The sequence below is a fragment of the Phycisphaerales bacterium AB-hyl4 genome, from assembly GCA_041821185.1.
GTDB classification, from domain to species: Bacteria; Planctomycetota; Phycisphaerae; order Phycisphaerales; family Phycisphaeraceae; genus Natronomicrosphaera; species Natronomicrosphaera hydrolytica.
The window spans coordinates 1-56,737 of sequence record JBGUBD010000018.1 but is presented as its reverse complement, the minus strand read 5'-3'; the positions used below and the strand labels follow the sequence as shown (position 1 = coordinate 56,737).

General features: G+C 61.1%; 55 protein-coding genes and 2 pseudogenes (1 of these 57 cut by a window edge). 26 read left to right on the top strand and 31 right to left on the bottom strand.

Features of this window, described 5'->3' with window-relative positions; translation table 11 throughout:
- The 4 genes from ACERK3_18705 to ACERK3_18690 form a co-directional block, all read right to left on the bottom strand.
- Positions 1 to 1,014, bottom strand: the 5' portion of a protein-coding gene (locus ACERK3_18705) for an ABC transporter ATP-binding protein (GenBank protein ID MFA9480307.1). Its footprint begins 777 nt before the window's first position; the window shows 1,014 of its 1,791 coding nt (coding positions 1-1,014); the start codon lies at positions 1,012 to 1,014; its stop codon lies off the left edge, out of view.
- A gap of 6 nt (positions 1,015 to 1,020) precedes the next feature.
- Complete coding sequence (locus ACERK3_18700) at positions 1,021 to 1,737, bottom strand: NAD-dependent epimerase/dehydratase family protein (GenBank protein ID MFA9480306.1); 717 nt, start codon at positions 1,735 to 1,737, stop codon at positions 1,021 to 1,023.
- A gap of 171 nt (positions 1,738 to 1,908) precedes the next feature.
- Positions 1,909 to 2,862 carry a PEP-CTERM sorting domain-containing protein gene (locus ACERK3_18695; GenBank protein ID MFA9480305.1) on the bottom strand — a complete coding sequence of 318 codons (954 nt, stop codon included), beginning with the start codon at positions 2,860 to 2,862 and terminating at the stop codon, positions 1,909 to 1,911.
- 156 nt (positions 2,863 to 3,018) lie between these two features.
- Positions 3,019 to 3,555 carry an enolase C-terminal domain-like protein gene (locus ACERK3_18690; protein ID MFA9480304.1) on the bottom strand — a complete coding sequence of 179 codons (537 nt, stop codon included), beginning with the start codon at positions 3,553 to 3,555 and terminating at the stop codon, positions 3,019 to 3,021.
- A gap of 18 nt (positions 3,556 to 3,573) precedes the next feature.
- Between ACERK3_18690 and ACERK3_18685 the strand changes: the two are divergent.
- From ACERK3_18685 to ACERK3_18670, 4 genes and pseudogenes are all read left to right on the top strand, one after another.
- Positions 3,574 to 3,660, top strand: a pseudogene (locus tag ACERK3_18685) (RraA family protein).
- 35 nt (positions 3,661 to 3,695) lie between these two features.
- Complete coding sequence (locus ACERK3_18680; protein ID MFA9480303.1) at positions 3,696 to 4,478, top strand: SDR family NAD(P)-dependent oxidoreductase; 783 nt, start codon at positions 3,696 to 3,698, stop codon at positions 4,476 to 4,478.
- On the top strand, positions 4,478 to 5,620 hold the full coding sequence (locus ACERK3_18675) for a mandelate racemase/muconate lactonizing enzyme family protein (protein MFA9480302.1): 1,143 nt from the start codon (positions 4,478 to 4,480) through the stop codon (positions 5,618 to 5,620). Before ACERK3_18680 ends, ACERK3_18675 begins: the two co-directional genes overlap by 1 nt.
- Positions 5,617 to 6,528 (top strand): RidA family protein, encoded by a 912-nt coding sequence (locus ACERK3_18670; protein ID MFA9480301.1) that lies wholly within the window; start codon positions 5,617 to 5,619, stop codon positions 6,526 to 6,528. Before ACERK3_18675 ends, ACERK3_18670 begins: the two co-directional genes overlap by 4 nt.
- 139 nt (positions 6,529 to 6,667) lie before the next feature.
- Here ACERK3_18670 and ACERK3_18665 read toward each other — a convergent pair.
- The 7 genes and pseudogenes from ACERK3_18665 to ACERK3_18635 form a co-directional block, all read right to left on the bottom strand.
- Positions 6,668 to 7,261, bottom strand: a pseudogene (locus ACERK3_18665) (creatininase family protein).
- 380 nt (positions 7,262 to 7,641) lie between these two features.
- Complete coding sequence (locus ACERK3_18660; protein ID MFA9480300.1) at positions 7,642 to 7,941, bottom strand: hypothetical protein; 300 nt, start codon at positions 7,939 to 7,941, stop codon at positions 7,642 to 7,644.
- 35 nt (positions 7,942 to 7,976) lie between these two features.
- Positions 7,977 to 9,194, bottom strand: a complete 1,218-nt coding sequence (locus ACERK3_18655) for a recombinase family protein (protein MFA9480299.1) — start codon at positions 9,192 to 9,194, stop codon at positions 7,977 to 7,979.
- Between the two features lie 350 nt (positions 9,195 to 9,544).
- Positions 9,545 to 9,823, bottom strand: coding sequence for a tyrosine-type recombinase/integrase (locus tag ACERK3_18650; GenBank protein ID MFA9480298.1), 279 nt, complete (start codon positions 9,821 to 9,823; stop codon positions 9,545 to 9,547).
- A 147-nt stretch (positions 9,824 to 9,970) separates the two neighbouring features.
- Positions 9,971 to 11,026, bottom strand: coding sequence for a hypothetical protein (locus ACERK3_18645; GenBank protein MFA9480297.1), 1,056 nt, complete (start codon positions 11,024 to 11,026; stop codon positions 9,971 to 9,973).
- A complete protein-coding gene (locus ACERK3_18640) occupies positions 11,023 to 12,612 on the bottom strand; it encodes an acyl-CoA synthetase (protein MFA9480296.1) in 1,590 nt (529 codons plus the stop codon). Before ACERK3_18640 ends, ACERK3_18645 begins: the two co-directional genes overlap by 4 nt.
- Positions 12,540 to 12,839 (bottom strand): transposase DNA-binding-containing protein, encoded by a 300-nt coding sequence (locus ACERK3_18635; GenBank protein ID MFA9480295.1) that lies wholly within the window; start codon positions 12,837 to 12,839, stop codon positions 12,540 to 12,542. Before ACERK3_18635 ends, ACERK3_18640 begins: the two co-directional genes overlap by 73 nt.
- 119 nt (positions 12,840 to 12,958) lie before the next feature.
- Between ACERK3_18635 and ACERK3_18630 the strand changes: the two genes are divergently transcribed.
- The gene (locus tag ACERK3_18630) at positions 12,959 to 13,156 is read left to right on the top strand and encodes a hypothetical protein (protein MFA9480294.1); all 198 of its coding nucleotides are present in this window, start codon (positions 12,959 to 12,961) and stop codon (positions 13,154 to 13,156) included.
- On the opposite strand, the gene ACERK3_18625 is transcribed toward ACERK3_18630, so the two are convergent.
- The 7 genes from ACERK3_18625 to ACERK3_18595 form a co-directional block, all read right to left on the bottom strand.
- Positions 13,096 to 15,246: a hypothetical protein gene (locus tag ACERK3_18625; GenBank protein MFA9480293.1), complete on the bottom strand. Its 2,151-nt coding sequence runs from the start codon at positions 15,244 to 15,246 to the stop codon at positions 13,096 to 13,098. The two genes, ACERK3_18630 and ACERK3_18625, sit on opposite strands and share 61 nt — an antisense overlap.
- Positions 15,247 to 15,369: 123 nt before the next feature.
- Positions 15,370 to 16,584 carry a Gfo/Idh/MocA family protein gene (locus tag ACERK3_18620; protein ID MFA9480292.1) on the bottom strand — a complete coding sequence of 405 codons (1,215 nt, stop codon included), beginning with the start codon at positions 16,582 to 16,584 and terminating at the stop codon, positions 15,370 to 15,372.
- Between the two features lie 745 nt (positions 16,585 to 17,329).
- A complete protein-coding gene (locus tag ACERK3_18615) occupies positions 17,330 to 18,562 on the bottom strand; it encodes a glycoside hydrolase family 99-like domain-containing protein (protein MFA9480291.1) in 1,233 nt (410 codons plus the stop codon).
- 333 nt (positions 18,563 to 18,895) lie between these two features.
- Positions 18,896 to 19,663: a PEP-CTERM sorting domain-containing protein gene (locus ACERK3_18610; protein ID MFA9480290.1), complete on the bottom strand. Its 768-nt coding sequence runs from the start codon at positions 19,661 to 19,663 to the stop codon at positions 18,896 to 18,898.
- A 125-nt stretch (positions 19,664 to 19,788) separates the two neighbouring features.
- On the bottom strand, positions 19,789 to 21,081 hold the full coding sequence (locus tag ACERK3_18605) for an ROK family transcriptional regulator (GenBank protein MFA9480289.1): 1,293 nt from the start codon (positions 21,079 to 21,081) through the stop codon (positions 19,789 to 19,791).
- A gap of 48 nt (positions 21,082 to 21,129) precedes the next feature.
- On the bottom strand, positions 21,130 to 23,358 hold the full coding sequence (locus ACERK3_18600) for a hypothetical protein (protein ID MFA9480288.1): 2,229 nt from the start codon (positions 23,356 to 23,358) through the stop codon (positions 21,130 to 21,132).
- Positions 23,359 to 23,479: 121 nt separating this feature from the next.
- A complete protein-coding gene (locus tag ACERK3_18595; protein ID MFA9480287.1) occupies positions 23,480 to 24,139 on the bottom strand; it encodes a type II secretion system protein in 660 nt (219 codons plus the stop codon).
- 420 nt (positions 24,140 to 24,559) lie between these two features.
- On the opposite strand from ACERK3_18595, the gene ACERK3_18590 reads away from it, so the two are divergent.
- The 5 genes from ACERK3_18590 (at position 24,560) to ACERK3_18570 (ending at position 32,042) form a co-directional block, all read left to right on the top strand.
- Positions 24,560 to 26,932 carry an aminotransferase class III-fold pyridoxal phosphate-dependent enzyme gene (locus ACERK3_18590; GenBank protein ID MFA9480286.1) on the top strand — a complete coding sequence of 791 codons (2,373 nt, stop codon included), beginning with the start codon at positions 24,560 to 24,562 and terminating at the stop codon, positions 26,930 to 26,932.
- 129 nt (positions 26,933 to 27,061) lie between these two features.
- Positions 27,062 to 28,114, top strand: a complete 1,053-nt coding sequence (locus tag ACERK3_18585) for a sialidase family protein (protein MFA9480285.1) — start codon at positions 27,062 to 27,064, stop codon at positions 28,112 to 28,114.
- Positions 28,115 to 28,557: 443 nt separating this feature from the next.
- Positions 28,558 to 31,440 carry a hypothetical protein gene (locus tag ACERK3_18580; protein MFA9480284.1) on the top strand — a complete coding sequence of 961 codons (2,883 nt, stop codon included), beginning with the start codon at positions 28,558 to 28,560 and terminating at the stop codon, positions 31,438 to 31,440.
- Positions 31,441 to 31,710: 270 nt separating this feature from the next.
- On the top strand, positions 31,711 to 31,902 hold the full coding sequence (locus ACERK3_18575) for a hypothetical protein (protein ID MFA9480283.1): 192 nt from the start codon (positions 31,711 to 31,713) through the stop codon (positions 31,900 to 31,902).
- Positions 31,872 to 32,042 carry a transposase gene (locus ACERK3_18570; protein MFA9480282.1) on the top strand — a complete coding sequence of 57 codons (171 nt, stop codon included), beginning with the start codon at positions 31,872 to 31,874 and terminating at the stop codon, positions 32,040 to 32,042. Before ACERK3_18575 ends, ACERK3_18570 begins: the two co-directional genes overlap by 31 nt.
- A 454-nt stretch (positions 32,043 to 32,496) precedes the next feature.
- On the opposite strand, the gene ACERK3_18565 is transcribed toward ACERK3_18570, so the two are convergent.
- Positions 32,497 to 32,649, bottom strand: a complete 153-nt coding sequence (locus tag ACERK3_18565) for a hypothetical protein (protein ID MFA9480281.1) — start codon at positions 32,647 to 32,649, stop codon at positions 32,497 to 32,499.
- Positions 32,650 to 32,985: 336 nt separating this feature from the next.
- Here ACERK3_18565 and ACERK3_18560 point away from each other — a divergent pair, with 336 nt between their 5' ends.
- From ACERK3_18560 to ACERK3_18540, 5 genes are all read left to right on the top strand, one after another.
- The gene (locus ACERK3_18560) at positions 32,986 to 33,591 is read left to right on the top strand and encodes a helix-turn-helix domain-containing protein (GenBank protein MFA9480280.1); all 606 of its coding nucleotides are present in this window, start codon (positions 32,986 to 32,988) and stop codon (positions 33,589 to 33,591) included.
- On the top strand, positions 33,588 to 34,343 hold the full coding sequence (locus ACERK3_18555; protein MFA9480279.1) for a 3-oxoacyl-ACP reductase family protein: 756 nt from the start codon (positions 33,588 to 33,590) through the stop codon (positions 34,341 to 34,343). Before ACERK3_18560 ends, ACERK3_18555 begins: the two co-directional genes overlap by 4 nt.
- A gap of 27 nt (positions 34,344 to 34,370) precedes the next feature.
- Complete coding sequence (locus tag ACERK3_18550; protein MFA9480278.1) at positions 34,371 to 35,942, top strand: acyl CoA:acetate/3-ketoacid CoA transferase; 1,572 nt, start codon at positions 34,371 to 34,373, stop codon at positions 35,940 to 35,942.
- A gap of 3 nt (positions 35,943 to 35,945) precedes the next feature.
- Entirely contained in the window at positions 35,946 to 37,100 is a 1,155-nt protein-coding gene (locus ACERK3_18545; protein ID MFA9480277.1) for an acetyl-CoA C-acyltransferase, read from the top strand.
- A 143-nt stretch (positions 37,101 to 37,243) separates the two neighbouring features.
- Entirely contained in the window at positions 37,244 to 38,530 is a 1,287-nt protein-coding gene (locus ACERK3_18540; protein ID MFA9480276.1) for a sulfatase-like hydrolase/transferase, read from the top strand.
- Positions 38,531 to 38,554: 24 nt separating this feature from the next.
- On the opposite strand, the gene ACERK3_18535 is transcribed toward ACERK3_18540, so the two are convergent.
- The gene (locus ACERK3_18535; protein MFA9480275.1) at positions 38,555 to 39,352 is read right to left on the bottom strand and encodes a helix-turn-helix domain-containing protein; all 798 of its coding nucleotides are present in this window, start codon (positions 39,350 to 39,352) and stop codon (positions 38,555 to 38,557) included.
- Between the two features lie 110 nt (positions 39,353 to 39,462).
- Between ACERK3_18535 and ACERK3_18530 the strand changes: the two genes are divergently transcribed.
- Genes ACERK3_18530 through ACERK3_18520 form a run of 3 tightly spaced genes read left to right on the top strand, consistent with a single transcriptional unit; the run spans position 39,463 to position 42,070 of the window.
- Positions 39,463 to 40,185 (top strand): phytanoyl-CoA dioxygenase family protein, encoded by a 723-nt coding sequence (locus ACERK3_18530; GenBank protein MFA9480274.1) that lies wholly within the window; start codon positions 39,463 to 39,465, stop codon positions 40,183 to 40,185.
- A gap of 20 nt (positions 40,186 to 40,205) precedes the next feature.
- Entirely contained in the window at positions 40,206 to 41,081 is an 876-nt protein-coding gene (locus tag ACERK3_18525) for an HpcH/HpaI aldolase/citrate lyase family protein (protein MFA9480273.1), read from the top strand.
- A 44-nt stretch (positions 41,082 to 41,125) separates the two neighbouring features.
- On the top strand, positions 41,126 to 42,070 hold the full coding sequence (locus tag ACERK3_18520; protein MFA9480272.1) for a hypothetical protein: 945 nt from the start codon (positions 41,126 to 41,128) through the stop codon (positions 42,068 to 42,070).
- A 37-nt stretch (positions 42,071 to 42,107) separates the two neighbouring features.
- Here ACERK3_18520 and ACERK3_18515 read toward each other — a convergent pair whose 3' ends face one another.
- Complete coding sequence (locus ACERK3_18515; protein MFA9480271.1) at positions 42,108 to 42,335, bottom strand: hypothetical protein; 228 nt, start codon at positions 42,333 to 42,335, stop codon at positions 42,108 to 42,110.
- Between the two features lie 140 nt (positions 42,336 to 42,475).
- Between ACERK3_18515 and ACERK3_18510 the strand changes: the two genes are divergently transcribed.
- On the top strand, positions 42,476 to 42,664 hold the full coding sequence (locus ACERK3_18510) for a helix-turn-helix domain-containing protein (protein ID MFA9480270.1): 189 nt from the start codon (positions 42,476 to 42,478) through the stop codon (positions 42,662 to 42,664).
- A gap of 106 nt (positions 42,665 to 42,770) precedes the next feature.
- On the opposite strand, the gene ACERK3_18505 is transcribed toward ACERK3_18510, so the two are convergent.
- Both ACERK3_18505 and ACERK3_18500 read right to left on the bottom strand, forming a co-directional pair.
- A complete protein-coding gene (locus ACERK3_18505) occupies positions 42,771 to 43,028 on the bottom strand; it encodes a nitrilase-related carbon-nitrogen hydrolase (GenBank protein MFA9480269.1) in 258 nt (85 codons plus the stop codon).
- Between the two features lie 166 nt (positions 43,029 to 43,194).
- Positions 43,195 to 44,520, bottom strand: a complete 1,326-nt coding sequence (locus ACERK3_18500; protein ID MFA9480268.1) for a ferric reductase-like transmembrane domain-containing protein — start codon at positions 44,518 to 44,520, stop codon at positions 43,195 to 43,197.
- 339 nt (positions 44,521 to 44,859) lie between these two features.
- Here ACERK3_18500 and ACERK3_18495 point away from each other — a divergent pair, with 339 nt between their 5' ends.
- From ACERK3_18495 to ACERK3_18485, 3 genes are all read left to right on the top strand, one after another.
- Positions 44,860 to 45,243 carry a hypothetical protein gene (locus ACERK3_18495; protein ID MFA9480267.1) on the top strand — a complete coding sequence of 128 codons (384 nt, stop codon included), beginning with the start codon at positions 44,860 to 44,862 and terminating at the stop codon, positions 45,241 to 45,243.
- Positions 45,244 to 45,339: 96 nt separating this feature from the next.
- Entirely contained in the window at positions 45,340 to 45,639 is a 300-nt protein-coding gene (locus tag ACERK3_18490; protein ID MFA9480266.1) for a hypothetical protein, read from the top strand.
- A gap of 611 nt (positions 45,640 to 46,250) precedes the next feature.
- Positions 46,251 to 47,987: a formate--tetrahydrofolate ligase gene (locus tag ACERK3_18485; protein ID MFA9480265.1), complete on the top strand. Its 1,737-nt coding sequence runs from the start codon at positions 46,251 to 46,253 to the stop codon at positions 47,985 to 47,987.
- 446 nt (positions 47,988 to 48,433) lie between these two features.
- Here ACERK3_18485 and ACERK3_18480 read toward each other — a convergent pair whose 3' ends face one another.
- The 8 genes from ACERK3_18480 to ACERK3_18445 all read right to left on the bottom strand — a co-directional run bounded on the left by ACERK3_18480 (position 48,434) and on the right by ACERK3_18445 (position 54,801).
- Complete coding sequence (locus tag ACERK3_18480; protein ID MFA9480264.1) at positions 48,434 to 49,114, bottom strand: hypothetical protein; 681 nt, start codon at positions 49,112 to 49,114, stop codon at positions 48,434 to 48,436.
- A complete protein-coding gene (locus ACERK3_18475; GenBank protein MFA9480263.1) occupies positions 49,104 to 49,709 on the bottom strand; it encodes a sigma-70 family RNA polymerase sigma factor in 606 nt (201 codons plus the stop codon). Before ACERK3_18475 ends, ACERK3_18480 begins: the two co-directional genes overlap by 11 nt.
- 169 nt (positions 49,710 to 49,878) lie before the next feature.
- Entirely contained in the window at positions 49,879 to 50,472 is a 594-nt protein-coding gene (locus ACERK3_18470) for a DUF6448 family protein (GenBank protein MFA9480262.1), read from the bottom strand.
- Positions 50,473 to 50,658: 186 nt separating this feature from the next.
- A complete protein-coding gene (locus ACERK3_18465; protein ID MFA9480261.1) occupies positions 50,659 to 51,018 on the bottom strand; it encodes a SulP family inorganic anion transporter in 360 nt (119 codons plus the stop codon).
- A 50-nt stretch (positions 51,019 to 51,068) separates the two neighbouring features.
- Positions 51,069 to 52,526 carry a rhodanese-like domain-containing protein gene (locus tag ACERK3_18460; protein ID MFA9480260.1) on the bottom strand — a complete coding sequence of 486 codons (1,458 nt, stop codon included), beginning with the start codon at positions 52,524 to 52,526 and terminating at the stop codon, positions 51,069 to 51,071.
- An 83-nt stretch (positions 52,527 to 52,609) separates the two neighbouring features.
- Positions 52,610 to 53,191: a rhodanese-like domain-containing protein gene (locus ACERK3_18455; GenBank protein ID MFA9480259.1), complete on the bottom strand. Its 582-nt coding sequence runs from the start codon at positions 53,189 to 53,191 to the stop codon at positions 52,610 to 52,612.
- Positions 53,192 to 53,290: 99 nt separating this feature from the next.
- Entirely contained in the window at positions 53,291 to 54,175 is an 885-nt protein-coding gene (locus ACERK3_18450) for a DUF4405 domain-containing protein (protein MFA9480258.1), read from the bottom strand.
- Positions 54,176 to 54,249: 74 nt separating this feature from the next.
- Complete coding sequence (locus tag ACERK3_18445; GenBank protein MFA9480257.1) at positions 54,250 to 54,801, bottom strand: RNA polymerase sigma factor; 552 nt, start codon at positions 54,799 to 54,801, stop codon at positions 54,250 to 54,252.
- 213 nt (positions 54,802 to 55,014) lie between these two features.
- Between ACERK3_18445 and ACERK3_18440 the strand changes: the two genes are divergently transcribed.
- The 4 genes from ACERK3_18440 to ACERK3_18425 all read left to right on the top strand — a co-directional run.
- The gene (locus ACERK3_18440) at positions 55,015 to 55,296 is read left to right on the top strand and encodes a hypothetical protein (protein ID MFA9480256.1); all 282 of its coding nucleotides are present in this window, start codon (positions 55,015 to 55,017) and stop codon (positions 55,294 to 55,296) included.
- Entirely contained in the window at positions 55,293 to 55,553 is a 261-nt protein-coding gene (locus ACERK3_18435) for a hypothetical protein (GenBank protein ID MFA9480255.1), read from the top strand. Before ACERK3_18440 ends, ACERK3_18435 begins: the two co-directional genes overlap by 4 nt.
- A gap of 164 nt (positions 55,554 to 55,717) precedes the next feature.
- Positions 55,718 to 56,116, top strand: a complete 399-nt coding sequence (locus tag ACERK3_18430; protein MFA9480254.1) for a hypothetical protein — start codon at positions 55,718 to 55,720, stop codon at positions 56,114 to 56,116.
- Positions 56,117 to 56,131: 15 nt separating this feature from the next.
- Positions 56,132 to 56,737 (top strand): hypothetical protein (locus tag ACERK3_18425; protein MFA9480253.1); only part of this gene is annotated, 606 nt, incomplete at its 3' end.

Here is a 56,737-nt window from a genome sequence, read left to right as displayed (position 1 = left end):
GGGGGTGTTGAGGATGGTCAGCAACTGGTCGAGGCCGGCGCGGGCGGCGGTGATGTCGCCCCAGACGTTGGTGAGCGTGGCGACGATGGTGATGAAGGTGGCCTGGTAGGCCATGAAGGCGACGAGATCGCCGAGGCTCAGATCCATTTCAAAGATGGCATAGGCACCCGCGAGCATGATGCAGGCGGTGACGAAGTAGCCCGCCATGTTGGTGATAACGCTCAGGCGAAACGTCTGCTTCACCGCGTCCAGCGCCCTTAGCTGAGCTGGCCAGAGGCGGGTGGCGAACTCGTCTTCGACTTGCTGTTCGATGGCCATGGCCTGAATGGTGCGCGTACCGCGCAGGCGGTCGACGATGAAGTCGGAGATCTGGTTCTGTGATTCATTTTTGAGCCGAGTCGCCCGGTAGATCTGCGGCGAGGTCCATCGGCTGATCACGACGTAGCCCACGCAGCCCGCGAGGATGATCGCGGTCATAGGCACACTGAGCATGAGGCAGGCAATGAGGCTGGTGGCCATCGCGACGATGTATAGCGATAGCTGCTTGAAGATGGTCTGCATCGCCCCGCCCACAGCGTTGATCGCCGTGCCGAACACGCTCTGGTAGAGGAAGCCGGAGGGAAAGCGATGGTGGAAGCGCAGGGAGAGGCGCTGGAGGTGGCTGAAGCCGGCGTTGCGCAGGGCGAAGGTGATTTTTTCCTGGGTGAGCAGGATCTGCTGCATGGCGATGAACCAGATGCCCGTGCGGATGGCGTGGGTGAGCACGAAGCCGCCTGAAATCAGCAAGGTCAGTTGCATGCTGCGCTGGGGGATGGCTTCGTCGATGAGGTATTTGAGAAACAGGGGCATGACGCCGAAGATGCCGCCGGCAATGGCGATGAGCGTGCAGCCGACCACCAGCCGCCCGCGGTGCGGCCGCAGGATGGGCCCGAGGCGCGCCGCGATTTCGCGGAGCGAGTGTTTTCGCAGGTCCAGCACCGGGCCGTCGGACGGGGGTGGGGCGGAAACAGGCATGTGGGTTCAGTGGTTCTGCGGCGACCAGCCCAGCAGTTCACGCACACGGTGGTTGGGCAGGCGCTCGTTGGTGATGTCGCCGCTGGCCTGCACGATGTGGCAGCCGGGGCGATCGAGTTCCAGTGCTTTGCGAAACAGCTCGCGTGTGTCGCGTGGCCCCAAGGCGAAGACGTTACGTTCCTTGGCCGGGTCAAAGCGATACTGCGGCCAGTCCGCTTCGTTGCGCGGCAGGATCAGACGCAAGGCCACGAGCGTGGCGTCGGGGCATTGTTGCGCCGCCGCCTGGCAGAGAAATTCACCGACTCGCTTGCTCAGGCCGTAGGGCTCCCATGCGTCGGCGGCACAGCTTTCGTCTATCGCCGAGCGGTGACAGTGGCGATATACACTCAACGAACTGGCCACGCATATCCGCCGAACGCCAGCTTCCAAAGCCGCAGCCAGCGTGCGGTACAGGCCACGCACGTTCACGTTAAAAGCCGCGTCGATATCTTGTACCGTGCGTCGATCGCCGTTGTTGGTACCCATCGCCAGGTAAACCAGGGCGTCCTGCCCCTGCACCGCTTCACGAACGACTGCCGGGTCGTTGACGTCGCCCACAAAAGTGCGATCCTCAGCACCCGGCACCGGCCGCAGGTCCAGATACCGGCAGCCATGCACCGTTTCCAGCGCCGGCCGAACAATCGCGCCCACATAACCCGCCCCACCAATTACCAGCACGTTCATGATTGACAACTCGACACCCCGGCATCGGAATCCACACGATGCCGGCATCGTAGTCGCTGGAGCCAAAGATTAAAGCCAACTTCGGCACGAAATGAAAACATTTTGCTCAAACGCATCGAGCCATGACGCGCTTCGCCCTAAGCCCGGCAATCGCCAGTCATGGAGCATGGCTCACCGCCGTCGTCGCCGCATCAGCATCCCCGCCAGCGTGCCGAGCACCAGCAAGGCCGAGCCCGGCTCGGGGATCACGAACACCGACACGTCGTCGATCAGAAAGGCCATCGACCAGTCATGGGTCGCCGGATAGCCCATGCTGAAAAAGTGATAGTTCACGCTGTCCATCCCCGGGTTCACGCCGCTGGTGTGATTCGTGGCGAACTGCGTCGAGTTGAACACCCGGTCCGCTTCGGTCAGCGGATCCACGCCGCCGCTGGCGTAGTAGTGGGCGATGCCCGCTTCGTCGAAGGCGAGGCCGAACGTGTACCAGCCGCCGCCGGCGAGGTACGGCCCCGCCACGTCGATGGCATAACCGTCACCCAGGCGGAAGCTCAGGTACGGCTGGCTGCGTGTCGGATGATTCGACTCGCCCTGCGGCCAGTAGTTGATCCAGATGCTCGGGTAGTACCGCCCCAGGGCATCGACGCCACCGACGCGATCATTCGACACCGCTTCCAGGCGCATCCCGAACACGCCCCAGTCGGTGTTCAGCTCATCCACCTCAGGCAGGTATACGCGGGCAATCACGCTGGGCAGGTCGGCCCGGGTGGGCGACGTCACGCCCCGGTTCGTGTAGCTCTGGCTGACGAAGTCATCCTGGCCGGGCGTGGCGTCCTTGCCGAAGTCCTGCGAACGCAGCAGCAGCGACTGGCTCTGACCGGACAAGCCGCCAGCCGGCGAAGCGATGGGTTCCACCACATCCGGTGCCCCACGGAACGAGCCGCGCCACAGGCCGTTCGCCGAGGTGGCGGTGTCGTGATTGAACGACCAGGCAAGGTCTTCGAAGTCGTCGGAGATCGCGTCGATGCGCATGCCATCGCCGGGAATCGGCTGGGCGATGGCGGGAGCAGCGACGACGAGCCACAGTGGGAACACAAAGCTGAAGGTGCAAGACCAGAACGTTTTCATGCGATTACCTTCTTCGATGTATGCGGATCGTGACATTAGCCTCGTGACGGCGAGCCTGCGATTTGCAACGGATATACAGCAGCGTCTTCCCCATCGATTTGGCGCGACACAGCCGGTGCGGACTGGAAAAGAATAATCGTTGCTCATGGTTTGGTCTCATGGATTGACAGAACGGCTTTTCTCGCTGTTTCGTTCAAACGGCGCGGCCGTTCTGGCTCCGGCCGAACCTTCTCCGCCCAAGCCGGGCGTCGTGGGTGCTGGAAGCTGGTGGATGCCATGACGAATCGTAAACAGACCGGGGTAACGATCCAGCCAACCAGCGTTCGCGGCGGGGGTGAACTGTGGCGAGTTGAGTTCTACGCCATTCATGGTCGGCACGCGACTGGCAAAGATCGCTGCATGCATCGCGCTCAGCCCAGGATTGGTCAGATCCTGCAACGACACCTGCATGCCGTGCCGCTTGGCCCAGGCTGCCGCGACGAGCGCAAAGCTGTGACCCTTGCATGTCTTCAGTGCAAAGCCGGACCACCCTTGCGCTCGAGCCACTTGCATCGACTGCAAGGTCATCAGCCCCTCATCGACCATCACCGGCTTGCGAGCGGCAACCACCGACCAGTCAAATGCATGAGTTTCAATGTCCCGCCCGGTGGGTTGCTCGATCATCTCCAAAGCGTCGTAGGCGTCGCGATCCATCGACGCGAGTTCGTCCAGGAAGCCCGCGGCGAGAAGACGGTGCGGAAGGCGATTGAGAACGGCATGAGCAGCACGGACGCATTCAAGACCTACGGCATCCTGTAAACTCGTTGCCGACCGACACCGCGGAAAGGGACACGATGCAACTGCAGGGCAAGCACATTCTGATCACGGCCGGCGCGGGCGTGGGCGTGGGGGCGGGCGTGGTAGACGCGGTGGTGGAAGCGGGCGGTCGGCCGCTGGTCAACGACGTGGATACCAACAAGCTCCAGAAGGTCCGCAAGCGGCACCCCGACGCGATGCTGCTGGCGGGTGACGTGAGCGAGCCGGCGGACGTGGATCGCCTGTTCGCCGAGGCTACGAAAGCGGTGGGGCAGGTGCACGGGCTGGCGAACAACGCGGGCGTGGGCTTGACCAAGCCGGTCGCCGAGACGACGCTGGAAGAGTACGATCGGCTGCACGCGGTGGACTCGCGTGGCGTATGGCTGATGAGCCGGGCGTTCTTGCAGCACTGTCGGCAACGCAACATTCCTGGCAGCATCGTCAACGTCTCGTCGATCATGGCCTACGGCAGCATGACCGGCTACGGCCTCTACGCGCAGGCGAAGGCGGGCGTCGAAGGCCTGACCCGCGGCATCGCCGTGGACTACGGCCGACACGGCATCCGCTGCAACGCGATCGCCCCCGGCTATGTGCATGCCGAGCAGAATCTCGAACTGATGCGCAGCTTCACCGACGATCCGCAGGCGTGGGTCGATCGCTACGTGCGCAACTACCAGGCGCTGGAGCGGCAGATCGAAGCGATCGACTGCGGCCGGGCGGCGGTGTTCCTTTTAAGCGAGGCAGCGCGGATGATCACCGGGCAGGTATTGCGGGTGGATGGCGGTATTTCCAGCATGGCCGCAGACAAGGGGCTGGTCTGATGAGCAAGTCGAATGTGATCCGTCGCATCATCGTTCATGAAGTGAAGGTGCCTGCCAAGGAGGGTGCGGTCAATCATCCCAGTGTGGATCATCCGCTGCACAAGATCACCGTCGCCGGCCAGGCGACGTGGTCGGTGCAGTTCGATGCGCTGAGCAAGGTCATGCTTGAGTTGGAACTGGACAGCGGCATCGTCGGCCTGGGCGAGTGCTATCGCGATCATGCACCGGCGACAATCGACAACATCGCCCGCTCGCTGATCGGGCAGGACATCCTGACGCTGAATCGGCAGCAGTTGCCCATCGGGCACTGCCGGGAGTATGACGGCTTTGAGTGTGCGATCACCGATGCCTACGCGAAACTGCACGACCTGCGCGTGGCTGACCTGCTCGGCGGACCGGTGCGGGATCGCGTGAAGGTCGGTGCGTGGACGGGGCATCGCACGGTCGACGAGATGGGGCCGATGGCGCAGCGGTTCGCCAAGCAGGGCTTTGACAACTGGAAGCTCAAGTGCGGGCTGGACGATGATGTGGTCGGCTGGTGCGAGCGGGTGGCTGAGGCGTCGCCGGGCATGACGGTGACACTGGACCCCAACGAGCGGTGGGAGCGAGCGGACGAAGCGCGGTCGCGCATCGCGAAGCTCGCCGAGGTGGGCAACGTGCTTTGTCTGGAAGACCCGATTCCGCGCTGGATGCTGGCGGAGTATGCGGAGCTTCGAAAGTTGAGCCCGATCCGCATCGTGCTGCATGTGTCGCTGCCTTACATCGTGCATGGCCAGCGGGTGTCGGACGCCGTCCTCGCGCTGCAGCATCGCGCGGTGGATGGGTTCAACTTCAACGGCGGGCTGGCGGGCTTTGCGCAACTCGACCGCATCGCGGCGGCGGCGAACCTGCCCTGCTGGCATGGTTCGGAGGTGGACCTGGGCATCCTCGAAGCGATGTACGTGCACCAGGCCGCGGCGGCGGTGAGTTGCACCTGGCCCAGCGATATCTTCGGCCGTATGGTGCGGGAGCATGATTTACTCAAGCAGCCGCTGCGGATCGAGCCGCCGCACGTATATTTGCCCGAGGGGCCGGGGCTGGGCGTGGCGCTGGATGAGGCGGCGGTGAAGCATTACGCATTAGATAGAAAGGTTTACGAATGAGTTCGCTGTTTCAGGCCAATCCGTTCCCGCAAGCCGACGCCGACCGGCACGCCATCTGGCAAATGCTCGTCAAGCGGGACTTTGATGCCTTCCTGCAGCGCGACTGGTCGATCGTGGCGGACGACTTTCAGGAAGACGAATTTGAAGGGCTCAACGCCCACTTCCGTGCCAACCCGGATGCGTGGCGGTTGCAGTTCGCCGAGCTGTCGGCGTATCGCGATTCATGGCTGAAGCAGGCCAGCGACTTTGCCAGCGTGCAAGTGCAAGGCGATCGGGAAGCGGCGCTCTACACCGCCACCGTGCTGCGCGACATCGAGATCCAGGGCGACCGCGCTATTGCGCACAAGAAGTTCGACGGCCAGGTGCCGCTGGAAGGCGGCGGCGCGATCACCCTGTGCTGGCAGACGCTGTATCGCCTGCGGCGCATCGACGGCCGGTGGAAGATCGTCGGCTTCGTGGGCTACCTGCCCAACCCGATGGGCAGCGCCGCCAGCCCGGGGGCGGGGGCGGAGGCGGACCGACCGCAAAAGCATCGGCCGCACACGGCCCGCCAGCATGTCGGGGCCGGCCCCTACTCGCCAGTGCTGGAGGTGGACGCCGATCGGCTGGTGGTGATCTCCGGCCAGGGCCCGCTCAATGAGGCAGGCGCGGTGGTGGGTGAGACGATTGAACAGCAGACGCAGGTGACGCTGACCAACTGCCAGCGCCAGCTCGCCGAGGCCGGCTGCACGTTCGCCGACGTGTTCAAGGTCAATGTCTACCTGGCGGATCTGGATGAGTGGCCGCGCTTCAACGCGGTCTACCAGGACGCGATGCCCGAGCCGCGCCCGGTGCGGACGGCGGTGGGCACCGCCCTGCTGCTGGCCATGCGCGTCGAGATCGAGATGTGGGCGATCAAGCGGCGCTGACGCGATGCGACGCGATGCCTCACCTCGGTCCGAGCGCTTCGGGCATCGGCCAGGTGGCAAACTCGCTCACGAAGGCAACGACGTCTTCCGTCACCGCCTCCAACAACGCAGCGCCCTTGGCCTCGCTCGCGATGGTGGGCTAGCCCAGACTGCCGGTGGCGGTCATGCGGCTGAAGCGGCGGAACAGGGCGACGCGTTTTTCACCTTGCAGCCAGGGGCTGTCGATGATGGTCGGCGCATCGCTGGCCAGCTTGTGCTTCACCAGTTCCGGCCGAAGGTGAAGCATCAGGCTCGTCTCGTACTCGCAGGCGTGGGTGATGCCGGGCGTCTGCATGCTCAGCTTCGCCGCATCCGGCTTGCCCACCGACCACCACGACGCGAAGGCCAGCAGCGCGTCGGCCGCCATCGGCTCAACCACGGCCAGCTCGGTCAGCGCCTGCGCGGCGGGCGTCTCGTTGCCGCCGTGACCATTCAGAAACAACAGGCGGCGGAAGCCCGCCTGCAGCACGGACGTGGCGAGGTCCTGAATGACCTGCGTGTAGAGCGCGGGCTTGAGGCTGAGCGTGCCGGCAAAGTCCAGGTGATGGAGACTCGAGCCCAGTCAGAGCGTGGGCAGGAAGATCGCGCGCTCGCCCAGCGCCGCCTCGGCCCGCTCGGCGATCGCGGTCACCTGCACCGTGTCCGTGCAGATCGGCAGGTGGTGGCCGTGCTGCTCGATCGAGCCCAGCGGCATCACCACCGGCGTCGCCTTGTCCAGGGCTTTGATGTCCTGCCAGGTCTGTTCATGCCACTTCATAACATCGCCTCATCTCGCCCCACGATTCGTCCAGCCGCCAACGCGACGGTACACGAGCGGGCATGATACCGCCTTCAACCATCGATCCGCATCATCGCCCGCGTCACCCATCCCATCTACCGTCGAGCGTACCTCGGAGTGTGTCAACCCGCTTCCATAGCGAATCATCGCCATCTCAGGATCCCACGTAACCCACGGGGCGGTCGACGGAGTCCGGAGTTCGCGGCAGAGCCTCGAGCACATGTCCCTGTGGCCGGCCGTGAACACGAACGTTGTGACTTCACCTCCATCCCTGATACATAAGAGAAAGGCGTGAGTCATTCGGCGTCCGCGCGTGAGCTAACCTGCCGCGCGAAGCCTTCCGTTTCCGTCTCCGCGAGCACCCGCCGTTCACCGGCACGCAACTCATCGAAGCACAAAGGGGACGAAAGGCCTGCGTCGCGGCAGGTCGTGGCCAGGTCGGCAGAGCGCCGGCCGGATGTTTCGCCTGCGGACTTGCGCAGGCGGTTGAACTTGTGGGGCAGTGTGTCGGGCACGGCATCGCGATACGGCTCATACACCGGCTGCGCTGGCTGCCACCACCGACCGCTGCAGATGCATACGATCGGTGATGGCATGCGCTCGACCGCTCGTGTCAATCCGACGCTCAACTTTACGTTCTGGAGAGTCGGGTCAGCTGCTTTCGTCGGCCCCGCCCGTCGGGCACGGCACGCCCCTGCGCCTCGTGCCAGGCACGGATAATCTTCGTAATCGTGTTGCGACCAAGCCCCAGCTTCGCGGCGATCTCGCCATAGAGCACACCCCCTTCGAACAACCGCATCACCTTTTCGATCACCTGTGGATCTTCGGCCTTCGTCGGCATCAACCGCTTCTGCGTCAGCTGCGAGCGCCGTACCCGGCCATCCGGCATCGGCTGATCGTGCGCCGCGTACCAGTGCTGCAGCGCCGCCGCCCACGTCGCATCGTCGATCAGACGTAGATCATCAAACACCTGCAAGTCCAGCGGCATCTCGCGCGCCACCTGCCGACCATAGCTGGCCCGGTTCTGCCAAATGGTTTCTTCCGCGCCGTAGGGCCAGCGGCCGACGTAACGCGGGTTTTTCAATACCCCCATCACAGCCTGCCGCGTCCACTGCCCGGTGACGCACTTGGGCGAGAGCGGCGCCAGCTCACGGTTGAGCCGTCGCGCGATCTCCTCGACCGACAACTCGTGCCGGACAAACCAGTCGTAGATCCGCCGCACCCACTGGGACTCGGTCTCATCGATCGCCCACGTCTGGGCCGGGCGACCGCGGTTGGTCATCACGCCCTCGACAGGCCGCCCCCGGTAGCCAAACGTCCGCGTGCCCCACTGCCGCCGACTTTTATGCAGCCCCTTGTGGGCCGACTGGATGTTGGCCTTGGACATCTTGGATCGCAGCGAATCGATCAGCCCCAGCACCGGCAGCAGGTATTCCCAACGTTCCCCATCCTCGTCCGTGTCGATCGCTTGGGACACAAAAACGAGACGCTTCTTGCAGTCAACGATCTGTTCCGCGACGAATCGCAGGATCGCGTAGAGCTTGCGGTAGAGGCGGTTGGTCTGCAGGACAATCACCACATCGACCTGGTTCTGCTCCAGTGCCGTGATCAGGGCCTCCAGACCCGGCCGCTTGTCCGATCGACCCGAGATACCTTCATCGCGGAAGATCATATCTTCCGCCACCGTGATCCCGTTGGCCTGGGCCCACGCCAGACACTCGCGGACTTGGTCGGGCACGCTCTTCTGAAAGCCGGTGGAGTGCCGGGCATAGATCGCGCCGCGCTTGGGCCGATTGATCCGCGCCGCCATGCCGACCACAAGCAGCATCAGCGTGGTGTTCGTGGTCATCGAGGCGATCGGCGTCCACTGAGCTGGCCAGGGAAGCGTAGAGGGTGACGATTTGAGGTTGTCCCGTTTTTGTCCCGGTTGACGATGTTCACAACTGGGTACAACGGGGAACGACGGGGAGCATCCAGAGTGACGCAAACAGTTGCCCTCAAACAACTTGGGCGCTGAAGTGTGGTGCGAGCCATGTTTGGCGACAAGGGCATCCTCGAATCCCCCCCTCTCCGTATTCTTCGGACCGCCCTCGTAACCGGCTGAAAATCAGTCGGTTACGAGGGCGTTTCTGATTGGCACAGTGCATTGTGCCAATCGTGTGCCAATCACGCTCACATCGATTGCCTCGATGCCTCCTGTTACTGGGATTCCTGCACGTCGCTACGCTGCAACATGCTTTCAACAAACCGAATTCGATCGATCCGTTCCCGGGCGGTCCGGTCGCCCAGGTGCCGGTAGATGGCGGTCACCTGGCTGCTGTGGTGCCCGAGCCATTCCATGATTGTCGTTTCTTCGACGCCGCTGCGAAAGGCGATCGAGCAGAAAAAATGGCGAAACGAGTGCAGACGGCCATCTGCGAACGCCACGGTCCGGCCGTTCCGCGGAAACCGGTCCGCCAGCGGCCCGATCTCATCCACTGCCGCCGTTTGCCGCTTTGGTTCAGCAATGGTCGCCCGAACTTGTCGAAGGCAGGAACGCGTTTGAGGCCCAACGGCAATTTGGCATGTAGGCATTTTCGACGAGCCGCACCGCGCTTCCCTCGTGTCACCTTCAGACTCAGGAAACTAGGCCACGCCGAGCATCGCCACGCCTTGGCGATAGCCAAGGCCGCCGTTGCCATGCACTGCACCCAGACGGGGGCAAGCGACACCTGATATCGCGTTTTCGCGCAGGCGATCACACATTGCCACCAGCGCATTGAGCGCTGGATTGTTCCATGGGGCCCGGCCGATGTTCATGCCGCCAGCAACGGTGATTTCATACGAAGCGAGTACGGCGGGAATGTCGGCGACATCCCGAGCGATCCCCGTAGCGAGCAGAAAGCCAAGCGGTGCGACCGGGAAGCAGGTATAGACTTCGATCAGGGCGCGATGGCGGCGGAACGCGTCGCCGAGATCAACGCCTGCCTGCTCGTACGCCGTCACGCAGGCACGGGCGAGGTGATCGTACCGGGCGATGTCGTCCACGTGAGCGGGGCCATCGCGTGTCTGGCCGAGGCCGACACCCAGCACCGCGATCCGGTGTGTATCATCCCGCAAGCACGTGTCGCTGGCGACGATCACCGCCCCCGCGAAATCGATGACCGGGTTGGCGCAGTCGACCGCTCGGAACAGGTCGGTCACCATCTCGAACGCTGCGGGAGGCGGCGGTTTGTACCGCCCTTGGCGCTGTGCGGTGCGCACATAGTTGTCATAGAGCGTGTGAGCCAGTTGCATGAAGCGGACGTCACCGATTCCGTGCAGCCGCATGAACGCACGGGCCAGCAGCGTATATGCCTGAGGAAGCGGGCAGTTATCGTAGATCGACATCAACCGCTGCCGCAGCGGCTTGTCATGTGCATACTGGGATCGAAGGTTGTCCTCGCCGGTGATGAGCACGGCATCCGCACGTCCTGCACGGATGAGTTCATCGGCGCGAGCGAGCGCTTCGATCGGTCCACAGCCGCTACGAAAGTGGTTCGCCTGCACAGGGGTGTCCCAGCCGGTGTGGAGCGGATCGATCACCAGTTCGATCCGGCGCGCGCCTTGCTCGCGCAGATGAGACCACTGCTGATGCACTGTTTGAAGCGTGCCCTGGCCGTCTACGACGCGAGCGGCGGCGGTGATGTAGCTTCGGCTCATGATTGGGGCACGCCTTTGCGTTCGATCTCGCGCTGGCGAAGCACGCGACGGATGATCTTGCCCGTGGTGGTCATCGGCAACTCAGAGACGAACTCGATCTCGCGCGGGTATTCGTGAGCGGCGAGTTGGGTCTTGACGTGGTGTTGGATTTCCGCCGCCAGCGCATCGCTGGGCTGGACATCCCCGGCCAGTACGACAAAAGCTTTGACCACTTCGGTACGCGCCGCGTCCGGGCTGCCGACCACCGCAGCCATGGCGACCGCCTTGTGCTTAAGAAGACAGTCTTCCACCTCCGCCGGCCCGATGCGGTAACCGCCGCTGGTGATCACATCATCCGTTCGGCCAAGGTACCAGAAATAACCGTCAGCGTCGCGCCGCCCCAGGTCTCCGGTGAGGAGCCAGTCGCCGATGAACTTCTCGGTCGTGGCCTGCGGATTGTTCCAGTAGTTCAGGAACATGACCGGGTCGGGCCTGCGAACGGCAATGTGGCCGTGCTCGCCATCGGGAAGCACGTCGCCTTCATCGTTAATGATCGACACGGTATGTCCCGGCACCGCCCGGCCCATCGATCCGGGGCGCACGTTCATCAGCCCTGCACAGTTGGCGAGCACCAGATTGCACTCCGTCTGGCCGTAAAACTCGTTGATGTCGAAGCCGAAGGTTTCCCGCCCCCACGCGAGTATCTCACCGCCGAGCGTTTCACCGCCGCTGCCGATGCTGCGTAGCTTGTAGTCGAACCGGGCACGAGGCTCGCTCACCTGCCGCATCAGCTTGAGTGCGGTGGGCGGGAGGAACGTGTTACGCACCTGGTGGCGTGCCATGAGGGCAAATGCCTGCTCGGGATCAAACTTGCGCGGGCGATGCGCGAGCACAGGCACGCCGTGATGCCATGCGGGTAGCAGTCCGTCGATGAGTCCGCCGATCCACGCCCAGTCAGCGGGGGTCCAGAAAAGGTCGTCAGGCTGCGGGAAAAACTCATGCGGCAGTTCGACCCCCGGCAGGTGTCCTAACAGCACGCGGTGTGCGTGCAGCGCTCCCTTGGGATTCCCCGTCGTGCCTGAGGTATAGATGATCAACGCTGGATCGTCCGCGACGGTCCGCACGGGCGTGAAGCGGCCGTGTGCCGCTGCGAGCAGATCATCGAATGCGTGCACGCCAGCGGGAGCGTGATTGCCGGTGACGATGATTGCGCGAAGGTCGGGCAACGCCTTGCGAACATCCATCAGCTTGGGCAGTTGGGTTGGATCGGTGATGATGGCTCGGGCGCCGCTGTCGCTGAGGCGATACTCCAGGGCGTCGGGCCCGAACAGGGTGAACAGCGGAAGTGCGATCGCACCGAGCTTGTAAATCGCCGCATGAGCGATGGCCGTCTCGGGCGACTGAGGCAGCAGAATCCCGACGCGATCCCCCCGCTCGACGCCCAGCCCGCGCAGCCCCATCGCGAGCTTATCGGAGGCTTCTTTGACTTGGGCGAACGTGTACCGGGTGACGCGGCCGTCCTCGTCTTCAAAGATCAGCGCCAGTTTGTTCGGGTCGCTCGCATGGCGATCGACAATGTCGACGCCAATGTTGTATACCTCCGGCACGGGCCAGCGGAACTGCGCGTAAAGCGCGGCATAGGTGTGCGTTCGGTGCAGCATGGAATCGCTCTGGGAAGGTTTACTGTGACTGCGGACAGTATATAACCTGCGGAACTGACAGAAGGGTCCCCGATGCGCTGGGACAGGTCTTCCAGGAGTTTGACGAACCGCTTGCTCAGCCGCTGATCGGGAAACGCGCTGGCACTGACTTCATCTTGAATCCAGGCATCCATGCCAAGGGACTCCGTCGAAGCTGGACTGCTGAGGGTGCTCACTCAACCGGAAGATTGTAGGAAGCCGGAGCCAGACCCCCACCAGCCGCGGATGCGATTTGTGGGTAATTGAAAGGTTAATGAACCGATTACGCAAGAACAGCCAGTCGAATCGGTCGCAGAAGGGTGCGGCGACGCAGGCAGTGCTGATGAGCGTGTTCCGCACGTTGAAGCTACGCGCGTTGAGTCCGACGGAAACGCTCGCTCACGCCCTGCGTCATCTGCTGCAACACAATGAACTTCCCCCGCTGCCCGGCCGAGCCGTGGCAGGTGGGTGAAGAGTTACCTTTGATTTAATTGGAATGACACAGGCGATCGGCTGACCGAACTCGAGGGTTGTGTCGATCGTGAACATCAACCGCGTCCCCTGGCGCTTGCAATGGATCGTTGGCTTGTCTGCCCTGTTAACATGGTCAAGCAGATAAGGCGATCCGACTTCGGCATCACCCAGTTCCAACTCGCCCTCCACGCTGGGCCATGCATCGTGGCTGAGATTGAATAGTGTCAACACGATCCGGTCAGCTAGACGCGTACAAAGCACCAATGGGTAGGTGCCGCCACGAATGGCGACTGGCACGTGGCCATCGGAAAGCCAGTGTAGAATCGCCTGAATCTGCTGCTGCCGATAGGGGTGCAGGAAGGCAGCGCCGAAACTGCTTGCCATCTCCAACGCCAAGACCGCCACTCGCCCACCGAGCCGATTGATGTATGTCGTGATCATGGGCGTGATGCGCTCGCGTTTATGATTGACGATCCAGCTCACCGGCCGTGCATGATCTGACGGCTGCATCGGGGCATATCGCCCATTGCCCAAAAGATCGGGCAAAGTCAGTGTGAGGTAGCGATCCGCCTCTCCACCGAACGCCGGGTCGACCAACGCCTCGGCAGCGGTGACTCGGCTATGGTTCAACGTCTCCAAGGGCTGTAGTTCCACGCCCAGCAGGTCACCGAACCCGCGTTCCTGCAGCGTGCGGGCTGCCACGGCATCGAGCAAAAGGCCCCTGCTCAGCATACTGGTAATCTGAGCATCGCTGAACGCGCCGATCATCTGCCCATCGGCCGCGACCAGTGGCGAATCGACAAAGGTGGTGGGAAAGCCCAGCCTGTTCAGCGCCGCTTCAAACCAATCGTCGCGCGGAATCAAGGCAGCGTAATCGTCGTCAGTCGAGACCGTTCTGTCATCGCTTGCGCGTTCGTGATGGAGCACGGTGACACCCATACGCGTGCTGGAGTGTACCGAGCACGGGCCCACCGCTTCGCGAAGCTTTTCAAGAAAGGATCGTTTTTCGTTGAGCATGCGAACAACGTGCGGGTCAATGGACATTGACGAGCCCATGTGGTCGAAAAGGTTCATGGTGACGCCATCGCAGCCACTGGCGATTGAAATGGCGATCTGCATGAAGGTAAACACCCGGCTCTTGGCATAGCCTGTAAAAGGCACGTTCTCCACTTCGGTCTGCTCGATCGTGCCGGCCGGCATGACGTGACGCGTCCGCAGGATCTGAGCCGCGCTTTCATACAACCCCTGAGATTCTTTTTCTGTGTAGTTGCCCAGCGTGGGTCGGCTGTAGATCGGCCCACGGTCGCCAGCAAGGGTTTTGGACAATGCCCGCCAATCGCGGCCATCGAGGCAATGATTGATCGGGCCACTGGACATCAGCCCCAACCGCGTCCGGGGCGACACCCGGTGTACCGCCTGCTCCAACAAACTGCAGAGTTCGCGCATGCTGTCCCGTTGCAAATCCAACCATGCCGTTCGCCAGGGATGCGGCTTGCCTGGCGCTAGCACATGGCTCACCAATTCGTTGCGTGTAATCTTGTCGAGATCCATCCGGTCAGCAAGGGCTCGCAGGTGGCCGTCGCAAAAGCAGGCAAAGCGGGCTGGCAAATGGTTGAACGTGCGGATGTCGTCTTCAATCCAAATGACATTGGGATTCAGGGACGCATACTGCTCCCAGATCGCGACAATATCCCGCTGGAAATGGGGACAGCGGGGGCACGCCTGCGCTCGACACTGGACCCCGTCATGGCCCACCATCCAACAATATTCCGGAAACACAGTACGCAGATCCCGCCCACGATCCAGGTGGCCTTGCGTCACCCAAGGATTGAGTGAGAATGCGACGCCTTCCGATTCCAGCCGTTGCTTCGCTTGTTCCAAGTAAGGCAAATATCTTTCGACCCAAGCCATAGTCGGTAAGCCCTGGCTAAACTCCTCCGAGTCGATCTTGAGAACGGCTTCATCCACAGGCGCTTCGCGACAGAAGCGAACCAGTTCCTCCAGCCGGTCGGCAAAGCACCAGGTGGGCAGCGTTCGGCGAAGGGCATACAGGCCATTCAATGATTTGGTGGAAGGCTGATTAGGCATGAGTTCTACGCTGACGGTGGAAGCTCAATAGAGCATTTGGTTTTGTTGCCATGTACCGACGATGACAACGGATTGTAAACAACAACTGTGTCTCAGCCGTCCAGCCATCGAAGGGATCGGCGGTCAGGCGGATTCGATATAAGCGGGGTTTACCACCGATGTCGCCGGTGGAAAGTCGCCGATAGCCGGAATCACTTCGACAGTATGTTGCTGGGATGCTTTTCGCGCCGCCAGGCACATTCCCACGGACAAAAGGCCGTCTTTAAGGTTGCCTTCCTCGTTCGGTTCGCCCTTCATGACACGGACGAATCGCTTGGCAAGCATCAGGTCACCTCCGCCATGACCGCCTTCTTCACGGCAATCTATTGTGTCGACGCGTGAGGAAGCGTGATCGATGATCTGCACGCGTCCCGTGGGTGTCCAATCCCAACTGAGTGTGGCGTTGTAACCCGTGACGATGGCACCCCGACGCGCAGCAGATCTCCTTGTGACGAAGTTTTGATCATATGAAACAATAATTCCGTTTTCGTACCACACGATGGCCGAGCCTGCATCCTGATTACGGATCGCGGCATGAAAGGCGCTGCCACGGTCCCCCAGGTTTTCCTCCGAGTTGGAGATGTCCTGCTCGTCTCCTGCCTTCAGGTGTCGATCAATATGTGAGGCCAGTTCCTCGTCAGAAGCCTCATCGCAAGACAGCGATTGGCCGGTCCCGAAGACGCGCTGGGTCATCATGGCGGCGACACGGACAGGTCGAGCATTCACGATCTGATTCAGGTAATCAAAGTCATGAGTGGCCTTTTGCAGCCATAAGCCCCCGACCATTTCGAATCGACGATACCAGCTTTGGAAATAAACACCGCCATACGGAACATTGTTAAACGCCTGGACCTGATTGATGACGCCCAGCCGGCCACTGCGCACCACCTCGTGCACGATCTTGAAAAGCGGCGTCACGCGCAATGGAAATGACACAACGACCTGGTTCTCCCGGCCAGCCCACGCCTTCGACAGCGCGTCGAGTTGCTCGGGGTTGATCGCGACTGGTTTTTCCAGGAACAACGGCTTGCCTGTCTTGGCCACCTTGATCGCCATCGGCGTATGCAGATGGCAACGCGTACCGATCACGAAACCATCGTAGTCGTCAGCCTCGTCAATAAGTGTTTGCGCGTTGTCGACGAATTTCACATGATCGTAGGCGATACCCGCTTCCGTCAGCCGTTGCTTCACCGTGAAAGAATCCGGGTCCGCTATGGCTTTGACTTCTACGCCAGCCTTTAAAAATTCACCGAGCATGCTGCACGCTCGCCCGCCTGCCCCAATAACTGCCAACTGCATGAACAACTCCTCGAACACAACCTCAGCTACTGCGTTAAGCCGGGCGTGATGGTTACAACACCAACGGTACTATCAACGGACGCCTTTCATGCCAAACAATCGTTCCGGATCCCGCAGTCGCGTGTTGCGGCCGGCGCGTCTTGCCGCTCAAGCGTAAATCCGCGATGTCCTGACAGCCGTGCATCAGGCTTGCCGACGTCGGCGGCTGAGCATCAGGAGCGAGCCGAGGCCCAGCGAGGCTGGCTCGGGAATCGTATGAACAGTGGCGAACACTTCGAAGCCATCAATGATGCGGTAATCGCTACTGCCAAGCACGAAGGACCGAACAACGTCGGTGCCATTGGCCGTCAGGTCGCCAGGGCTCCAGACCAGCTGGCTATAATTGGATGCATTTATCCGAGGACCGGCCCCTGAAGCAGTCCGACTCATCACGAGATAATTAGACACCAGACGCTTCGACGGCTCGATGCCTCCACCGTAGCTCCTATTGCTACCGGCCGGAGCGACCCAGTTGCCGGGCGGGAATCGCACCCGCTGATGATCGGTGCCTTTGCACGGCACACTCAGAAACTATGTCACCGGCTGCAAGGATGCGTGAGAGAGAATGATTACCACGATTAGCGGATTCCGGGCGAAGCCGAGAAGATGCCCGGCACAAAGGAGTCCGCCATGAGTCAATCCATCCCCCGCATCCCCGAGGATCAGCAGGCAATTGCGCCGTCGCGGCGTCGATTCACCGATGCCTTCAAACAGCAGGCGGCTCGACTGGTGCGCCCGGTCGGCGATGTCGGCGTCGCAGCAAAATAAGGGCGCCTGTGGAGACCAGCACGAGTGCGGAAGGCTCGGGGATGACGTTTCGCAGTGCCTGGAGGTATGCGCCATCCGGATCGCCGAGGGTTGGGGCGATGTATCCCCCTTCGCCGAACTCGTTCCACGCGTAGATCATAATGATGCGTTCGTCCGTCGCGAGGTGGGGGTTGGCGTCGAGCCAGTCGATGGCGTTTTGAAAGTGAGCGGCGAAGTTTTCAGGGGTTCGGCCCCAGTTTTCGCCGTCGATGTAGTACTCGGGGTTGTTGAAATACCAACTCGGATCGACATGAGGCCACGGCCGCGTATCGAAGCCCGACATGACCGTCGGGATGAACGCCTGCTCGCCGGGCACGATGTTGGCAGACTGGCTGTTCCAGAGGCCCGGGTCGGCCCAGGTGTCGCTCTCGCGCGGCGCGACGCCGTCCATGAGGTAGGTGAGGTTCTTGTAGGGATACGCCACTGCCTCACCAACCTCGTAGCCGGGCATGGCGGCGTACAGGGCGATATTGTCGAACCGGTCGGCTGCGCCCCGGGCATCGGAGGTCAACGCCACACCGTCGAGTCCGGCGGCCTGCGCGGCCTGTTGGATGTAGTCGAAGGGGATGTGCGGGTCGACCGGATTAAAGATATTCAACAGCGGCTTCCCGCCGACCTTCACGTGACGATCATGGTTGAAATAGGGCGTGAGCAAGTCGACGACTTCATGCCATTCGTTTTGCGCAATGGGCGTAACACTGTCGTTGTTGACCTGAATGCTGAACTCCATGCGATGGTTGTTGGACGCTTGGAGAAAGTTGGCCAGACCGCTGTTCATGCCGTTGCCGAGGGTGGGCTCGACGGCGCCGTTCCAGTACCAGTTGAACGTGAAAAAGGAGATGCCTGCGTCGGCGGCGAGGTCGATCTGCTTTTCCATCGCCTCAACCGTGTCGGCTCGCCAGAGCTCATTCATATAGGTCGCCCGGCGGTCGGGGAAGTCGTAGTACAGCTGATCGGTAACGAACGCGCCGCGGGCTTCCGGCGTGTCGTGGTACCAGCCTTCAAAGTAGAAAGCGCCGACCTTGGGCGGTGAGGCGACGGCGGCGGTCGTGGCGACCGAGATCGTGGCAATTGCCGCGACGGTCAAATACAGGGATCGGCAGCAGTTGCAGAAAAGGCGATGGAACATCATTCAACTCCCTCATGATCGTGTTTGAGCGACCTCGCGGCCCGACATTACGCATATCATTGGAGTGGACTTACGGACTGAAAAGGGCGTTGCTGCCACCGCCAAGAAAGCAACACTGTGAGCCACTGAAAATTCAGCGCCTTATTTGGTTGTTCAAGCTTCCGTCACTGGCTCTGGTTCATAGCGGTAGCTTCGCCGCGCCAGCGCTTCATGATCCGAGAGCCCGTGCTGTCCAAAGCCCGTCGCCACGGTTTCCCGCGGCGACGGGGTGTTCGCGTTGCACAACATGGGCACTCAACGCTTCCATTGCCGGCGCGTCGTCGTGCCAACAGAGTGTCAGGCTTGCCGGCGTCGGCGGCTGAGCATCAGGAGCGAGCCGAGGCCGAGCAGGCCAAGCGAGGCTGGCTCGGGAATCGCATGCACCGTGGCGAACACTTCAAAGCCGTCGATGGGGCGGCCAGCGGCACTCTCAAGGTTGAAGGAACGAGTGACCGTCGTGCCACTCAACGTCAGGTCGTCAGGGCTCCAGAGCAACTGGCTGTAATTGGCCGCATTAGATCGAGGCCCCCCCCCAGCACCCGACGACCCGAACACAAGATCATTAGACGTGCCCTCATTGCCCGGCGTGACCTCTAGCCAGCGGATGGTAGTGCCGGCGGGAGCGCCATCGCCAAAGGCCCAGATGCGGATGGAGTTGATCTCCAGACGCGTTTCCAGCCCCGGTAGCGTGGGGCCGTTGTATTCGGCAGTAATTGTTGCGGTGAAAGTGGCTGAATTGCCGGACCCAGACCCCTCACCACCTGACGTAAGCACGCGGTTCGGAAACGTTGGTCCGGCGGCACTCCAGAGCCCCGAAGTAACGTCGACCGTCAAGGTAAAGTCGCCTTGCGTGGTTGGCGTGTTGGCGCTTGTAACCGGTATCCATTGGTAAGTTGTGGGACTGGATCCCGGAACCGGATCATAGCCGTAGCCAAACGAGAACTCATCACTGCTGACGAGAGCCGCATCTGCGGACATCGGCGCTGCTGCGCCCACGCCAACCGCCATCACCAGGCCGAGTGCCATACCCGTTACGTTTCGCTGTTCTTTGTGTGCTACTGACATGATCGAATCTCCTCTAAATGGTTAAGCTTCTACTCACGGTGTCACGAAGACAACTTCGCTGCACCCAAATACTCAATGCTTCATCATCAATCTGTTGCCGCTTTTCAAAAGCGTTCAAGCGACATTCATTTTGTCATTACCATTGGCAGTGGCTCCTCATCTGTCTGTTGCGCAAAGAAACGTGAGCTTTCCTTGCGCATCTTCAGAAAATAGTTGCGATCAAAAAACATCCGCTTAGCCATTTCTGCCGTCCCGGCCGCCATAAGACCATCCGGATCAACACTGGCGGAAGGTCCGATTGCGTCGATGTAGTCGTCGTTCAGAAGCGTTGCCAGGCCCTTGCGTAAATGGGGCGCGAACTTGTCGAACACTCGTGAAAGGACACCGGTGATTATCAGGCGATCGGTCCCGATGAACTGCAGGTAAAATCCAAGGTGCTTGCCAAGGCATTCAGCCGCGTCGTTCAGAGCCGCGATCACCTCCGGATCTCCCTGCATCGCAGCCTTCATCAGCGCATCGGCATTAGGCAAATCCTTACGATTAAGCCGGTCGCATATTGCCCCGCCTCCAACATATGCTTCCAGACAGCCGCGTTTGCCGCACCGGCATTGCTTGCCGTCCTTTTCTACAACGATATGAGCCATGTCCCAGACGCCGCGATACCGCTTCCCCGGCTTATCGTTGTAGAAGAACACCTGACCGTCACACCCGGTCATCAGTGAAATGCCCTGGTCCCAATTGATGACCGTGACCGTTTCGCCCGGCCAGAGCTGCGATTCACCAAACCAATGGCCGAACTGCGCATGAACCATGCAGTCGAGGCCATACCGCTCCGCCAGATGACGCTCAAAGTCCAGGCCGACAAGCACTGGGGCGTTGACGCATTTGAGCAACCGGCCGGTATCCGCGTCCATATGGCCGGGCATGCCGACGTATGCAAATCGAACATGCTTTTGGGTGGTAGATGCATAGTTCATCGCCTTCTGGACATATGCATCAATGATCTCGAGAACCTCCCCCTGCGACTTCACATCCTGAACATCGCGTCGTTCGTATATCTTCGACTTGCCGTTGTAATCGGCCAGGCACATGATGAATTCTGGGCCATACCACACCATGCCTAGAAACAGGTTGACTTCGGCGTCAATCTGCCACGTCGCATAAGGCCTCCCGCCCCCCTCGGGCAAACGCCGACTCGCCCGCTTGATCAATCCCTCGTATCGAAGCCGCTTCAAATGCATGGCGGCGAAAGGCTGGGTCGCATTACATTTCTGAGCCACGTCCTTCTGTGACATATTGCCATGCTTGTCCAATAGCTTCAGGACGCGCAGCGAACTCTGCAGGTCTTTCCCTTTATATCGGGTCTTGAGGTAGTCCGGCAGTGCAGCTGAGGTGGTTGTATTCGCTTGCTCTTTCATGACACCCTCAAAAGACGACTTACCCAATGTCCATGATGCTCGTCTTGCTTATGGCGCATCCCACTCGAAGACCCGGACCTGATGTGATTCAAAGCTCAGTGAAAGTTGTCCGTCCTTGACCGCCACGGCTTCGCCGCTTTCACGGGCATGAATCGTATCGACACCGAACTGGGAAAGGTTGATGGTGGCCGATACCGGATCAATCTGCGTATTGATCACTGCCATCACACGTCGACCGTCCACCTCGCGGGTCCAGGCGAGCAGTGGTTCGTCCAGTTCAAGCACGTCCGCGTCCGCCTTGGGCTGTACCAGATAAGGCTGCAGCGAGTCGAGCTCATGCGAGGTGCGTACGATACCATCCCACACGGCCGGGGCATCCAGCCGAATGTTGTATGCCGTGGGCGTCGTGAAGTACCAGAAGAAAATGCCCTGCACGTCATACGCCAGCGCGGTATATGCCATACAACGTGTTTCTTCATACGTTGGCCGGCTGGGCGGGCCGAGCTTCTCCACCGCGGCGTCGAAGTCTTTGCCATATTCCTGAAACCTCGGGTCGAACATTTGGAGGATTGCCCATTGCGGATGCCCCTCCGGCAGGTTGGCTCGCGCGGTTCCGATGCCCTGCGGCATGCTGTACATCTTGCGGCTGTCCAGCGGGTCGCCGATGTCATGCCAGAACGGCCCGAGCACATACGTCATGGGCATGAAGACATCGCTTTTGTGACCGAACTGGTCAATGGTGTGCGACACGAGCGTATGCGTCGTATGCGGATCGGTCGCTTTCATCTCCTCCCGCAACAGATCGATGCAGGTCGGGCTGTAGCCGTATAGCTCGGGCTCGTCCCCCAGATACCAGGCTACTAGTGCCGGGTGCTGCATGAATCGGCCGACCCATCGTTGCAGGTCCAGGTCATACGAGTCCTGATAGCCCCACCCGGAGTTGTGGCGAAGCATGACACGAATACCGTGCTCATGCGCCTTGTTGAGGTGACGGTACGACCGTTCCGCATCTTCAACCGAGTGGTAGCTGAAGGCCATATTGAGGCCTGCTTCGATATACCCCGTGAAATCCGTCATGCTGTTGGACGGCTCACCAAAGGCGCCGATGGGAAAGAACGGTTCGTCATCAATAACCATGATGCCGCCGTCGCCGATCTGCGAGCGAGACCCGGGCGTCGTGTTGTTGAGAATGCCCTCGGCGTCCGCGACCTGGTCGCCGGAGGCATAAACCTCAACTTTGAGTTCGTGAATGCCCGGCTCAAGATCGTTCGCTGGCCGGAACGTAACATGCTCTGCGTTCGAACCCGTTTGCTCAGCCTCGACATCGTTTACCCAGGCTCGGACGACAAAGTCCGGATCGTTGGGGCTGACTTTCACATCGAACGTCCGCCGTGCCCCCTCCGCCCAGACGTACCCGAGCGGCTGTACCGCAGGCGGCCAGGTTGAAGCCGATTCCGACACTACGAAACGATGCGGATCGCTCGGGCCACCCTTGAACCCAACCCGACTCGGGTACCAGGGACGGACACGCCAATGCCATTCGCCCGGATCAAGCCCCATGGGCGGCCGTGCAGACAACTCGTTTGTGTACACATAGGTGAGAGTTGAACTGTCGAAGTCCGGCGTTGGCGAAAGCTCCAATCGGTATCGTGCGTAATTGTCATTCACATCCCATCGCAGTTCCGGTCGGCGCTCATCGACCGTGGCGTCGTTCGCTGGGTGCAACGCACTGAACGGCTCAACGGCAGCATAAACCCGCAGGTTGTCATAATAGACCTCGCCGGTGCCTTCAAGCCCGAGCAGCAGATCGAGGTATACGGCATTCTCGGGCACGGGGTTGCGAAGCTCGAAGCTTCGTTCTTGCCAATCGTTCGTGCCGTAAAGGCCCACGGGGAACGTCCCGCCGTCGACATAGTGACCGTTGTGGTCCGCGAACTGCGCAAAAACCACGGCCCCGCGGCTATTGCGAAGCGCGCTGTCCCGCTCGACGTTGACTGTCCGTGTTTCATAACGGATTGTATAAATCCTGCCGACCTTCACAGGGATGTTGATCCGCGCGTATTGCGTGTCGCCCCTCGGCTGAGGGATGACCAGCGACTGGGACTGGCGCTCCTCGTCGCGATGAAGATTCGCATGGCCCGGCAACCGCCAATCGCGGTTATTGACCAGTGCACCAAGATCCGACTCGAAATCCTCCGCGTAAATCAAACTCCGCTTTTCGTCCGCCGCCAATGCCGGAGACACAGCGAACCCCAGGACGACACCAGCGATCAACATCAGAACACATTGACGATTCATTACATACCTCAGTTAGGGCAGCGACGGAACTTTATACATCGCCAGATGAGCGGAGCGAAAGCACGACAGATATCGACTCAGGTAACAGCGACATCGGTGTTCACCAATGGCTGCCGACCAGGAACAGTGACGTGTCAGGATCGAAGTAATAGGACGCCTGCTTTGGAATCGTTAAAGCGCGACCATCCGCAAACCCCCATACGTTCCCATCGTTGTGCAAATTCAGGAGACCATACGAGAGGGGCTGGGCGTCGATATCCCACGCCGCGATCGTCAATTGACGACCCTCGGAGAAAGTCGGTATTCGTGACGGATCCCGCAAGTCGTCCTGCGACGTCGTTGGATAAGCGGCGGCGCCGCCTGGCCATACACCGCCAGCTTTGTCGAGACTGCGGTTGTAGGCGTATGTCATTCCACGAACCATCTGAATGGGGTCCCTTGGGTCCGATGGGCAGCGCGAAAACCCGCTGGGCAATCCGTAATCCCGCGCCAGAGTCTGCCCCCAGTGAAATTGCCTGCCCACCGGCTCCCAATTCATGCTCCAGCCAGAGTACGGATAACGACCATCCCAATCGTTCGCATAAAGGGTGAGCGTCAAATTCAGCGTACGAACCGCCGAAAGGCACGTTGTCCGTCGCGCGGCTTCCCTGGCAGCACCCAGCGCCGGCAGCAAAATAGCAATCAGCAGCGAGATGATGGAAATGACCACCAAAAGCTCGATCAGCGTAAACGCGCGAGCACAACGGTTTGGAGACGTCATTGGATTACACATCGCTCATTCCCTTTCGCGAGAGCCCGGTGGTTGTTCTTCACGACCAGTGCCTGGCAAAACCAGAGTTGGCCCCACTTACTTCCAACTGGCCGAGTTCGGATCAGTGGTCGGTCTTAAAAGGCCTGTGCATGGCCGAATCGAAACGTTGACAAGTGATAAATAACGAATGTAGTATAACTCACGTCGATGCACTGTCAAGGGTTTTCTTTCCCAAGGGCGAGGCGGATGCCTGGAACGCGTGAATGGCGCATGTCGGCTCTGGAGGCGTCTTTATGCCAAACGTCCTGTCCTGATGGTGCCTGAATTGCGTCGTTGATACCGCCTTGTCCCTGCTCATGTTGATCTCTTACGGAAGCACGCGCCATGGTTCAAAACTCTTTGCCCGCTAACGACCCAGCCGGAATCACAATGGACACGGAAGAGAAGTCCACCAACTCCGCTCCCGTGCCAGGTCCTTTCGAGGTCACCGAGGCGGATCGTCAAGCTTTCGCCCAGCACCTGCGCAGCTTTGTTCCGCCCAAGGTGTTCGACACCCATGGCCACATCTATCGCTGTGCGGATGGCCAAGGTCTTGAAGTCATCCGCCGAGGCCCGGCAGTGGTCGATCTGGCCACCTATCGCCAGGAGATTGGGAAGTGGATGGGCGACCGCGCCCCGCGCGCAGGCCTGTTCTTTCCGACCCCTTTTCCCAAGGTTGATGTCGACGCAGCCAACGACTTTCTAGCCAATGACCTGCTTGGCGCTGACCGCCGATTGCCGTACGCCAGCGCGGCGTTGATGCTCCTGCGCCCGCAGGACGACCCTAATGTTGTTGAAGCCCGGCTGAATCGTGAGCCCTGGTCTGGCTTCAAGGTTTATCACATTTATGCCAACCGCTCCGACACGATGTTCGCCGACACGAGCGAGTTCCTTCCCGAATGGGTGTGGGAACTTGCCGATGCGCGCAGCCTGGCGATCATGCTGCACATGGTTCGCCCGCGGGCCATGGCCGACCCCGACAACCAGCGTTACATTATCGATCACTGCCGCCGTTATCCGCAGGCGAAGCTGATCCTCGCTCATTCCGCTCGCAGCTTCTGTGGCCATCACAACGTCGAATCGGTGGATGTGCTGCGCGGCTTGGACAACGTGTGGTTTGAGAACTCCGCCACATGCGAACCAGAAGCAATGGCAATCCTGCTTCAGCGATGGGGGGTGTCGCGATGCTGTTTCGGCGCCGACTTTCCGGTCTGTCAGTTCCGCGGTAAATGTGTGAGCATCGGTGACAGCTTCCACTGGCTCGATCAACAGAATACGGACTGGTCCAGTTCGTATGGCCCGCCACGACTGGTCGGACACGAGTCACTGCTGGGATTGCGCGACGCCTGCAGGCTGGCGCGTTGCAGCGATGCCGACATTGAAGCCATCTTCTGGCATAACCCACGACGTATGCTCGGACTCGAACAACCACCAGCCGCTGGCGAGGGCAAGGGTGAAAAGCTTTACGAAGAGGCCAAACGCCAGATCCCCGGCGGTGTGCAATTACTCTCCAAGCGACCGGAGTGCTTCGCCCCCGCCAAATGGCCTGCCTATGCCAGCGAAGCGCATGGCGTCGAGGTCGTCGACCTCGACGGCCGACGCTACCTGGACATGAGTCAGTGCGGCATCGGCAGTTGCTTACTCGGCTATAACCACCCGCGCGTGACCGACGCCGTCATCCGTCGAATCCAACTCGGCTCGATGTCTACGCTCAACAGCCCGGACGAGGTGGAAGTCACACGCCGGCTCCTCGAACGGCACCCATGGGCCACGCAGGCACGCTACACGCGATCAGGCGGTGAAGCGATGGCGGTGGCTGTACGCATCGCCCGGGCCGCCACCCGGCGTGACATTGTGGCCATCTGTGGTTATCACGGCTGGAGCGACTGGTACCTCGCGGCCAATCTCGGCGAAGCCGACGCATTGGGTGGTCACCTGCTGCCCGGTCTGTCGCCGGCCGGCGTGCCTCGCAGCCTCGCCGGTACCATCCTGCCATTTCGCTACAACCAGCTTGACGAATTGACCGCCATCATCAGCAAGCACGGGCAACGTCTCGCTGCCGTGGTCATGGAGCCGACCCGCACCGTTGATCCCGCGCCGGGTTTTCTCGAAGGTGTCCGCGATGCTTGCAGTCAGTGCGGCGCAGCGATGGTATTCGACGAAATCACCACAGGCTTCCGCTTTTACCCTGGCGGCGGGGCTCACCTGCGTTATGGCGTCGAGCCGGATATTGCAGTTTATGCAAAGGCGCTGGGCAACGGCCATCCCATCGGCGCAATCATCGGCCGTAATCAGATGATGCAGGCGGCGCAGGAGAGTTTCATTTCCAGCACGTACTGGACAGAGGGCGTGGGCTTCGCCGCTGCGCTGGCCACGCTGGACGTCATGAAAGAGTGCGACGTGCCGCAGCATGTGGCAAAGATGGGTGAGCAGTTTAAAGCAGGGGTCGCCGAACTTGCCCGCCGTTGTTGCGTGCCGCTAATCGCTTCCGGTCACCCGTCACTGGCCAGCATTCGCGTTGATCACCCTGATGCCGATGCTTTGATGACGCTATTCATCACTCGCCTGCTTGATCACCGCGTCCTTGCAGGCTCGGCGTTTTATCCGACGCTTGCACATGAACCGCGACACGTCGAGCGATACCTGCACGCGGCGGAAGCCGTGCTTCCCGAACTCGCCGAGGCTGCCGATCGTGGCGACTCTGTCGATCGCCTGGGTGGGCAGGCATATGTTCGTCAGACTGGCTTCGCTCGTTTGACATAAGCCCCCGACATTACGTTGGCGACACATTTTCGTGGTCGTCTACACGTGGTGCTTGCCATCGTTGGGTCACCACGAATCCAGGAACTGTTCGTCCTTAAATGTGTCAGCATGCAACCGAAGGAGAGACGCATGGAAACCACGCAGACGCTTCGGCACACCACCTGCAAAGATGTTGCCTTCGGGGACGACCACATGTCCGAAGGTTTTCTTGTGCCGCTCAATGACGGCAAGGTCATGATGATCTTCCGTCGCTCACCAGGCATCCGTGGCGATCATTCCGGAACCCCAGCCTGCGTCGCCCGCACCACCTACGATCCCAGCACCGATCGGTGGAGCAAGATCGATACGGTCTACAACAGTAACAGCTACGACGACCGCAACATTCATGGCGGCATCACCCGGGACGGACGAATTGTCGTCTTCTTTCGCTCATATAACGGAAGCACGGTTGGACGTTATTTTATCTACAGCGACGATCAGGGCGTGACGTGGTCTGACCTGCAGACTTCAAGCGTATTGGACGGTTGCCAGGGAACCGGCCAGATGTTTTTCAACCCCGCGATCAACAAGTACTGCACCCTTCAGTACACAGAGACACAGGTCGAAATCCTCTACAGCGACAACGGCAGTTCATGGGATCAGAGCAATATCATCCTCGAAGGCGCCGACTTCGAAGTTTCTGAAATTGCCGGCGCATGGTGCGGTGGCAATCGCATGGTCGCGTTGATGCGTGATGATCAACACAAGCTCGGCCACCCATTGCTGCAGGCAACAAGCTTGGACAACGGTAAAACATGGTCACAGTTGCAACCGACGAACATTCCACCCGACCGCCACTGGGGCTGCGCGCCACAATTGTATTACGATCAGAAGCGAGACATGATCATCGCGCTAAACAGCGACCGTTACACCCGGCCTGATGCTGAAAATGCCCTGTTCGTGTACACCGCGCGTTTTGATGACATACAGAATGCCCCGCAGAGTTGGACATTCCAACTTGATATTCCACGTCCGTGGGCCCAACCCGAACTCGCCAAAGATCGGCCTTTGAACGAAAGCCTGTATGGCTATCCGACCATTGCGCCAATCGATGAAGATCAATACCTCGTCGTCTTTACCGAACGCGCGCGCATGCACGGCACTGAGCAGGCCGACCTATACTACTTTCGCTTAATCTTATAGCACACGCAACTCGCCTGATCGTCGGTGACGCGACGTCGACAACGTGCAGATGGCTCTGCTCAATAGGCTCGAATACGCCGAGGTCATGGTCGTGTAGGGCGCCAGGGTGGAAGATCAGGATTACCCTGCACAAATCACGGGGAGAGCGTTGTCCGCTCGTTCTGGTGAGCAGGCATAGCGATTACCAGCATCCGATCCCATCGGTTCAACTGGATAACCGCGGCGACACGGCGGCGCTGACGACACATTTCCTTACTCTAAGCCACGATTGACGACTTTCCGTGCGCCGATGGGGCCCCTTGGGCAGAATGCCATGTCCATGCTGCTTGATTTCATCGATACTCCGCCGCAAGAGACAAGTGATGTCGATATTTGAGCAAAGTACGAACGGCCTCGGCTCACGACAACAGGAATGATCGATACATTACAGAAAGGTGGCGACCGTGATTTCAACTATCGCGTCCAGAGCGGCACACGACACGGGGAAACGCGCGTTTGCGCTTCTTTGCAGCCTGATCCTCGTAACGAATGCTGTGCAGGCCAGCCAAGATGGATGGTTCCCGGAAGACGGAACACTGTGGAAACTTGTGGACGGCGGTCTAGTTGATGCCGGGGCATTGATATTTGAAGACACCTTCGACGACACCATTGGCGCCGATTGGCAAACCGGCGGGACCCAGGTCTGGGAAGTAAAGGACGGAATGCTTCTCACGAAAGGGTACGGCGGACAGGCATTGTTAGGAATGAAGTTGGACGAAAACTATCTCATTGATTTAAGAATGAAAATCGTAGCCTCCGACCCTGAACGATCCGGCGGGTTTGCAGGGGTCTCCGTAGCGGGTATCCTCAGTACGATGCAACCCGACCGATGGTGGCAGCAGTACAGGCGAGAAGGCGCCGACAGGAATGAGGGCCACAGGATTGATACGAGGCTGGAAATTGACAAATGGTACGAGTTCCGCTTCGTCAAACGCGGCGATATCTTTGAATGGTTTGTAGACGGCCAGAAAATAGCGGACCTGATTAATCCGGGTGATATTATTGGCCCCGCCGGCAGGATGCAATTGCAGAGCTGGCGAATGAAGGCTGCCTATGACAGCGTGAGGATTTATTCCATTAACGATGACGTGGCGAACGCTGCCGAAGGCTACGTGAATGTCGTCCGTAACAGTTCTTTTGAGCGCTATGAAGTCGACCTGCCGCCATACTGGTTTCCAGGAACTCATTTGAACATAGGCCATACGTTCGGAAGTATGGAAAACTTCTGGCGAAGCTTTAAGGTTGACACCTCTGAGTCGTTTGATGGTTCCGCAGTACTTCGACTCAAGGGGGGAGACAAAGGGAACTTTGTGGTTTCGCACTGGACGAGTGTGCAGGCGAACAAGCCCTACACGCTTTCCGTGTATTTGAAATCGGATCAAGACAGCATGCCCGTATCGCTGGGGTTATGGGGGGTCGCCGATGGCAGGCGAGTGGTGGAAGTAGACACGGAATGGAATCGCTACAGCCTTCACGTGCCCAAGCTTGATGTCCGCCGATTGCGTGTCAGTATCACGCCGCAAGGCGAGGGCTATCTATGGGTTGATGCCGTTCAACTTGAAGAGGGTACGGAAGCGACGCCCTATCGACCGAACCCGCTGGACCAAACGAGATCGACAGCGGCTGAAAGCGACGAAGTGCCCGAGTATACGCTTTTACGTGTCGACAAGGCGCCGATGCTCGGCGAAAGAATGGATGAGCCGATGTGGAACGAACGAGTCGAGCTTGATGCCTCGATGATTCCCGCGTCAATCCCGCAGATAGCTGACGATGTTGCTGTAAAAGTAGCCGTGCTCGATGCTTCAGGCAATAAGTTGCTGCGCGAGGTTCGTAGGCGTGTAACGGTGGATTCCTCCATGCGTGCAATCGCCGACCGGTCATATTACACGGACGAAGAGCACGCATATCTTCATGCGCGGCTGGGGTTTGCGGATGATGTATTGAAAAAAACCGTCATTAGATGGCAATTGAAGAACGATGACGATGTAATTAAAGAAGCTGATGTGCGAACCGACCACAGGGATCAGATTCTAAAGGTGTCTCTGCATGACATTCCAGTGGGGCAGTATGAGTTTGTGATGACGCTTTTGGATGACAACGGAGAAGTAGTGGCGTCAGCGGACGACGTGGTTGTAAAACTCGAACCCGCTCCGACTGAAGTCAAGATAGACCGTGTCAGGCGCGTTGTGCTCGTGGACGGTGAGCCGTTTTATGTGTTTGCGCCACTTCAGGTCTTTCATGTTCCTAACGGGCATCCTTATGGCGAATACGACAAAGTGATTGATCGGCAAATGGCCTGGTGGGCGGAACATGGTTTCAAGACGCTTCACGTCGGAGCCAATGTTGGGTGGGAGTGGTCTGATCGCATCTGGCGCGCCGTTTTTGAGTCGGCGGACAGGCACGGCCTGAAAGTGATTGCATTCTGGACATCTTATGCGTACGACGCGGGAGACGGGCCCCTCATCGCAAATCACGAGGAACTCGAGCGGCAGATATTGAAATGGAAGGATGAGGCCTCCTTGCTTGCGTGGATGCCTGCCGATGAACCGGAGATCAAGGGCAGCTATGGTGTAACGCCCGAAATGGTTGCAGAGGCCGTGCAGAAGGTGAGGGAACTCGATCCGTACCGCCCTGTCTATGTGAATTATACGCAGTTTGGCCCGGTAAGTTGTTACGCGGGATTGCCGGGAGACATATTGTCGCTGGACTATTATTTGACCTCGGTCGAAGGAAGAACGATAGAGCAGACTCTCCATTATGTTGACGTGATGGAGGAGATTTCATCGCAGATGCGAACACCCACGTGGAATTACATTGTGGGGAACAACCTCAATAATCATCATCGTGAAGCGTCAGCCGGCGAGCAAGTGGCACAGACCTATGCGAATGTCATCAAGGGTGTTAGCGGCCTGAAGTACTTCTACGGCCAGGTAATTGGTCGTCAGCACTGGTATGCGTATAAACAGCTCAACGAAGAGATACAGCAGTTGACGCCAATCATCTTTTCGGGCGACACAATTGACAATTATGGCGTGTATCCTTCAACAATTCTGTCTACAGCGCGAAGGCACCAAGGCAAAACGTACGTGATGGCCGTTAACATCCGTGCCGAAGCAATCGGCGCGGCCATTGATCTGTCCGATTTGGGCGAGATACGATCGGTGAATGTATTGTTCGAAGACAGAACGTTGCAAGTTGAAGGCGGATTGCTGAAAGACAATTTTGAGCCTTATCAAAGGCACGTGTATGAGATAGTTCATCAGGTGCAACGCGAGGCGGATCTGTGATACCTTTGTCTGATTCGCAGGTCAGTTCTTCTGGCGGGTTTGGTTCTGGCGGGTTTGGTAATGACACAGGTCCACAATTGCACAACCGACTGTGAGCCGCTTCATAGCGGCCTTGGCCTCTTCTACCTCCGCGGCTGACGGATCCGGCGGTATGGCGCGCAAATAGTCTGCTGGCAGGCCATACCGCTGTCGGTGGAGTTGAGCTGCGTTGGCCCACGACTGGCGGATCCGGGGGGAGCCGGGAAGATGCCCGGCACAATGGAGTCCGCAATGAGTCAATCCATCCCCCGCATCCCCGATGATCAGCAGTCGATTGCGCCGTCGCGTCGTCGATATACCGACGCGTTCAAGCAGCAGGCGGCTCGCCTGGTGACGCACGAGCGTTGCACCGTCGCCGCCGCGGCTGAGGCGGTGCGGGCCATCGTAAACGCCTGCGCACCACCAACAGCCTCGAACGCCTGAACAAGGAGATCCTGCGTCGAACCCGCGTTGCCACGCTGTTCCCCAACGAGGCGTCCCTGTTGCGACTGGCCTCCGCCGTGCTCAGTAAGATCAGCGACGATTGGGAAACCGCCCGCGCCTACCTCACCATGGAAGCCTGATGACCCGCCCTAGGAACGGCGATTTACAGAAAAGAAGTTGCTTTATCCGACCGCGCCAACCGACGCAACGCGCGAAGCTCCAGCGTCAGGCGCAGTTCCATCACTTCGGCTAGGTCCGCCTGCTCAAGGACCGGCACGAAATAACCGCCCCGCGGGCTCCCGGCGTCAGCAGGCCCTCATGCGCCAGCAACACCAAGGCTTCCCGCAACGCGCCACGATGTACCGACAGCCGCTCGGCCCACTCTGCCTCGCCCAGCCGAATGCCCGGCCGCATCCCGCCATGCGGGGCTATAACGAAAAGCTGTGGATGAGGAAATGAAAAAGGCGGCGTACCTTGGATGTGTTGCAAGCATCCACAAGGCCCGACACGGGCAGGAGTACGCCACCATGACAGACGCTACCACCGAATCGTTTGCGTTTCCAACGTCGCCCGATCCCGCCAGCGACGATCCGCTCACCGCCATCCTCCGCCAGGGTACTCGTCGCCACGCTCACGATGGTCTTCTAACTGGCCGAGTCGGCGGAGAAGCGCTTCCGTCGACTGAACGGTCACGAGTTGATCGGCGACGTGATCGCCGGCATCCTTTTCACTGATGGAGAGAAACAAGCCGCCGCCTGATCATGGGTTCATCCACAGAAATTGACCGTTGCCCCGCTATGCGGCAACAGCGATCGTAGATGACGGTAAGCCTGCTCACGTTGTAATGACTGTTTCATATTAACGGTCAAATAGTACTGTTTTTGTCGACAAAATGAAACTCCCTTGTTGCTCTTTTCACAAACTCAGGATCGTCCGCTTCACGGAACCGCTCAATCAGCCTGGGACAGGCACCCGGATAAGTCACAATCAGCATCTGATCGACCGAACCAGCGTTCAGCCAGCATCTCCTCGTAGTCGTCGAGGCTCTTCCCCCTTGTGTCTTCTCCTGATACATTGTTTCTTATGGACGAACGGATCATCGGCAGCAACATTCGAACCCTCCGCGAACACGCGGGACTGACCCTCACTGCCCTGGCGGCGGAAGCCGACCTGTCCAAGAGCACGTTATCCAAGATTGAAACGGGGCAGGTCTCCGCGCCGATCTCCACGCTGCTGCGCATTGCCGAGGCATTACACCTACCCCTGGCCGAGTTTTTCAGTGAGCCGGGTGTCGATCCGCCGTATGTGCTGACGCGCAAGGGCGCGGGCCCGATCATCACGCGCGATGGCTCGCGGTTCGGCTACGCCTATGAGGCGCTGGCGCCGGAGATGCCTCGCAAGCGGGCCGAGCCGTTCCTGCTGACCATTCAGCCGGGCGATCCGGTCGGTGAGTTTCGCCACGGCGGGCAGGAGTTCATCTACATGCTCGCCGGCCGACTGGCGTTTACCGTTGGCAACGACGAACTGGTGCTTCGGCCGGGCGACGCACTTTATTTCAACCCCCGGCAGGTCCACACCACGCGCGTGGTCAGCAAAACGCCGGCCCGCTTTCTGTGCCTCTTTATCCAGGACGAAGCGGCCGCCCATCACAGTGCCGCCCCCTCTGCCCCCTCCAGGAGTCGACCATGATCCCGCTTGACCTGTCTAACCAGACCGCCATCATCACCGGCGCCAGCCAGGGGCTCGGCGCCGCGACAAGTCGCCGACTGCATCAGGCCGGCGCAAATGTGGTCGTGAATTACTTTCCTGACGTGGCAGGCCAGTCGAAGCAGGACGCGGACCGTCTCGTGGCCGAGCTGGGCGACGACCGGGCGCTCGCCCTGCCGGCCGACGTGCGCGACCTCGGGCAACTCGAGCAGCTCGCGGAGCAGGCGCAGCGTCATTTCGGGTCGCTGCACATCCTCGTGAACAACGCAGCCATTCTGCGTGACCGCACTCTCCGGAAGATGAGCGAAGACGAATGGCAGACGGTGATCGACACCAACCTCACCGGCGTGTTCCGGGCCTGCAAGGCAGTGATCGATCGTATGGAAGAGGGCGGGCGGATCGTCAGCATCGCCTCAATCGCTGCAGCGGTCGGGTTCTTCGGCCAGAGCAATTACGCGGCCGCCAAAGCCGGCGTCGCCGCCATGACGCGCGTGCTCAGCCGGGAACTGGCCAGCCGCCAGATCACCGTCAACGCTGTGGCGCCGGGCGTCGTGCTCACCGCGATGGGCAAGAGCATTCCCGAGGAAGTGCGTCAGCAGATGATCAACCAGGTGCCCCTGCGCCGTTTCGGCGAACCGGACGATATTGCCAACACCATCGCCTTCCTGTGCAGCGATCTGGCGAGCTACATCACCGGCCAGACGCTTCACGTCAACGGCGGTTGGTGGGGCTGATGCATCAACCGTTTCAAGGAGGCCCGCGTGCGACGCGATCACACCCGCTGTACCGCCGATGAAGCCATCGCCCTCATCGCCGACGATCAGACCATCGCGTGTGGCGGCTTTGTCGGGGCCACGCACCCCGAAGGCCTCACCGCCGCCCTCGAACGGCGCTTTCTGGCGACCGGTCAGCCGCGCGATCTCACGCTCGTTTATGCCGCCGGCCAAGGCGACGGCAAGCAGCGCGGGCTGAATCACCTCGGACACGAAGGCCTGGTGCGGCGCGTCGTCGGCGGACACTGGGGCTTAGCGCCCCGGCTCGGGCAACTCGCGCTGGCAAACAAGATCGAGGCCTACAACTTTCCCCAAGGCGTGATCTGTCAGCTATTCCGCGACATTGCCGCCGGCCGACCGGGCTGCATCACGCACGTCGGCCTCGACACGTTTATGGACCCGATCCACCAGGGCGGCCGACTCAACGACCGCACCGCCCCCGGCGCGGTCGAGCGGGTGACACTCGGCGATCGCACGTGGCTTTGGTACAAGGCGTTTCCCATCCACGTAGGACTCATCCGCGCCAGCGTCGCCGACCCGCACGGCAACCTGTTGATGAACGAGGAAGTCATCATCGGCGAAGGGCTCGCCATCGCCCAGGCGGTGCACAACAGCGGCGGGCGCGTCATCGCCCAGGTGGCGAAGCGGCTCGATGCCCCCGCACCGCCGCACCAGGTTGCCGTGCCGGGCGTGCTGGTCGACGCCGTTGTGCAGGCGCGGCCGGAGGAGCATGAGCAGACGTTCGCCGAGCCATTCAATCGCGCCTATGTATCGCCCGCCCCGCTGACGGATGATGGCAGCGAACTTGAACCCCTGGAGGCCGGGGCGCGACGGATCATCGCCGCCCGCGCCTGCAATGAAGTGCCCGCCGGGGCGATTGCGAACCTGGGAATCGGCATGCCCGAAGGCATCGCGCGCATCGCGGCCGAGCGCGGCTGGCTTGATCGCTTTACGCTCACCGTTGAGAGTGGCCCGATCGGCGGCATGCCGGCGGGCGGTTTGAGTTTTGGTGCGTCCGTTTACCCGCAGGCCATCATCGACCAGCCGGCCCAGTTCGACCTGTACGATGGCCGGGCGCTCGACTTTGCGGCGCTGGGAGCGGCGCAGATCGATCGCCACGGCAATGTGAATGTGTCACGCTTTGGCACGCGCCTGGCGGGCATCGGCGGCTTTGCGAACATCACGCAGACCGCCCGCCGTCTCGTGTTTTGCGGCACGTTCACCGCTGGCGGACTGGAGGTGGACGTGGTCGACGGGCAGTTGCGCATTGTTCGCGAAGGCCGGTGTCCGAAGTTCGTGGAGGATGTCGAGCAGCTTTCGTTCAGCGCCCGTCGTTCGCGCGAGGTGGGACAGGAAGTGCTGTTTGTCACTGAGCGGGCCGTGTTTCGCCTGATCGACGTGGGACTTGAACTGATCGAACTCGCGCCCGGCATAAATCTGGACCGCGACGTGTGCGCCCAGATGGCCTTTATGCCCATCGTCCGCAATGTGAAGCCGATGCCTGCCCACGTGTTCGAACCCTTTTGCCCCCTGCGGCAAGCCACGACAGAAGAGGTCTGATCCATGCCAAGCATTGTTATTGTTGCTGCGAAACGCACGGTCCAGGGCCGATTCCTCGGCTCGCTCGCGAAACAGTCGGCGGTCGACCTCGCGGTTGCCGCCGGCCGAGCGACGCTGGAGGGGATCGACCCTGCCCACATCGATCAGGTGATTGTGGGCAATGTGCTCGCCGCGGGACAGGGCATGAACATCGCCCGGCAGATCGGTGTGAAGCTGAACATACCGATCGACAAGCCCGCGTTCACAGTCAACATGATGTGCGCCTCGGGCCTGCAGGCCGTAATGCTCGCCGCTCAGGCCGTGCGTGCCGGCGAAGCTGGTGCGGTGCTGTGCGGCGGCACGGAATCGATGTCCAATGCCCCGTACCTGCTCGACCGTGCCCGGCGGGGTTACAAACTGGGCGACGGCGTGCTCGTGGACTGCTTATTACGCGACGGGCTGGTCGACAGCTTTGATGATGAACACATGGGCCTCAACACCGAACGACTGGCCGACGAATACAAGCTCTCGCGCGAGCAGCAGGATGCGTTTGCCGTGCAAAGCCAGTCGCGCTACCAGCAGGCGCACCAGGAAGACGTCTTTGCGAACGAACGGGTCAGCGTCGCTGGCCTGGCGCACGACGAGCACCCGCGCGCCGACACGACCGCGCAGGCTTTGGCCCAGTTGAAGCCTGCCTTTCGGGCAGACGGCAGTGTAACGGCAGGCAATGCGGCGGGCATCAACGACGGTGCCGCCATGCTGTTGGTCTGCGATGACACAACTGCCCAGGGGCATGGCTGGCAGCCCCTGGCCCGACTCGTCGGCTGGACCAGCGTCGGCTGTGACCCGCAGCGCATGGGGCTCGGACCCGTACACGCCACGCGTCAGCTGTGCGACCGTCACGGCTGGAACCTCAGTCGCTTCGACAGCATCGAACTCAACGAAGCCTTCGCCGCGCAGACGCTCGCCTGCCTGAATGAAATGAACCTCGCCCCTAACGCGCCGCACGTGAACGCAAGTGGCGGCGCCATCGCGATGGGCCACCCCATCGGCGCCAGCGGCGCCCGGCTCGTTGCGCACCTGTGTCACCGTCTCGCAGCGGGGCGGGCCCGGCACGGCCTGGCAACCCTGTGCGTCGGCGGAGGCATGGGGGTTGCCGCCGCACTGGACGCCGTGTGACAAGCGTTTAAGAAACAACGGAAATCCATGACAGGTCCGACCGCCCCGCCATATTTAAAGCTGCCATAGACCCCAATGATCAATCAGTCGTGATTGAATTAACCGTGCTTGACCGTGAAGTCGAATAACCAAATGCTGAGGGTATGGCTGTGAACATATTATTGACCGTTGCTGACGACCAACGGCATGCGGCTATGGGATGTTGCGACGATGCGACAGCCGATGCAGTTCGGACACCCCATCTGGATGCACTCGCGGCACGAGGTATTCGTTTCACGCGGGCGTATCATGCGGGTTCGGCGGTACCGGCCGTCTGTATGCCCAGCCGAGCCTTACTGCACACCGGCTGCAATCCAAACGCGATTCCTCCAGACATGATGCCGGAGGGCTATGTTCCTGAGCATTTGCATAAACAACCTGACGCCATTCTTGGTCAATCGCTTCAGTCTGCGGGATATCACACTCATCACATCGGTAAGTGGCATAACCACGAAAGAAGCTTCCGAGATAGCTTTACAACCGGCAAGGCGATCTTCTTTGGTGGAATGGACGACCATTTCCACTTGCCACTGGCCGATTGGGATAGCAAGCGTCTGACGCCTCGAACTGAGCACGGTTGCCACGGCACGGATGTGTTCGCCACAGAAGCCGAAGCATTTCTCGAATCTTACGCAGACGGGGCGTTCGGCACACGACCGTTCTTTCTTCATATTGCTTTCACCGCCCCGCACGATCCGCGCCAGACACACGCTCAATGGCATGAACGCTATCCCGTCGACGCAATCGAGCTGCCTCCCAATTTCCAACCCAGGCACCGCTTTGACAACGGCGCCTTGCGAATCCGCGATGAAATGTTGACTTCCATGCCTCGCGATCCACGTCAGACGCACCACGAGTTGGCCAACTACTATGCGATGGTGGAACACATGGATCACGGCATCGGCCGAATCCACGGCGCGTTACGTGAACTGGGCTTGGAGCAGGACACACTCGTGATCCACACATCGGACCACGGCTTGGCCGTGGGACAACACGGGTTGATGGGCAAGCAGAATCTTTACGAACATAGCATCCGTGTACCTCTGATTCTCGCAGGCCCGGGTGTTCCAACCGGCCAGCAGCGTTCGACCTTGTGTTACCAACACGATCTTCACCCTACCCTGATCGAGGCAGGACGATGCGAAACATCTTCATCGGGCTACTTCCGCTCACTATGGCCAAGCATCGTTGACCCCAAAGCGAATCTTCGGGACCTCATCGAAACCTTCTACAGCAAGCATCAGCGCGCCGCCGTGATGACGAATCACAAGTTCATCGAATACAGCGTACGAGGCAATACTTTCGTCGAACGACATGACCTGGACGCAGATCCCTGGGAAATGAATCCACATACCCTGTCCGGTGACCTGTCGGCAGCATTGGCGTCGTAGATCCACCAGCGATGGCGTATGCTCCTACCCCCGCAGCGTATGCCTTTGCCGATACCGTGCCGGCGTGATGCCGACGGCTTTGCGAAAGGCGCGGTAAAAGTTGGCCAGGTCCGCGTAGTACAGCTTCTGAGCAATCGCTTTAATCGGTAACGCCGTTTCGCGCAGCAGTCGCTGAGCTTCCTGCAGTCGCAGGCGTTGCATATGTCGGCCGGGCGAGACGCCAAATACCGCGCGGAAACGATGACTGAAATGGCTCGGGCTGAGGTCCAGTTGCCGCGCCATGGCGTCGACAGTGATCGGCTCGGTGACGTGCTGACGCAGCCAGCCGTCCAGCGCGTCCCACGCCTCGGGCTGAGCGGGCAGAGCATTCGATTCAACCGTGTCCAACTGACCAAGGATCAACGTCAACCACGCCACGCGCATGTCATGCACCGCCTGCGTCTGCGGCTCGAACGCCAGCGCCAGGGCCCGTTGGATGTCGCCCCGCACGCGCCGGTGTGGGCGCAGTTGCACGGGCTCGTACCCATTGCGACGATTGACCAGCCGCTGCAACACGCCCGGCAGTTCCTCGGCGGAATCGTCGATCGCAAAATGCTGCACGGAGATTCGGCAGCGCGGTTCCAGCGGCTCACCCTCGAACCGTGTGTGCGGGTAGATCAGTACGCCCGTACCAGTTCCGAGGCGCAGCGTTGCCTGATGCTCGAAACGCAACTGCAACTGCCCGCCATGCACGCACAGCAGATCGAATCGGTCCCATCGGCACGGCGGAATCGGCCGACGGGTGGTCAACGTACCCCAACCGTGATCAAGAAAGCGAATCATACCCACCATATGACAATAAACCACAGGAAATGACAATAGGCAAGGCATCAATTTAAGCAATAATGGCCGACTTGTTTAGAAACTCCAGTACTCTTAGACAAGGATGCATTATGCCACAGGATCGCCAGAAACTCGTCGACACGTATCAGGCGGAAGGCGTCATCCGCGTACGGAAGCTGTTTGACGCCTCGCGGATGGCGAAGATCCGCCAGGCGCTGGATCGCTACAGCACACAGATCGCCCCGTCACTGCCCGCGTCGGACGTCACCTTCGAGAAAGACGGCGTGAGCGTGCGCAACCTCTGGCGGATGGAGAAGCACGATGCGTTTTTCAATGACCTCGCCGGCGATGAGCAACTGCTGGGGCTTGTCCTGGAGTTGGTTCAAGGCGACCCCGTGCTGATGGCGGTCGAGACGTTCAACAAACCTGCGAAGACCGGCTCAGGCGTGCCGGCGCACCAGGACAACGCCTACTTCTGCCGTACGCCGCCGGATGTGCTGACGGTGTGGCTGGCGGTGGACGCGGTAACGCTGGCTAACGGGCCAGTGTCATACGTGCGGGGTTCGCACAAGCTCGGCATGCTGCCGCACAAGCCCTCGGGGGTGGCGGGCAACTCGATGGGCTTGGACGCCCCTTATGACGACAGTGACCCGTTCGTGGGCACGCTGGATCCGGGTGATGCGCTGATTCATCACTGCCAGAGCATTCACTACAGTGCCCCCAACACGACGGATCAGCCGCGTTGCGGGTTGCTGATGGTCTTTCGGGCTGAGCATGCGCTGGAAGATCCCGAGCTCAAGCAGCAGTATGCCATGGGTGGCGCCGCGACCTGATCGCGCCATGAACGCTGGGCATGTTTACCGGAGCAATGACGATGCGACGCAGCAGGGTTCTTGACAAGTGGGCGCAAGATGAGCCATGCCTGGGCGTGGCGGTGCACTCGACCGATGCCAGCGTCTACGAGTTGGTGTCGCTGATGGGCTTTGATCTGATCTGGATGGATCTGGAGCATCATGCTCACAGCGTGCAGACGGCCGAGAGCCTGATGCGGGCGGCCCGGTTGGGCGTCAGCGACATCATGGCCCGGCCGGCCAAGGGGGAATTCATGCGACTCGGTCGGCTGCTCGAAGCGGGCGCGAACGGCATCATGTATCCGCGCTGTGACGATGAAGCCGAGGCCGAGCACGTGGTGAGATGGAGCAAATTCGCGCCTTTGGGCGAACGCGGCCTGGGCGGTGGTGGACCAGACATGCCCTACGGCTCCATGCCGGTGGATCGCTACGTGCAAGAAGCCAACGCCAATACGTTCATCGCCATCCAACTGGAAAGCCCGGCCGCAGTCGATCGCGCTGAAGCGATCGCTACCGTGACCGGCGTGAATCTGCTTTTCTTCGGCCCCGGCGACTACTCCGTCCTCACCGGCGTACCTGGCCAGGTGCGCCACGCGAAAGTGGATAGGGCAGTCGCCCGCGTCGCCGAAGCCGCTGCCGCCACCGGCCAACGGTGGGGCACGGTGAGCTTCAGCCCCGAGCACAGCCAAATGCTCCTGGAGATGGGAGCCTCAATGATCGTGCCCGCCAACGACATGGACATGCTTGCCCAGGGACTGCGTCAATTGCAAAGCACCTATGCTGGCTTATCCTTTCGCTTTGAAAGTCGATTATGCGAGCCTGTTGTTGATCGTTCGGCTCGAGATCGCCCCTCCACTGCGGTGACCAGCTATGCTTGAACCAAACGAACTGGTGACAATTCATTTCGATAAAGGATCCGTTCATGATCACCACACTCAGCTTCGCCGCCGACACCTACGCATGGGACAGCCAATGGGCCAAGCTGCCCGACGGCATCCAGACCGGCTACACCCACGGCGTTGCCGTCGATCGCCAGGGCTTCGTGCACGTGTTCAACCAGTCTCGGCATGGCGTACTGACCTTCGACGCTGACGGCCGCTTCGTCCGCACCTGGAATGAATTGCCCAGCGACCGCTTTCTCGGCGCTCATGGTTTGACACTCGTCCAAACGGACGGCGAGGAATTCTTCTGGCTCACCGATCAGAAGTCCGGCGAAGTCGTCAAGACCACCCTTACCGGCGAAACCGTGCAGAGCATCGCCAGGCCCGATCACAAGGCCTACGCCGACGGCAGCCAGTATGCACCGACCTGGGCGAGCGAGTCGCCAATTAATGGCGATGTCTATGTCGCCGACGGCTACGGCGCCGGCCTCGTGCACCGCTACGACAAGGCCGGCCAATACCTCGACACGCTGGACGGCAGTACCGGCGCGGGCCGGTTCAAGTGCCCCCACGCCGTGTGGATCGGCACACGCCCCGCCGCCACTGGCACGGACGCCCCTGTGCTCTACGTGACTGACCGCGGCAACGCCCGCGTCCAGGTGTTCGCACTCGACGGCACGTTCATTAAAGCTTTCGATCAGCAACATCCGTGCTGCTTCGATCAGCACGCCGACGGCACGCTGCTCATTCCTGATCTGCATGCATTCATCAACCTCTACAACGAACGCGACGAACCGCTGACGGACCACATCGGCGACCAGCGTACTATCGTCGGCAAGCACGGCTGGCCGAACGTGCCCCACGACATGCGTGTGCCGGGCAAGTTCAACAGCCCGCACGGCGGCTGCTTCGATGCCGAGGGCAACATCTACATTGTCGAATGGATCGAAGACGGACGCATCACAAAGTTGACGCGTCGTACATGAGGGTTTGATGTGATCCGTCCCAGAAATAGCCCTCGTCTTAATTCGCATGTGCCAAGGCGTCCTCGGCGTCCCGTTCCTTCGCCTGCTTCTCGATATCGTAGAGCTGGCGGATCGCCTGGCACGGCACCGCGTGCTGGCACGCCTGGCGGATCACGCGGTACTGTTCAATCGTCGCCTCGTCAGCCAAGCCCAAGCCGGCGGCACTCTGCACGAGCTTCGCCGCGCCCTGCACCACGTGCTTCACCTGATCGCACCCGCAGGCCATCAGATGCTTCCTCCTCGCCCACGACTGTAGGAAGACGCGTTATCACTTCTGTTGAGTGACACCCAGTTTCGCGCATCGCATGAGCGTATACCGGACGATCCTGCCAGCCCCGTCACGTCGACGGGCGGCAGGAGCGACTGATGGCGAAGCTGACCGGCGACGAGGCGAGGTGCGCGATGCTGCTGCAGGACAAAGGGCAGAAGGTCCGGACGATCGCCCGTCAGCTGGGCGTGGCGGAGAGCACGCTGCGTTGTCGGCTCAAGCAGGTGCGAGCCGAGGCGATCGAGGGGCGCAGCCGGCAGGCGTCGGTGTGCGTCCGTTCGCGGTGACGATCCGGCAGTGGATGGAGCAGCAGGTGCTGCGTCATGTCGATGGCCGGTGGGAGCCGGTGAAGGAGCTGTACCAGATGCTGGTGTATGAAGGCTTCACGGGCAGCTACGGGTACGCCATGGGTGGCTGGTGCGCCGGTGAAAAAGGACTCGATGCCAGCGCCGCGTCCGCATCGTCAATGAACGCTTCGTGAAGCACCAGGTCCGCCAAAGGGTAACCCGTCAGCGCCAGCTCGGGCACGACCAGCACATCAGCCTCATGCTGCTCGGCCCACTGCATCGCCTCAGCCATCTGCCGCAGATTGCCCTCAATATCGCCAACCTTGTTGTGAACCTGAGCCCCGGCGACGCGCATGATCGTCATCGTCCATCTCCTTGCGACGCCTCTCGGCCTGCGATTCGATAACCAACCTCACCAGGATCGTAGGCCGGCAAAAAGGGTAACCCCGAGCAGCGCGACGGCCGCGATGCCGATCACGAGACGGCGAACGTAAACATGCCACATGGTCGGCTCCTCGCGGTTCTGCAATTCACGCTATGTTGAAACGCTCCGCGTGAAGCGTGCGAAGCGGCACGCCCCATTGACGGAACGTAGTTTCAACCAGGTCCATCATGGGCTCGGGCCCACATACGAAATATTCCACGTCCGCCAAAGACGTCGGACACACTCGCTCCAACAGTTCGCGTGTCACGTAACCCTGCTCGCCAACCCAACCTTCGGAGGGCTCATCGAGCACGTAGATCACCTGCAGATTCAACGCCGCCTTCATCTGCTCGATTTCATCGTGGAACGCCAGCTCTTCCAGCCGCCTGGCACCGTAGATCAGGGTATGCGATCGGCTGTCCTGCTGATCGCGAAGCGTGCGCAGTATGCTCATGATCGGCGTGATGCCGATGCCGCCGGCGACGAACAGAGCGCCATCGCTCCCAGCCTCACCAAGCGTGAAGGCGCCGTAAGGTCCTTCGAGATACAGCCGTTGGCCCGGCGCGAGCCGTTGGATCTCAGAGGTGAAATCACCGAGTTCCTTGACCGTAAACTGCAACCTTTCGTTGCGTGCGGCACTGGAGGAGAAAGAAAACGGGTGTTGCTCAAGCGAGAACGGCGAGCCGCCAAAGGTGATCCACGCGAACTGCCCCGCCTTGAACCGAAGCCCCTCGTGTCCCGCCGGTTTCACGTCGAGCGTCCAGGTCCGCTCCGCCTCCCGGCGGATGTCCACCAGCGTGTAGGGATGCTTTAGTGCCTGCAGCGGTTTGACCAGACGTACGTACACGAGCAGGCCCATGGCCGCGAGCGTCAGCACCACCCAGATCGCCTGCTTCCACAGCGGGGCCACGTAATAGCCGACCATCAGAATGTGGGCCATGCCGATGAACACCACCAACAGGGCAAAGATGCCATGCGTCAGCCGCCACCATTCATACACCAACCCAGCCCGCTCACGTTTGAGCGTCAGCACGACCAGCAGGGTCATGAGGATCAGGACGGTGACCAGCGCGACCGACCGCGGGGCGTTGACGCGCGGGTCGAAGAAAGTGAGGTTGTCGAAGTCGGCCAGCAGCAGCACGATGACGTGGCCGAGAATGAACCAGTAGGACACGATGCCTGCCTGGCGATGAAACTGAAGCAGCGCATCGGTGCCGAACGGCTCGGCGATCTGGCGGAAGCGGGCCGTGAGCACGAACTGAAGTCCCAGCATGGCCAGGCCGACGAAGCCCAGCCCCACGCCAAACTCGATCCAGAACCCGCGCGCCGGCGGCAGCGTGCCCAGCCCGGCCACCACCAATGGCGCGAGGATCAGCGCGATGTAGACCCCCACCCATGTCACCAGTTGCAGCCAGAAACGTCGTGGATTCATTATTGCGCTCGGCGTGCGATCCGTCTCAAACAAATGGCTTCGCCCTACAGCAAGATTATCCAACTGCAGGACCGCCGTCGATTGTCATGTCGGCACCGCCTATGTTGCAATCAGGCTTCGGCAGGTGTTGCATTTCCCGTCAGGTTTGGGGCGCGTCGAGGCAAACCTCGAAAAAAGATCAAATTATCCGTTTATTCTTGTTCGGCAAAATAGGCATGCTATATTGAAGGTTCAAAGCCATTAGGGAAGCGGCGGAACCTGCCTCGCAGAAGGGGGATCGTTAGCGTCGGCAGGTCGTTGGCGGAACAAGTGGGGTGAGCAACCGGCTGGAGGCGTGTGATGGTCCGACATACCACACGGGAGACGACAGCCGAGGCATTGTTCGACCAGATCTGGACGGAACTGGCGAGCGAGCTCGACCAATCGGCCATGGCAGCCGGGCTGGATCGTTGTACGTTTCGCTGGTTGCTTCCCGAACTGGTGCATCTGCTGGATTCCGTACCCGACCATTCGACGGAGCAGTTGAAACTGACGGTCCGCCTGCGCGTGGTCGACTGGCTGTTCATCGAGGATGCGGGGGACCTGGTGCTGCCCCCTGACCATGAGGGGATGATTGAGCAACTCGTGATGGTTCTGACACTGACTCTTGAACGGCTGCGGCACGAGGCAGGCGAAACCGAGCGGCGGTCGACGCGGGGTACCAGCATGCTCATGTGCGGTTGAGAGCTACCCTCGGGTGAATGCGTAAGCCGTAAGTAGCGCTCACGTTTGAAACCGAGCGCTGTAAATGCGCACAAATTGCAGAAAGCAAGGCGATCGATGACACACGAGGGCGAAACCTGGACCTTCCTTGTTGATGACGCGATGGCGGATCGGATCGTCCTTGCCAGCGACTGCGACGGTGGCGCCTACCGGTGGATCCCCATGGATTGCGTCCATGGCCGCCGATGGCAAGCAACGCTCGTGCTTCCGCCCGGCCGACACCGGATGCGGTACTATCGATTCATCGGCCAGACGTGCATCAATGCCGGCTCGACGGGTCTGGTCAGCCGACGCATTTCCGGGCAGACCCAGGCGGTCCAGGTCGAGGCGCACGAGGTGGGCCTGACGTGTGGTTGATTCATTGTCAACGGTGGACCTTGCTGTGCCGCTTCAGGATGACAAGATTGAGGAATATCTACCGCTGAACAGGTGTGGACGTTGGTCGAGAAGACGCGCGAGCGTCTGCGACAGATTCACGCGATGTTGGAGGGAACAATTGACAGGGAATTTGAGTTCACGTGCGCGTGCGGGAACGGTCGGGGGAGGAGGGGGTTAGAGCGTCAAGTTACTAACGTGATGTAGAGGGGCCGAAACCGTTCACCGCCGCTCATCATGCCCTCGCGAGTAGCAACTTGCGAGGGCTTGTTTTTTCTGACCTCTCCGCTGCTGCAGCTTCCTCATGGATTTTCATAAATTCTAACGCAGGCAAGTGGCGGGCTGGCAGGCTGATGTGGAACCATACGCTGAAGCGAGATTTGATGTCACGCCTGATAGCGAACGCGTGAAAAGAATGCGATGGGTTGTGCACAGGGAGGGCAGAGTCGTCACATCCGTTGCACGTCGCCCTCCTCGCCCCGCATTTTATATTTAGACTTATTTGTCTTATAACATTGAAGGCGTGGCGGCCACAGAATCCGCCCGAAACGCTTCGTCATCTTGCCTGGAGGTGCCTCGTGCTCCCAACTGAAATGCAGTCGGTCAGCAGTGACCTCGATATCGCCCGGGCCGCCTCTCTCAAGCCCATCCGGGAGATCGCCAGGGAAGCGGGCATTCACGCGGACTGGTTGGAAGACTATGGCCGCTACAAGGCGAAGGTCAACCTCGACGCCCTGCACGCGTTGGCGGATCGGCCCAACGGGCGCTATGTCGTCGTCACCGCCGTTACGCCAACTCCGCTCGGCGAAGGCAAGACGGTGGCGACGATCGGCCTCAGCCAAGCCTTGGGTGCCCACCTCGGCCAACGCGCCTTCGCCTGCGTCCGCCAGCCGTCGATGGGTCCCACGTTCGGCATCAAGGGCGGCGCGGCCGGCGGCGGCTACAGCCAGGCCGTGCCCATGGAAGACTTCAACCTGCATCTGACAGGCGACATTCACGCGGTCACCGCCGCCAACAACCTGCTCGCCGCCGCCATCGACGCCCGCATGATGCACGAGCACAACTACGGCGAACGTTTCACCGAAATCACCGGCCAGCCCCACCTGGACATCGACCCGGACACCATCACCTGGAATCGCGTGCTTGATGTCAACGACCGCGCCTTGCGCGACATCGAGATCAGCCGCGACCACGAGACGCGCCGCGCCACCCGCTTCGACATCACTGTCGCCAGCGAGGTCATGGCCGTGCTCGCCCTGGCCACCGACCTGGCCGACATGCGCCAGCGGCTCGGGCGAATCGTGGTGGCGCAGGACCGAGCCGGCCAGGCCGTGACCGCTGAGGATCTGAAGGTGGCGGGGGCGATGACCGTACTGCTGAAGGACGCGATCAAGCCCAACCTCATGCAGACGCTCGAAAACACGCCAGTGCTGGTGCATGCCGGGCCATTCGGCAACATCGCACACGGCAACAGCAGCATCATCGCCGATCGCATCGCCCTGAAGCTGGCCGATTACGTGATCACCGAGGCCGGCTTTGCTGCGGACCTGGGCTTTGAAAAGTTCTGCCACATCAAGTGCCGCTATTCGGGACTCACGCCCGACGCGGCCGTGGTCGTCACGACGGTCCGGGCCCTGAAAATGCACGGCGGCGGCCCCCCGGTCAAACCCGGGCGATCGCTCGACCCCGCCTATACCCGGGAGAACCTGCAACTGGTCGACGCCGGCTGCGCCAATCTGGCGCATCACATCGGTATCGTCCGCCGGATGGGTATCCCTGCAGTGGTAGCGATCAATCGCTTCACCGAGGACACCGACGCCGAGGTGCAACTGGTGCGCGAGCGGGCCCTGGCCGCCGGCGCTCACGATGCCGTCGAAGCGACGCATCACGCCCAAGGCGGCGCCGGCGCGGTGACATTGGGTCGGGCAGTGATGGACGCGTGCGAGCAGCCCAACCGCTTCGACTTTTTGTATCCGCTCGAAATGCCCATCGCCGACAAGATCCGCACCATCGCCCGTCGCGTCTACGGGGCGTCGGATATCAGCTTCTCGGACAAGGCCCGCCAGCAGCTCGACCGGTTCGAGGTGCTGGGCTTCGGTGATCTGCCCATCTGCATGGCCAAGACACATCTGAGCATCAGTCACGATCCGGCGCTGAAGAACGTGCCCGCCGATTTCGTATTGCCGGTGCGCGAGCTTCGTGCCAGTGTCGGGGCCGGATTCATTTACCCGCTCTGCGGCGAGATGATGACCATGCCCGGCCTGCCGTCAAAGCCGGCGTTCACAAACATTGACATCGACGATCAGGGGCAGGTGATCGGTCTGCACTGAGTCACAAGTTCTCGCACAGGCCGACATCCACGGCCACCTGCCAATTCCGCGGGAGTATGCCGATGCCGTGCTGAGCATCGGCATCCCCGTGTACAAACTCTGACACCAGGCTTGAGCTCATGATCGTTCCTCGTGCCGTTGAGGAACCTCGGCGCGAGCGGGGCGGTGTTGAACTGGTATTGACGAACACCTGTGAATCAGGTGGTTTTGGATTAGCCGGCCGCTGAGTTGTGCACAGAGAGGGTGAAGCGACCCTTGGGCCGTGAATTCGCTTCAAGCGTCATCCGGCGGCACGGCCAAGGAGCAGGGCTGCGGCAAGGCCGGCCAGCCCGATTGTGGCAGGCGTCCAGTGATGGGGAGGTGTGGTGCGAAGTGTGTATCTCCACAGAGCAGGATTCATCACACTTTAAAGATGATGCCCAGTCGCCTCCGTCCCGCCGCGTGCCTCAATACATCGCTAGCAACCGGACCAACGTCTCGGCGTCATGAACACCGATGGCCCCAATCCACTGGCCATTCTGTGCCAGGATTACGACGTGGCTCTCCTCGTGCTGCTGCACGCGGTAGGTTCGCCCTTCATGTTGCACTTCGTGACCCTGTGGCGGATGCACCTCGCTCGTGCGAGCCGTCATGATGGACACCGGCTGACCTTCCCACTGCACCAGCGCGGTGCCGATCGGCCGATCACCCAGCAGGTGCACGCAACAACCGATCACGGGCGTCGCCAGATGCTCCGGCAGCGCCGGCCCTTCATAGGCATGCGCGCGAAGCGTCCGGTTTGCTTCCACCAGATCATCCACGGGCACCAGCTCATGCTCGCCACGCAAGGTCACATGGTGCAGGCGGACAAGATCCATCGGCTCAGCCACGGTCGGCCCCCCGGCCCCCCCGGAGAACAGCGTCAACACCACGCCCAGCAACAATGCCAGCCCGATGGCCGCCGCCATCGCCGCTAGTGGACGATACCAGGGCCGCCGCTGGTGCGCCACACCCTGCTCAGCAGTGCCGCACTGCTGGTCAAACCAGCTTTCGAGCTGCGACGTGTCCACCGGCCGCGATCGCAACCGGGCCAGCCGCTGCCAGGTCAACCGGTCAAGCAAGGTTTCGCGGGGCTGTTCAGGATGCATGGTGGTCTCCTTGCGCTATCCAGCCGTGCTCTGACGCAAACTGAAACAGCCGATCGCGCAGCATGCCCCGACCTCTGTGGGTGCGTGACTTGACGGTCCCCACGGGCACCTCGAGCACCCTGGCCGCTTCACTCAGATCGAGCCCTTCCACATCCACCAGCAACAGCGTCCAGCGGATTTCCGCATGCAGTCCCCGCAGGGCCTCAATGATCTGCTGCTCTTCAAAGCGTTCCATCAGTTGCTGGGGAGTATGCCACTGCTCGTCGTGGACGCCCTGCCGGTCCGCCTGTGGGTCTTCCACATCGAACGCCTCCGCCGCATCAAGTGAGAGTACGGTTCCCCGGCGTTGAGCTTGTCGCACTCGGTCGATGTGCGCCCGCCGCAGGATCGTCAGCAGCCACGACCGTGCATCCGTGCCGGGCTCGAATCGGTCTATCGCCTTCATCGCTTTGAGCACAGCATCCTGCACGAGGTCCTGCGCATCCTGCTCGTGCCGCGTCATGTAGCCGGCGGTTCGCAGCAGCAGCGGCAGGTGCGGCCGAATCACCTGCTGGGCGCGTGCCCGCTGCTCGTCAGATAGACCCTGCTCAACCATACTCGTGGTTATACCCGATCGCAATTGCTTCGCGTGCGGTGCTCGGCCGGTGTCAATCGTGGCCCTGATGCGCGGCAAGAAGCTGCTTGGTGACAGCCCCTGCGCAGGCAATGCTGCGCAGGGGCTGTCGCGGCATGCCCGGGCGTTGAGCCCGGCCGGGATTGTGCGCTCAGTGCTGATCATGGTGGGTATCACCCGCGTCCACCTCAGCGGCCTGGTGACCATGGCCATGCCCACCGGGACCGGCGACCGCTTCATGCAGATGCTTCACGTAGTGCACGAACTCGACGTACTTGTCCACGTATACCCGCCCGGACTCCACGCTGGCGTCCTTATCTGCTTTCGCGGTGCTGGCGACCGCAAACTGCTCACGAATACTGGCCTCGACCGCGGCAGCGATGTGCCGGGCCAGATCGTCCACATCACCTTGCTCCAAGGCGGCATCCGCCTTGGCAATCGCAGGCGACACTTCAGCCCCACTGGGCAGCAGGCCGGTGAAGGGGGCTCCTTCATACGCCCGATGCAGGCGCACGAGGGTTTCGAAGAAGTAGCGATCCGCCAGTTCCCTTGCCTCCGGCCCCTGCTCGCGTACCACCAGCGCCTGGTCGAACGCCTCGCGGACTTCCTGCTCATCTGTCTCTGGAATCCACTTCAGCACAGGCGTGACATCACCTGCGTCAAGGGCGACCCGGGCATCTGTCACCACCGGCCCGTCGAGGCCATCGCAGTGCGCCCATGTTACCGGGTTGACCAGCAGAATCACGGCCAACGCCGTTCCCAATGTTGCCGCTCCAGTCCAGATTGTGTGTTGCCTGTTCACTGCTTCGTCCTTTCACAGGTGATAGGTGCTTTCTTTAATGAGGGCCGGTCCTTCCGCCGACCACTTATCTTTCCGAACGCCGGGAGACGATCGAAAGGTTCCCGTGATCCGTCAATTGAGCGGGTTTTTCTATTGGACAAGCGTCGCCCGTTTCACATTTCGAAAATGTCTTTCAACATCGCGACCATCGCTCGCGGCGTGCGGGTCACCGTCGGCAAGCGGTGCGACCGCGGCTGCGACAAGGAAAGACACGAGTGCGACCGGTCCGACCGCCAGATGCCGAGACGTGCCGAGCAGCGCGTACACCACCAACGGCACCAGCGATGCATACAGGCTATAGATCGGTGGCACGCCTGCGATCAGCGCATAAGCCATTCCCTGCGGAATGAGCATGACGCCCACCGTGACACCCGCTAAAAGGTCCGCCCGCAACTGATGGCGATCGTACCTTTCGAGCTGACCCACACTGGGAAGCCATCGACGGAACATGAGGCACCTTCACGCGTGCGGGAATCACAATCGAAGGCGGGTCCTCACGTTCAGGCCGCTCGCGAAGCGCCCTCTACCTGAAGCTCGCCTTCCTTCGCGTAGGCACTGAGCACATCATCGACGAGTTTGACCTCGAATCCTTCGCGGGCGAGGTAGGCCACCGCCGCGGCGGAACGGCCGCCGCTGACACAGTGGACCAGCAACGTCTTGTCGCGTGGGATGCGCTCGCGGGCATAGGACGGTAGACGCGTGTATGACGCATGCACGGCACAGGGAACATGACCCGCATCAAATTCCGACCGAAAGCGTACATCCACCACAGCCACATCGTCCCGGCCCTGCATCTTCGCCACCTCGGCGAATGTAATGCATTCGATGGCGTGGCGAGAGCCACCCTGCCCAAAATAGCGCGCGAGTGTTTCCGCGGTGGCGAAGCCGACGATGGTGTCATAGCCGATGCGCACGAGATCGCGCACCGCCTCCTTCACGCGGTCGGTCTCGATGATCAGCAAAATGGGCGTCGATTCATCCTCGATCAGAGAGCCCACCGTCATGCTGAAGCTGCGGTTGATCGGAGCGTAGAGTGAGCCGGCGATGTGCTCGGCCATGAAGGCCGATCGGTCGAGCCGCGTGTCGATCACCAGGGCTTGCCCTTCATCCACCCGCTCACGCAGCCCGGCCGCCGTCAGGGCTGACGGGTTGGGCAAGCCATCGAGCAGCGGCACACCGTGGTTGTTGTCGCGCTTCATTCGGGCGAAGTACGTCTGCGGCTCGGGCTGACCAGCGAGCATGGCGTGCACGAACGCATCCTCGCCCCGGGTCGCTGCGTCCCACGCTGCGTTGTACCGCTTTTCGTAGCCGACCGTGGTCTGCGGCACTGCGCCGAGGTTCTTGCCGCAGGTCGAGCCGGCCCCGTGCGCGGGCCAGACCTGCACGTGATCGTCCAGTTCTTTAAATCGCTGGAGTGACGCAAAGAGCTGCCGCGCCGCCGGCTCCTGAACCCCGGCCATGCCCGCTGCCTGTTCGAGCAGGTCGGGCCGACCGACATCGCCGACGAACACGAAATCCCCCGTCGCCACGCCCATTGGCGAGGACGCGCCCGAACCGCGGTCGGTGATGGCGTAGCTCAGGTGCTCAGGCGTGTGTCCGGGTGTGTGAATCGCCCGCACCTCGATGCCGCCGACCTCGAACGTGTCGCCATCCTTGAGGAACCGGGCGTCGTACGAGCCGTTGCGCGCCCAGTCGCTGGCCCACGCTTCACCGCCCTCGTCCGAAAGGTACACCCTCACGCCGAGGCGCTCGGCAAGCTCCCTGGTGCCCGAGAGAAAGTCGGCGTGAATATGCGTCTCCGCCACGGCGGTGATGTGCAGCCCCTCAGCCTCCGCGGCCACGATATATTGATCGATGTCCCGCTCCGGGTCGATGATCAGCGCCTCACCCGTGCGCTGGCAGCCGACGAGGTAGGCATATTGAGCGAGTTTGGGATCGAAGAATTGTCGAAAGAGCATGGTTTGTCTCCATCTGCTCTGTTGCTGTCGGTCGTGCCGTGACCACTTGACTCGCCGGCTCGTCCTGATGCGGACCTTGCCCATCACGTTGAGCATGTTGCGCCGCCGCCGTCGCCGCCGGCCCCACGATCGGGCTTCGTTCCGCGTCGGTTCCACGGCAGCTTCGCCAGCACCATTGCCATGCCGCACCAGTCCGTGATGCCTGCGAACATCAGCCCGCCGCCGACGAACAGGGCGATGGCATGCAGCCCGGGATGCACAAACCAGCCGAGCAGCACGCCGATGAGCACCAGTGCGCCGGCACCGATGCGCACCTGCCGCTCCAGGGAGATCACGCCCTTGCCTCGCTTCACCGGCAGCCCGGCCTGCTTCCATCCCTCGAGGCCGCCCTCGACGACGCGCACGTCGGCGAGTCCCGCGGCCGTCAACTTCTCAGAGGCTTGCGCCGCGCGATTCCCCGTGCGGCAGAACAGGTAGAGGGGCGCGCCGTTGTCTGCCTTCAGCGCCTCCGGATCCAACTGGTCCAGCGGCATCGACTCCGCCTGCTCGACGTGCTCGGAAGCGTATTCGCCCGGTGTCCGGACGTCGATCAGCCGGGCCGGCTCCTTGTTTTCAATTGCCTGATGCACCTGTTGTGGCTCAATGGTTGAAGCGGTCATCGTCATACCCTTGTGCTTGAAGAAAACATTTTTCCGGCGCACGCGCTGAGCACGTGCCATTACTCGGGGCAGCAGTCGGACACTTTGCTCGGCGATGGTACGCCATCAACGGCCGCGCGTGAGCCAATCCGCCAGTTCACGCGGGGTCATGCCGAGCCGGTCCGCCAGCTCACGAAGTCGGCTCGCCTCGGTCGCTTCGATGCCTTCGTCGGTCAATGACTGCACCGCCTCGGCGAGAGGCACGGCCTCGTGCCGACAAAGCTCACCCAATGTTATGCGCCCAAACTGCCCTCCACCGCCGCCGCGTACTTCTCGATTCGCACCACCAACACGGACCGGTCCAGCTTGTCCGCCTTCCGCATGCACGGCTTCGTAGATCTGCTGCAGGGATACGCCATGCCGTCGCGCCAGCGCATCAATGGGCACGTCCGCATCGTCGATTTCAATGCCATGGGCCTTCAACGCCGCAGACATCTGCTCCAGCGACAGCCCTATCCGGTCGGCGAACTCGCGAACGCTGCGCTCCTGCACATAGGTCGACGGGGCTCGGCCGATCGCACCGGCCGTGGGCTCCCACGCGTCCTTGATCCGCTCGTTGACCATCAGCACCGTGCTGAACGGGGGCACGTCGGCCAGCGTGCCGGCGGCCACCACCAGTCCCACGGCACACGCCACCGCCAGTTCCCGCAATCGCATGCCGTGAGCGGTTGTCTTGTTCTTGAGGTAGTGGCACAACGGCTTCCAGTTGAAGTAAAGGTGGAAGCTGAGCGCGACGAGCATCAGCAGCGCCGCCGTCATGTGGAGATCCGCCCACTGCTCCTTTTCGAGCCCCAGCAGCGACCAGTTCGTCCAGTTGGCCACCCGACCTCGTGGGGCGACATAGAGCATCGCGCCCGACAGGGCCATGATCAAAAACGACACGGTGGTGACGAAAGTGATCAACGCACGCCAGTTGAAGTCGCGTCCAGCTTTCCCTCGGGTCGTGCTCATGGCAATGCCTTCCGCGGCACATATCTTCCCCGTAAGTGAAACGCGGCAATGCGGCTTGACCTGCGGTCGCCCTGTTAAGCATTCTGCAAATCCGCTAGTTCCTCACGCAGGCGGGCATAGGCCCGCACGAGCAGCGACTCGCCGGCCGACGCGCTCCAGCCGGTCACCGCCGCGACCTGCTGATGCGACAGCCCTTCGTAGCGATGCAGCACCAGCACAGTCCGTTGGCGTTCGGGCAACCGCCACACCGCCGCGGCGATGCGCTGGGCGGATTCGCTCGATTCCATTTTCATGCCCGGATCGTCGTCGACACCCGGCTCCACCAGCGGCAACGGCCCCGGCTGGCGCTGCTCGCGCCGCTGCACGTCGTGGCAGAGGTTGACCACCACGCGATGCAGCCAGGTGGTGAACCGCGCCTCCGGCCGATAGCGACCGGCCGCACACCGCACCCGCAAAAACGCGTCCTGCGTCACATCGTCGGCCAGGTCCCATCGGCCCAGCAGCCGATACGCGAGTCGACGGACCCGTTCCTGATGACGCTGCAACAACTCACCGAGACAGACCACCCCGCCGTGTCCCAAGCAGGCCATCAGTTCCGCGTCGGTACGTAAATCAGTGACGGTCACATCGAGCGACTCCGCACCGTTGGGGGAACCGTTCGCTACGGGGAGAACGTGCCCGACACCTATTATAGTTCATTGGGCCCGATTGTCTTTTTATATTTCGCCGCAGGTCAGGGCCCTTCACAAACGTTCAATCAGTGCAGGCCGATACTCCGGAGTCGAGGCCGCGGTGTTTGGGACGCTCGGCTAATCGGTCAACTGTGAAGGAGATTCGAGATGTTCGAAACGCTGCGAATCGGGTTGGTTGTGGCGGCCATTGGCGTCGCCGGATGGATGGCGATACCTGCCGGCGCCGCGGTCCAGATGGTGGATGTGGACGAGCCGGCCCTGACGGTAGAGCAGGCTCAGCCTGAATCCTACGCCGGTGGTGACCGGCAGCGCCGCCGGGACGGCCAGGGCCCCAACGCCGAGAACCGCCAGCCGTGCCGCGACGGGCATGGCCCGCATGGCGAGCGACGACGGGAACGCGGGAACGAGGATTGCATGTACGACAGATGAAAGACCGCCTTGCTTCGGGCCAGCCCATGCGCCGCGGCGATCCGCTGTTCCGTGAGTTGTTCGAGCATCATGCCAGAGTCAACATGCAGATTGAAGACGTCCCCGGCGGGGTACGCGTTCGACAGACGTCGGACGCCCCGCAGATCGTGCTGCTGATCCGACAACACGCCCACGCCGCGGTGTCCGAGTTTGTCGAGATTGGCCCCGACCGGGAGCGTCGCCCGACACCGCTGCCCGAAAGCTACCAGCGGCGGTAACTGTGCCGACTGCCGCGCCGCCATACCATCCGGAAACTGCGAATCAGTCCTATTTGCCAGTTGAGGACCGTTCGCAGTCACATCAACCGCCGTCGGCGATACGATTCCTCATATCATCCTGATGCCGCAGTGGTGCCAGGTAAGTATGTGGATTGCCTTCAACCGTGAGTCATATTGAAATCCTGTTTCCCGATGCCCGCGATTCCCTGAGTGATCCGGGCACTTGGCCGCATGTTCAGCAGCGCTTGACGCGGCTGCCTGGCGTTCACGCTGCGCAGTGGGTGAATGGAAACGGGACAGTCGCGGGGCGCCTTGACCTGCGTTGCCGTCCGGAGCATGTCTCGCTTGCGCAACTGCGTGACCTGCTCGATGGATCAATCGCTCCAGACGGGGCATTGCATCTTCGCCTGCCGGTGCAGGGCATGGTATCGCCGCGGCAGGAGGGACAGATCGAGACGGCGCTGGCTGGGCTTGCCTCGGTGTCGGCGGTCAAGGCATCGTTTGCCCGCTCGGAAGTCACACTGCATGCCGACGTGGGATTGACGTCGTTGCGTTCAGTTTAGCAGCGACTGGCGGACATGGGCATCGCGCTGAGCGATCAGCCAGCGTCCGCCGCCGGGCCGTCGGCGGTGCGCCGGGTGCTGGATTTGGGCGTCGCGTATCCGCAGTTGAGTACGGCCGTCGTGGGTGGCGTGCTTCTGGCATTCGGGACGTCCATTTACCTGGGCAATGGGCCGGAGCCGCTGCGGCTGCTCCTTGTTGGCGCGGCTTACCTGTTGTGTGGCTGGCGGATCGCGATGGAGACGGCCGAGGCGTTGTGGCGGCGTTCGCTGGATATTGACGTGCTGATGTTCACCGCCGCCGTGGGCGCCGCGGTGCTGGGGCATTACGAGGAAGGCGCCCTGCTGTTGCTTCTGTTCTCACTGGGAGAATCGGGTGAACAACTGGCCATCGGCCGGGCAAGGCGGGCGATCCGTGCGTTGACGAAACTCGCACCCCAGACGGCTTTGCGCCTTGAAGGCGCGGGCGAGCAACTCGTGCCAGTGGAGCAACTGGCGGTGGGCGACCACATCCGCATTGCCGCCGATGAACAGGTGCCCGCCGATGCAGTGGTGATTAGCGGTGAGTCCAGCGTTGACCAGTCGCCGATCACAGGTGAGTCGGTGCCGGTGGACAAGACGGAG

Excerpts from the sequence above, each read along its gene's own strand:
- ACERK3_18645 (MFA9480297.1), bottom strand. The coding sequence starts at position 11,026 with ATGAGCCGAAGCTACATCACCGCCGCCGCTCGCGTCGTAGACGGCCAG.
- ACERK3_18620 (MFA9480292.1), bottom strand. The coding sequence starts at position 16,584 with ATGCAGTTGGCAGTTATTGGGGCAGGCGGGCGAGCGTGCAGCATGCTC.
- ACERK3_18655 (MFA9480299.1), bottom strand. The coding sequence starts at position 9,194 with ATGACCACGAACACCACGCTGATGCTGCTTGTGGTCGGCATGGCGGCG.
- ACERK3_18460 (MFA9480260.1), bottom strand. The coding sequence starts at position 52,526 with ATGCTCTTTCGACAATTCTTCGATCCCAAACTCGCTCAATATGCCTAC.
- ACERK3_18505 (MFA9480269.1), bottom strand. The coding sequence starts at position 43,028 with ATGACGATCATGCGCGTCGCCGGGGCTCAGGTTCACAACAAGGTTGGC.
- ACERK3_18465 (MFA9480261.1), bottom strand. The coding sequence starts at position 51,018 with ATGTTCCGTCGATGGCTTCCCAGTGTGGGTCAGCTCGAAAGGTACGAT.
- ACERK3_18535 (MFA9480275.1), bottom strand. The coding sequence starts at position 39,352 with ATGATTCGCTTTCTTGATCACGGTTGGGGTACGTTGACCACCCGTCGG.
- ACERK3_18695 (MFA9480305.1), bottom strand. The coding sequence starts at position 2,862 with ATGAAAACGTTCTGGTCTTGCACCTTCAGCTTTGTGTTCCCACTGTGG.
- ACERK3_18495 (MFA9480267.1), top strand. The coding sequence starts at position 44,860 with ATGGTCCGACATACCACACGGGAGACGACAGCCGAGGCATTGTTCGAC.
- ACERK3_18475 (MFA9480263.1), bottom strand. The coding sequence starts at position 49,709 with ATGGTTGAGCAGGGTCTATCTGACGAGCAGCGGGCACGCGCCCAGCAG.
- ACERK3_18615 (MFA9480291.1), bottom strand. The coding sequence starts at position 18,562 with ATGATGTTCCATCGCCTTTTCTGCAACTGCTGCCGATCCCTGTATTTG.
- ACERK3_18670 (MFA9480301.1), top strand. The coding sequence starts at position 5,617 with ATGAGTTCGCTGTTTCAGGCCAATCCGTTCCCGCAAGCCGACGCCGAC.
- ACERK3_18675 (MFA9480302.1), top strand. The coding sequence starts at position 4,478 with ATGAGCAAGTCGAATGTGATCCGTCGCATCATCGTTCATGAAGTGAAG.
- ACERK3_18520 (MFA9480272.1), top strand. The coding sequence starts at position 41,126 with ATGATCACCACACTCAGCTTCGCCGCCGACACCTACGCATGGGACAGC.
- ACERK3_18625 (MFA9480293.1), bottom strand. The coding sequence starts at position 15,246 with ATGCCTAATCAGCCTTCCACCAAATCATTGAATGGCCTGTATGCCCTT.
- ACERK3_18545 (MFA9480277.1), top strand. The coding sequence starts at position 35,946 with ATGCCAAGCATTGTTATTGTTGCTGCGAAACGCACGGTCCAGGGCCGA.
- ACERK3_18635 (MFA9480295.1), bottom strand. The coding sequence starts at position 12,839 with ATGGATGCCTGGATTCAAGATGAAGTCAGTGCCAGCGCGTTTCCCGAT.
- ACERK3_18700 (MFA9480306.1), bottom strand. The coding sequence starts at position 1,737 with ATGAACGTGCTGGTAATTGGTGGGGCGGGTTATGTGGGCGCGATTGTT.
- ACERK3_18555 (MFA9480279.1), top strand. The coding sequence starts at position 33,588 with ATGATCCCGCTTGACCTGTCTAACCAGACCGCCATCATCACCGGCGCC.
- ACERK3_18515 (MFA9480271.1), bottom strand. The coding sequence starts at position 42,335 with ATGGCCTGCGGGTGCGATCAGGTGAAGCACGTGGTGCAGGGCGCGGCG.
- ACERK3_18610 (MFA9480290.1), bottom strand. The coding sequence starts at position 19,663 with ATGTCAGTAGCACACAAAGAACAGCGAAACGTAACGGGTATGGCACTC.
- ACERK3_18510 (MFA9480270.1), top strand. The coding sequence starts at position 42,476 with ATGGCGAAGCTGACCGGCGACGAGGCGAGGTGCGCGATGCTGCTGCAG.
- ACERK3_18590 (MFA9480286.1), top strand. The coding sequence starts at position 24,560 with ATGGACACGGAAGAGAAGTCCACCAACTCCGCTCCCGTGCCAGGTCCT.
- ACERK3_18530 (MFA9480274.1), top strand. The coding sequence starts at position 39,463 with ATGCCACAGGATCGCCAGAAACTCGTCGACACGTATCAGGCGGAAGGC.
- ACERK3_18630 (MFA9480294.1), top strand. The coding sequence starts at position 12,959 with ATGAACCGATTACGCAAGAACAGCCAGTCGAATCGGTCGCAGAAGGGT.
- ACERK3_18585 (MFA9480285.1), top strand. The coding sequence starts at position 27,062 with ATGGAAACCACGCAGACGCTTCGGCACACCACCTGCAAAGATGTTGCC.
- ACERK3_18435 (MFA9480255.1), top strand. The coding sequence starts at position 55,293 with ATGAAAGACCGCCTTGCTTCGGGCCAGCCCATGCGCCGCGGCGATCCG.
- ACERK3_18575 (MFA9480283.1), top strand. The coding sequence starts at position 31,711 with ATGAGTCAATCCATCCCCCGCATCCCCGATGATCAGCAGTCGATTGCG.
- ACERK3_18525 (MFA9480273.1), top strand. The coding sequence starts at position 40,206 with ATGTTTACCGGAGCAATGACGATGCGACGCAGCAGGGTTCTTGACAAG.
- ACERK3_18455 (MFA9480259.1), bottom strand. The coding sequence starts at position 53,191 with ATGACGATGACCGCTTCAACCATTGAGCCACAACAGGTGCATCAGGCA.
- ACERK3_18660 (MFA9480300.1), bottom strand. The coding sequence starts at position 7,941 with ATGCCATCACCGATCGTATGCATCTGCAGCGGTCGGTGGTGGCAGCCA.
- ACERK3_18490 (MFA9480266.1), top strand. The coding sequence starts at position 45,340 with ATGACACACGAGGGCGAAACCTGGACCTTCCTTGTTGATGACGCGATG.
- ACERK3_18450 (MFA9480258.1), bottom strand. The coding sequence starts at position 54,175 with ATGAGCACGACCCGAGGGAAAGCTGGACGCGACTTCAACTGGCGTGCG.
- ACERK3_18560 (MFA9480280.1), top strand. The coding sequence starts at position 32,986 with ATGGACGAACGGATCATCGGCAGCAACATTCGAACCCTCCGCGAACAC.
- ACERK3_18500 (MFA9480268.1), bottom strand. The coding sequence starts at position 44,520 with ATGAATCCACGACGTTTCTGGCTGCAACTGGTGACATGGGTGGGGGTC.
- ACERK3_18440 (MFA9480256.1), top strand. The coding sequence starts at position 55,015 with ATGTTCGAAACGCTGCGAATCGGGTTGGTTGTGGCGGCCATTGGCGTC.
- ACERK3_18480 (MFA9480264.1), bottom strand. The coding sequence starts at position 49,114 with ATGCATCCTGAACAGCCCCGCGAAACCTTGCTTGACCGGTTGACCTGG.
- ACERK3_18595 (MFA9480287.1), bottom strand. The coding sequence starts at position 24,139 with ATGACGTCTCCAAACCGTTGTGCTCGCGCGTTTACGCTGATCGAGCTT.
- ACERK3_18605 (MFA9480289.1), bottom strand. The coding sequence starts at position 21,081 with ATGAAAGAGCAAGCGAATACAACCACCTCAGCTGCACTGCCGGACTAC.
- ACERK3_18690 (MFA9480304.1), bottom strand. The coding sequence starts at position 3,555 with ATGGATCGCGACGCCTACGACGCTTTGGAGATGATCGAGCAACCCACC.
- ACERK3_18600 (MFA9480288.1), bottom strand. The coding sequence starts at position 23,358 with ATGTTGATCGCTGGTGTCGTCCTGGGGTTCGCTGTGTCTCCGGCATTG.
- ACERK3_18485 (MFA9480265.1), top strand. The coding sequence starts at position 46,251 with ATGCAGTCGGTCAGCAGTGACCTCGATATCGCCCGGGCCGCCTCTCTC.
- ACERK3_18680 (MFA9480303.1), top strand. The coding sequence starts at position 3,696 with ATGCAACTGCAGGGCAAGCACATTCTGATCACGGCCGGCGCGGGCGTG.
- ACERK3_18540 (MFA9480276.1), top strand. The coding sequence starts at position 37,244 with ATGGCTGTGAACATATTATTGACCGTTGCTGACGACCAACGGCATGCG.